Below are 56210 nucleotides of genomic sequence, written 5' to 3' on the forward strand. Positions count from 1 at the left end.
TGGCTCAACGAAGTGCAGAACCGGCTGGGCTCCCTGAGCCTCAAACTCAGCCAGAGTGTCGGGCGTAGCCAGCTGAATGTGGACAGGGATGGTGCTCTTGCCGTTGCCAAGGCCAGCGAAGATGAAGAATTTGTCAAAACCCCCTGGCTGAAGATCGATGATGCTTTCTATGAAGCCCGCGGTGCTACCTGGGCGCTGGCGCAGTTGATGCGCGCCGCCGAAGTGGACTTCGCCGAAGTGCTGCGCAAGAAAAACGCCACCGTCAGTTTCCGCCAGATGGTCAGGGAACTGGAAGCCACCCAGGAAACCGTATGGAGCCCGATGATCCTCAACGGCGACGGCTTCGGCATGCTCGCCAACCATTCCCTGGTGATGGCCAACTATGTTTCGAGAGCCAACGCGGCGCTTATCGATCTGCGCAAGCTGTTGGTTGAAGGATAAGACTTCAGTTAACAGTTAACAGTGAATAGTGAACAGTTGCGCGTGCAGCGCCTGCTGTTTTCCAAAACGAAGAGGCCGCGCCCAACCTTTGGGCGCGGCCTCTTGCGTTTAAGACCTTGAAAGACCTGGGCCGCGACGCTGTTCACTATTCACTATTCACTATTCACTATTCACTGTTCACTAAACTCACGCCGCGTTCTTCCCCTTCGGCTTCGGCAAACTCGAACGCCATTCCTCGATCAGCGCACTATTGTCGTCGTCCCAGGGGTGGAAGCCGGGTTTCAGGTAGGTGAACCAGGCGGGGATGATGCTGCTGATTACGCCTCTGTAGCCGAAGCCTTTCCACAGGCCTTTGGCCAGGGTCAGGGGCTTCTTGTGCACGTTGTCGCGCTTGAGCATCTGCCAGGTGAAGTAGCTGGAGAAACCAATCAGGTAGGCGGTGCTGGACAGAAAGAGTCGCTGGCGTTCCAGATAATTACCGTTTACGTCCTTGTAGAGATCGTAGGCCACGGCCTTGTGTTCGGTTTCCTCGATGGCGTGCCATACCCACAGATCACGGACGGCCGGATCCATCTTTTTGACCCTATCCGGGCGGCGCAGGATGGCGTCGGCGAGGATGGCGGTGAAATGTTCCAGGCCCGCAGTGGCTGCCAGTTGCTGACGCTTGCTCATGTACTTGCGCGCGCCGGCCAGCAGCTTGTTGGTCACCGCCAGCGCATGTTCGACGATGTCATCATACTTGCCCTCGGCAATCAGGTCATTGAAGGCCTGGTGCTCCAGGGAGTGCATGGCTTCCTGGCCGATAAAGCCGGAAATATCCTTTTGTCGTTCCTTGTCGTCCACCTGATCGCGCAGGGCGCGCACGGAATCCACGAAAAAGCGTTCGCCGTCCGGAAAGGTGAGCGACAGGATGTTCAGCAAATGCGTAAGTACCGGGTCGTTGTCGAACCAGTAGTCGTCGTGCTGGATTCCCTCGAAGGAAAAGCCCATGCGGCGGGGGGTAATCGGTACTGAGGGATGTTTGTTCTTCTTCACCAGAGAAAGCTTCATTTTTTAAACTCCGGGCAATATGCCGTTGATGACATTGCTCAATGCAAGGAGCCTCTAAATGACTCCTTGTGTACTCAGCGTGACCTGAAGCGTTCAGCTGTTGTGTCTTGTCTCGCTGGTCAGGGTGGTGTCCTTTCCGAGAGGCAAGACGCAGCAGATGTGCGCTTCAGGTCTCGCCCTCCGGGTCTTCCAGGCTGGCCCGCACTCGTTGTTGCACTTTCTCGACAGGCAACCAGCATGCCTTCAAAAATGCGCCTAGATTGCGAGCCAGCCTGAAAGACTGAGCACGCAAGGAGTCATTTAGAGGCTCCTGAGCTACTATGCGATGTCATGCAGTTAAAGGTCTTGTCGCGGAGGGCCAACAAATGGTGAGTTCGGGCCGTCCCTGGGGAAATGCCGGTGTGCCGGGGATCTATGTGGTGCTGCTTTACGATCTGCTGGTGGCCCTTGAGCTGGACGCCCCGGCCCTGTTGGCGGGGCTGGGGGTGAGCCGTGACGAACTGCTGGCGCCGGATCGGCGGGTGTCCATGTCTTTGGCCCAGACAGTCGCAGAGCGGGGGGTGGCCATGGTGGGCGAGCGCGGGCTGGGTTTCCGCTATGCGCGGGCCATGAGCATCACCCTGCACGGGCCCGTGGGGTTGCTGGCGCTATCCAGCGCCAGTGCCCAGGATGCGTTGGAAGCGGCGTGCCGCTTTCTGGGGCTGCGTGCCCCGTTTCTACAGATCGATCAGGTTCGCCACGGCGAGATGGCCTACTTGAAACTGCGCAGCACTGCACAGCTGGGCGTTGCCCATGATTTCGTCATTGAAGCCATGCTGGTAGGGCTGGCTTTCATGGTTGAACAGCTGTTGGAAACGCTGCCGGAAGGGGTGGAGATCCATCGACAGGGGGCGGCGCCGCCGTATCAGGCGGTCCTGAAACGGGATGTGGGTGTGGCTGTGAAGTTTGATCAGGCCGAGGATGCCCTGGTATTCCCGGTGTCTGCACTTGCCGCCAGGCCTCGACTGGCCGATCCGCAGGTGGCGGCCATTGCCCGCGAGCAATGCGAGATGCAATTTCGCCAGTGGCGTACCGAGGAGGAGGGAGTCATGGCCGAGCGCATCCGCGCCGCCTTGCAGGACCGTCCGGCCCCGTTGCCCTCCCTGGAGGCCATGGCGGACAAGTTGGCTGTATCTGCCCGTACCCTGAAGCGGCATCTGCAGCAAGCGGGCTTGAGTTATCGGCAGCTGCAGGATGAGGAGCGCTATCGGCAGGCCCAACGATTGCTGGCCAACCCGGAAAACAGCATCAGCGAAGTGGCTTATTCCCTGGGCTACAGCGATGTGGCCAATTTCTCCAAGGCCTTCAAACGGTGGAGCGGCCTGACGCCGAAGGGGTATCGGGACCAGCGTTGATCAGCTATCAGCTATCAGCTATCAGCTATGAGCTATGAGCTATGAGCTATGAGCTATGAGCTATGAGCTATGAGCTATGAGCTATGAGCTATGAGCTATGCTCGATTGGAACGGAAAACCCAAAATAGTTCCCGGGTTTTTAGAAGAACGGAAATGATGTTCAGATCGTAGAGTTCGGCGGCTTGGGAACCTGATAAGCCGTTGTAGGAGCGGTCGTTCGACCGCGATCCGAGCCTAAGCGAGGTAAGGATTCCAGAAACGTACTTCGAATTGCAGAAAGAATGGTCTCCCTTCGGTCGCCTCGCTGCGCTCGGTTCGTCCCCTGGAAGGGAACTCCTACAAGGCTAGCCCCGCCTCCAGAGAGGGGGGAGGTGGTGTGGATAGCTGGCCCTCGCGTTTTTGTCGTTGGCATGTTGCGTGATGCCTGATGCGTGTTGCAGCCGCAGAGCGGCCCAATAAAAAACCGCACCCATGGGTGCGGTTTTTTATTGGCTGGCAGCGCGGGGCAAGATGCCCGAATTCGGTATGACCTGGACCCGCGTTGCAGCTTGTAGCTTGTATCTGCCTTTCGCTTACTTGTTCTCGAAGGCTTCAACAGACTTCAGGATCTCGGCCTTGGCGGCTTCAACGCCGTCCCAGCCATCGACCTTCACCCATTTGCCCGCTTCGAGATCCTTGTAGTTCTCGAAGAAGTGCTTGATCTGGGCCAGCAGCAGCTCGGGCAGGTCGTTCACGTCCTGCACGTTGTCGTAGGACTTGGTCAGCTTGGTGTGCGGTACTGCTACCAGCTTGGCATCCTTACCGGCTTCGTCGGTCATGTTCAGGATGCCCACCGGGCGACAACGGATCACGGAACCGGGTACCACCGGGTAGGGGGTCACAACCAGTACGTCCAGCGGGTCGCCGTCTTCGGACAGGGTGTTGGGGATGTAGCCGTAGTTGGCCGGATAGAACATGGGGGTCGCCATGAAGCGGTCCACGAATACGGCGTGGCTGTCCTTGTCGATTTCGTACTTGATCGGATCAGCGTTGGCCGGGATCTCGATGGCCACGTAGATATCGTTAGGGACGTCTTTCCCGGCGGGAACCTTATCAAAATCCATGGTCTGTCCTTCTCAACAGGGTTGGTGGTGGGCGCGGATTATAGCAACGGCAGGGCCTCGCGGCTAATGGGCGAAGGTCGTAGCGGCTTAATGAATGGAAATAAGCTTATTCTGGGGGCGGGAAATGGCTCTGGAGTAGGAAAATAGGCTTATTGAGGGAGGTCAGACGTCGGAAGTCGGACGTCAGAGGCACAACCAAGAGGAGCTGGTGCTTCCGCTCCCCCTGGGTAATAAAGGCAATCCTGGCCCGGGACGGGTCTGTTGCCTTTGGCTTCAGACCTCCGACGTCAGACGTCCGAAACAAGGTTTCAGACATCCAACTCACAACGCGCGTTCTATTGGGCTGCTTTCCAGCCCGGGTAGTTGCCTTCCAGCAGCTTCACGTTCTTGAAGCCGGCGTTTTCCAGTGCGGTGGCAGCGGCACTGGCGCGGCGGCCGGACACGCAGTACAGGACGATTTGATCCTTCTTGTACTGCTCAAGCATGTCCAGATGATGTTCCATGTTCTTGGCCGGAACCATGATGGCGCCCGGGATATGCCCGGCCAGGTACTCATCCTCATCCCGGACATCAATAATGATTGGGCTCTTGCCCTCAGCCATTTCCTGCTTCAGCTGCGTCACGGAGATACTGTCTGCTGCCCAAAGCGGGGTACTCAGGCTGGCAAGCAGCAACGCCACCGCGGTGATAAGTGCTTTCATGGTTGTGACTCCCTTCTTGTGTTTTCCCATTCCTCAAGTTCATCCCACAACTTGTCGGCATCCCTCACCATGCTGGCAATGGACGGCTTCGCCGCAGGGTTGGAGAAGCTGGCGGCCAGTGCTCGGCTGGCACACTCATATACAAACTCTTTTCGAGTCATTTCGGCAAGGGGTTTGCTCACGGTTTCTCCTTGTTATCTCTGCCTCGACGTTAGCACCCTCCTGTTGTGCAGAACAGACGAAGCGTCCGGCGAGTGACTTTAGTATGCTAACGGACACAATCAGGGCCGTTGCCCGTGCTGTCTGTCTGTAAGGAGACCCGTCATGTCGGTTCATGAAGTCCGCCACCCTCTTGTGAAACACAAGCTGGGCCTGTTGCGCCAGCAAAGCCTGAGTACCCGCAGCTTCCGTCAGTTGACGGCGGAAATCGGCAGCCTGCTTACCTATGAGGCCACAGGCGATCTGGAGCTGGAGGATTATCAGGTGGACACCTGGATGGGCCCGGCCCCGGCACAGCGGATCAAGGGCAAGAAGGTGACGGTGGTGCCGATCCTGCGCGCCGGGCTGGGTATGCTGGACGGTGTGCTGGAGTTGATTCCCAGTGCCAAGGTGAGTGTGGTGGGGGTCTACCGGGATGAGGAGACACTGGAGCCCGTTGCCTACTTTGAAAAGCTGGCCCATGACATTGATGAGCGTGTGGCACTGGTGATTGATCCCATGCTGGCTACCGGTGGCTCTCTGGTGGCCTGTATCGACATGCTCAAGAAGGCTGGCTGCACACAGATCCGTGCACTGGTGCTGGTGGCCGCTCCGGAGGGGATCGAGAAGGTGAAGGCTGCCCATCCTGACGTGGACATCTATACCGCGTCGGTGGATCAGGGGCTGAATGACGAGGGTTACATCATGCCGGGTCTGGGTGATGCCGGTGACAAGATTTTTGGTACCCGCTAAAGGGAGCGCTGCATGAGCCAGCCCGGATTCTGGAACTGGAAAATCGTCCTGATTGGGGCGCAAATGTTGTTTGTGGCCTTCGGGGCCATGGTGTTGATGCCTTTACTCACCGGGCTGGACCCCAGTGTGGCCCTGTTCACCGCGGGGCTGGGGACGCTGCTGTTTCAGTGGATCACCCGTCGTTCCATCCCCGTGTTTCTTGCCTCTTCATTTGTATTTGTGGCGCCCATTTCCCATGGGGTGGAACAGTGGGGCGTGCCCGCCACCATGGGGGCGCTGTTCTGCACCGCCATTGTCTATGTGATTCTGGGCGGGCTGGTGAAGTGGCGCGGCCCCGGCTTCCTGCACAGATTGATGCCGCCGGTGGTCACCGGGCCGATCATCATGGTGATTGGTTTGAGTCTGGCGCCCACTGCGGTGAACTTCGCCATGGGCCTGGGCGGCAATGGTGAGGTGCGCCTGTTCCCGTATGGCGAAGCCCTGTTTGTCTCCATGGTGGCGATGTTGACCACCTTGCTGGTCGCCACGCTGGGGCATGGCCTGTTGCGCCTGTTGCCCATTCTCTGCGGTGTACTGGTGGGCTATCTGACGGCACTGGCCATGGGTATGGTGGATTTCACCTCGGTGAACCAGTCCAGCTGGCTGGAAGTGCCTGCCTTTATTGCGCCGACTTTTTACTGGCCGGCCATTCTGTTCATGGTGCCGGTGGCGTTGGCGCCTGCCATTGAACATGTGGGGGATGTGCTGGCCATTAGCAACGTCACCGGCAAGGATTACATTCGCAAGCCCGGTCTGCACCGTACCCTTACCGGCGACGGGGTGGCGAGCATGGTGGCAGCCCTGTTCGGCGGCCCGCCCAATACCACTTATTCGGAGGTCACCGGGGCGGTGATGCTGACCCGTGTGTTCAATCCGGTGGTGATGACCTGGACGGCGATCTTCGCTATCGGTCTGGCATTCATCGGCAAGTTTGGCCAGCTTTTACAGAGTATCCCGACCCCTGTGATGGGCGGCATTCTGATTCTCATGTTCGGCTCCATCGCCAGCGTGGGCATGAACACCTTGATCAAGGCGCAGGTAGACCTGCATGCCCAGCGCAATCTGGTGATTGTGGCGGTGACGCTGATTTTCGGGATTGGCGGTATGGTGCTGGGCAATGGTGATTTCACCCTGCAGGGCATCAGTCTGTGTGGTCTGGTGGCGGTGATCCTCAACCAGGTGCTCCCCGCGGCCCCGGAGCAGGCCGATGATCTTCATGAAGAAGCCGCTTTTGTGGACGACTTGCTGGAGCATGCGCGTGAGCCGTCGCAACGCGATCGTGACTGATGGGCGCGCGCCTGGATTGTTGATTGCGCCAAAAGCGAAATGGGTTATGCGCCCGGATCTGGCGTTGCAGTACAATGGCCAGCTTGTATGTAGCTGGCCTGATTGAACGCTGAATGACCCTCTCAAATCCCATCGGTATTTTTGACTCCGGCATCGGCGGCCTTTCCGTGGCCAGGGCAGTACGTGAGCATTTGCCAGGAGAAAACCTTCTCTATGTGGCGGACTCCGTCCATGCGCCCTACGGTGACAAGATGGATGACTTCATCCGTGAGCGCATGCATGCCATTACCGGGATGCTGCTGGAGCGCGGCGCCAAGGTGGTCGTGGTGGCCTGTAATACCGCCACCACCGCTGCCATCGCGCAGCTGCGCGACAGTTATTCGGTGCCCATCATCGGTGTCGAGCCGGGGGTAAAACCCGCGGTACTGGCAACCCGAAGCGGGGTAGTGGGCGTGCTGGCCACACCGCGCACCCTGCAAACCCATTCCTTTGAAAGCCTGGCCGCGCGCTTCAGCAGCAATGTGAAACTGCTGGTTCAACCTTGCCCCCGTCTGGTTCACCAGATCGAAGCGCTGGATTTCGATAGCGCCATGACCCGTGATCTGCTGGAGGAATATGTCTCTCCGTTGTTGGCCGAGGGGGCGGATACCATTGTGCTGGGCTGCACCCACTATCATTTTCTGGCCGAGCAGATTGCCGCCGTGGCGGGACCGGATGTGACCATCATCAGCACCCAGCAGGCGGTGGCCCGGGAAGTGGCGCGGCGGCTGGAGCAGCACGGGTTGCTGGCGGCAGGTAACAGGGAAGGGCAATCGGGCTTTGTTTCCACCGGCAACCAGACTCGCTTCAGGACACAGCTCGATACCCTGTGGGGTGAGGGTGGAATGATTTACCCCTTCCCGTAAATCAAACCCTCTGGCGACGAAGCCGCTGTGGGAGGTGTTTGGCCTCTGGTGTCCAGCCAGTCTGCGTAGGTCGGAAATGGGCGTAAGCCCATCTCCGGCAGGATGGTGTGGTCTTATCGGGTTGCGGTGTCACGGCGGAGATCGGCTGGCGCCGATTTCCGCCCTACGTTTAGGTTTTAAGTGGTTTGGCGTGTTGCCTGTTGCGTGAAGCGTCAGGCGGCCGCGGAGCGGCAAAAAAACGCCCTGCAGTGCAGGGCGTTTTTTTTGTCCGCTTTAAGGCTAAACCTCGAAGTGGTCGTTCAGTTTCTTCGCCACCGGCGCCAGCTTGAGTTTGGCGAACTGGGGCAGGCCGTTCTTGTAGGGCGGGTAGGATTCACCACCGATCAGCGGGGCCAGATACTCGCGGGCAGAAGGGGTAATGCCGAACCCATCCTTGCTGATGAATTTTCGCGGCATGGCCTTTTCCACATTGGCCACTTTCTTCAGCGGCGCTTCGCCGATGGTCCAGCTGTATTTCTTGGTCTTCTTGCGCTCGATGGTGGGCATCACGGCGTTTTTGCCGGCTACGGCGAATTCCACGGCAGCGCGGCCAACCGCATAGGCCTGCTCCATGTCGGTGGCAGAACCGATATGGCGAGCAGCACGCTGCAGGTAATCGCTTACCGCCCAGTGATATTTGTAGCCCAGCTCGTCTCTCACCATTTGGGCGATCACCGGCGCCACGCCGCCCAGTTGTTTGTGACCAAAGGCGTCTGTGCTGCCCGCATCGGCAAGGAAGGTGCCGTCTTCATAGCGGGCACCCTCGGAGACCACGATCACGCAGTAACCGACTTTCTTCACGGTAGCATCCACCTTCTTCATGAAAGCGGCTTTGTCGAAAGCGATCTCCGGGAACAGGATCAGATGCGGAGCATCATCATTCTCTTCCTTGGCCAGACCCGCGGCGGCAGCAATCCAGCCGGCGTGACGGCCCATGACTTCCATCACGAACACCTTGGTGGAGGTGGCGCACATGCTGGCTACGTCCAGTGCGGCTTCACGACAGCTCACCGCGGTGTACTTGGCCACAGAACCGAAGCCCGGGGACACATCGGTGAAAGGCAGGTCGTTGTCCACAGTCTTGGGCACATGAATGGCCTGGATCGGATAGCCCATCTTTTCTGACAGCTGGGACACCTTCAGACAGGTGTCAGCGGAATCGCCACCACCGTTGTAGAAGAAGTAGCCGATGTTGTGGGCCTTGAACACCTCGATCAGGCGCTCGTATTCGCGTTGGGAGGTTTTCAGGTCCTTGAGCTTGTAACGGCAGGAACCAAAGGCGCCGCCCGGGGTGTACTTGAGCGCTTCGATGGCGCTTTTGCTTTCCTTGCTGGTGTCGATCAGTTCTTCGGTGAGAGCACCGATAATGCCGTTACGACCGGCGTAGACCTTGCCGATCACATCCTTGTTTTCGCGGGCGGCTTCAATAACACCGGCTGCGGAAGCATTGATGACAGCGGTAACACCGCCGGACTGAGCGTAGAAAGCATTTTTACGCGCCATGTGACAGACCCCTTGATTCGATTTGTGGGCATTCTAGCGAAGGCGGGGCGGAAACACACCCGATGTTGTCGGACGAAGGCGGAGTTGAAAGTTGAAAGTTGAAAGTTGAAAGTTGAAACGCGAGCTGGAGCGGTCTGTTCTGCCAGGCCTTGCCCGCGATTACCGGTAATGGCGCGGGTATGGACGATCAGAACCCTCAATCCCTCCCCGCGCTTTTAAACTTTGAACTTTCAACTTTAAACTGCTCCCCGTGCGCTTGCCTTTCCCTCCCGCTCTGGAAGAATAGCCCCCCATGAAAGCATTGATGACCTTGTTCTGGCGGCTGGCGATTTTTCGGGCCGGGCCGGAAGACACCCCTTATTCGCCGTCCATTCTGGCGGTGGTGTTGATGATCTGGACCGGCTTGCAGCTGACGGTTGGCCTGGCGCAGAGCAATGTGCCTGCGGCCCTGTTGCTGGGCAGTCAGTGGTTGGCACTGACTATCCTGCTGGTGGGCACCTTGGTGCTGCTGTCCTTCAAGGGCCTCACTGGCCGCTGGCTGCAGACCGCCACGGCACTGGTGGGAGTGGATGTGGTGTTGTCCATCGTCAATGTGCCGTTGCTGCTGGTGGGGATGCTGCTCGGCGGCGCCACCGGTGGGCTGGAAGTCTTCTACTTGCTGCTGGTCAGCTGGCAGCTGGCGGCCCAGGCCTTTATCTTCCACCGCGCCCTCAATGTGGGGCCCTTCCTCGGGTTGGCGATTTCCATGATGTTGCTGGTGGTCAGCTACGGCACCATTGCCACGGTGTTACCCGAAGTGATCGTCCCGGCGGGGTAGCGGCCTGGTGACGAGTTCCTGCTGAGGTTGCCTTTTGTGGCTATGGGCTGAGGTGGGGTGAGTTGAAAGTTCAAAGTTGAAAGTTTAAAAGCGCGAGACAGCTTCCTGGGTTCTGAAAGTCTGTACCCGCGCCATTACCAGTAACCGCGGGAAAGGCCAGGCAGAACAGACCGCCCCGGCTCGCGTTTCAACTTTGAACTTTAAACTTTCAACTGCTTTTCAATACCGCGTCAGATACTGGATCACCATCGCCGCCGCGGCGGTGCGGTTTTCAACTCCCAGCTTGCGGAAGATCTGTTCCAGATGCTTGTTCACCGTACGCGGGCTCAGTTCCAGAATCTGGGCAATTTCACGGTTGGTCTTGCCGTGAGCAATCCAGACCAGCACCTGGGCCTCGCGCTGGGTTACGTGCAGGGAATTCTTGAGAAGCTCCAGTTCCGCATCACTGTCGATATGCAGAAGCCTGAACAGGTGTTCGCCGGCTTCTGACTGGCCAAGGTAGCGAAGCTGCAGATTACCGGGCAGTTGATTGAGCTGCTGGCCGGGTTCCGGGCGATGGCGCAACCACTGGCTTACCTGATCCACCAACTGCGTCCGTTGTACGGCGGTCTTGTCCAGTAACTGGTCTACCTGGGGCGTGCCCCAGCGCCACTGCCCCTCGCTATCCGTGGAAAAACTGCTCTGCCCCAACCTGTCGAGGGCGGTGTGCGCGCTTTGGGTCATGCGTGCGTTATTCAGGTGCACGCGGATGCGGGCAATCAATTCGGTGGGTCTGACTGGTTTGGTGACATAGTCCACGCCGCCGGCTTCCAGTCCGCGCACTACATCGGTGCTTTCGGTGAGGCCGGTCATGAAGATCACCGGCACGGAGGAGAGTACCGGGTTCTGTTTCAGGCGACGGCAGGTTTCGAAACCGTCCAGGTTAGGCATGATGGCATCCATGAGGATCAGGTCCGGAGTCATCTTTTCGGCGATGCCCAGGGCCTGCTCGCCTTCCAGTGCCACCAGTGCAGTGATGCCGGCCTGGTCCAGCGCCTGATGAATCATGCCCAGAGAGTCCGGTGAATCATCCACTACCAGGATAAGGTCCTTGCGTTGTACGGCATTCATGAGGCGTTCTCCAGCAGGCGTATTACCGCCTGAAAATCAAACAGGGTCAGTCGGGAATCCAGATCCCGGGCCAGAGAATCCGGCAGTGTGCCCTGGTCTCTTGCGGTGTCCAGGCGTTCACGCAGTGCGCTGAGATGACCGATTTCGGCCAGTGCCAGTAGTTCATCGCGCAGTGCCGGGCTCAGGGCGATGTCCGGTTCAGCCACGACAGGTATACGCTGTTGTGGCGCGCTGCTCTGATGCAGCCAGTTGAGCCCGAGCTGGCGGGCGAGGCAGTCCACCAGCGCATTCAGCTTGAAGGGTTTGGTGAGATAATCGTTGTGCAACCCATCGGGGATGTCGGGCTGGTTTTCCCGGGCGTTGCCGGACAGCATCACCAGGGGGCCTCGATAGCCCTGGCGACGAATATGCTGGGCGGTTTCCCAGCCATTCATACCGGGCATGGAAATATCCATGAGGATCAGGTCCGGGGCAAAATGCCTGGCCAGTTGCATGCCGGTTTCCCCATCCGGGGCTTCGGTGACGATGAAACCCAGTGGGCTGAGCAGATCGCTGATCAAGCCGCGATGGGAGGGGTCGTCGTCCACCACAAGAATGCTTTTACGCTCGCCGGTATAACCAATCACCGGGCTTCGTTCCGGGGCCACCGGGTCCGGACCGTTGAGCCGCGAGAGCATCACTGACAGGCGGAACTCACTGCCCTGGCCGGGGATGCTGCTCACCTGGATGTCTCCCCCCATGATATCGGCCAGCAGCTTGGTGATGGTAAGGCCGAGTCCGGTGCCGTGGACACTGGGCATACCGGGTTTTCTCACCCGTTCAAAGGGCCGGAAAATCCGTTGCAGGTCTTCCTCATCAATGCCGACCCCAGTATCGGTGATGCTGAATTCTGCCACCTGGTTGCGGTAGCGGAAGGTGAGGGTGACCTGCCCTTCACGGGTAAACTTGATGGCGTTGGAGAGCAGGTTGATGAGAATCTGCCGCAACCGTTTTTCATCGGTAGTTACCCAGTTGGGAATCGGGCTCTTGCTGCGAAATTCAAATCCGATGCCTTTCTCTGCTGCCTGTAGCTGGAACATGGTGACCAGCTCATCAATCAGTTCCGGTACACAGACCTGATTGCGGTATAGCTCCAGCCGGCCCGCTTCAATCTTGGAAATTTCCAGCAGTCCCTCGATCAGGTCAGAGAGGTGTTCGGTGCTGCGGCGAATGGCGCCGATGGCATCACGGCGGTTGTCAGGGATGGTCGGGTCCTGTTCCAGCAACTGGGCGTAACCGAAGGCGGCATTCAGCGGCGATCGCAGCTCGTGGCTGAGCCCCGTGAGATAGCGGCTCTTGGCCTGGTTGGCGGCTTCCGCCTGTTCCTTGGCTTTCTGTAGCTCCCGGTCGGTCTTGTCGTGGGCCTTGATTTCTTCCATCAGCATACGGGTCTGCCGGCGACTTTCTTCCTGGGCCACTACCCGGCTTTCATGGGCCAGTACGAACAGCCAGGCTATCACTCCACTGATAATGATCAGGATGGCGAATACCTTTGTCAGGGTGTCAGCCATCAGGCTTTGTACCAGTGGATCACTGACCGGGATCTGGTAATACACCAGGGCCAGGAAGCCGCTCATGATCAGGGTGATGGTGATCAGCAGACCCAGGAAGTGACCCAGTCGTGAGCGCAGTTGATTGATGAGCGGGGCGGGAAGCAGTCCGCCCACCCACACCATCATCTGTTCGGAGACGCGTGCATGCTCCTTGCAGCTGTCATTGCAGCGTGCATCCAGCGAACAGCACAGCGAGCAGATCGGGCCGTTATAGGCGGGACAGAAGGCCATGTCTTCCCGGTCGAAGGTGTGCTCACAGATACAACAGGCGTGGCCTTCCAGTTCCCGGCTGGAGTCCGGGGTGCGGGCAATGTAATAACGGCTGCGGGTAAGCACGGCCAGCAGGGGAGTGGTGATGAAGGTGCTGGCCAGGGCAATGAAAGACGCAAGTGCATGGACCGTTTCCCCCCACAGTCCGGTCATGGCCACCAGGCCGATGCCGGTAGCAATCAGCATGGAGCCGAAGCCCACCGGATTCAGGTCGTAGAGATAGGCGCGCTTGAACTCGATGTGTTTGGGGCTTAGCCCCAGTGGCTTGTTGATCACCAGGTCTGCTACCAGTGCCCCCATCCAGCCAACGGCGACCATGGCGTAGCTGCCAAGGATGGATTCGAACGCCCGGTAGATCCCGATTTCCATCAGCACCAGGGCAATCACCACATTGAACACCAGCCATACCACCCGGCCGGGGTGACTGTGGGTCAACCGGGAGAAGAAGTTGGACCAGGCAATGGAGCCGGCGTAGGCATTGGTCACGTTGATCTTCAGTTGGGACAGGATCACGAAGATCCCGGCCAGCGCCAGTAGCAGGGTGGGATTGGTGGTCACGTGACTGAACGCCACCAGATACATGTGCATGGGTTCCTGGGCTTGCTCGAAGGGCAGGCCGTGGTAGAACGCGAGCACGGCAAGAAATGAACCGGCCAGCAGTTTGAGCACTCCGACGATGGTCCAGCCAGGGCCACCACTCAACAGTGCCAGCCACCAACGGATGCGCTTGCCCTTGCTGGCTTCCGGCATGAAGCGCAGGAAATCCACCTGCTCACCGATCTGGGCCACCAGCGAGAACAGCACCGTGGCCCCGGCACCAAACATGACCAGGTTGAAGCCGCCGGAGGCGTTATTGAGACCGTCAAAGGCTGCCCAGCGAGGCAGGGTGGAGGGGTCCTGGAGCAGAATAAAAACGAACGGCAGCAGTTGCAGAAACACCCAGGCTGGCTGGGTCCAAAGCTGGAAGCGGGTGAGGGTGGTGATGCCGTGAATCACCAGTGGAATGGCCACCAGCGAACTGACCAGATAACCAATGGTGGGGGGAATATCGAACAGGATCTCCAGCGCCATGGCCATGATGGCCGCTTCCAGGGCAAAGAAGATGAAGGTGAACGAGGCATAGATCAGGGAGGTGAGGGTAGAGCCCAGGTAGCCAAAACCGGCACCACGGGTAAGCAGATCGATGTCCACGCCGTAGCGCGCGGCGTAGTAACTCACCGGCAGGCCGAGCAGGAAGATGACTGCCATGACAGCGACACAGGCAGCCACCGCATTGGTGAACCCATAGTTGAGGGTAATGGCGCCACCGATGGCTTCCAGTGCCAGGAAGGTGACAGCCCCGATGGCCGTGCCCGCCACCCGGCCCGCGGACCAGCGTCGCGCACCCTTGCCGGTAAAACGCAGGGCGAAATCTTCCAGGGTCTGGTTGGCGACCCATTGGTTGTAACTCCGGCGTACCCGGAAGATGCGCTGCTCAATGGCCATGTCTGTACCGTTGTCGGCAGCGGAGGTCCGTTTCGCAGATGCCGTGGAGGGTGCCCCCCGGGCCGCCATGCCCGGTGGAAGGGGGTAAATCGTGAACAGGATTCGTCCTGAATGGGCTATGCATAGATCGTGCCTGCGTGTATACGCGCATTACGTTAGGCCGATTCCGGGGTACGGGGTATGCGTCAAATGACGTAGTGCGATGGCGCAATCACCGAATGGGCGCCGGGGGGGCAGATTTCCATACTCGTTGGCGAGGGACACGACGTGCTTCCCGTGAATTTCGCTGATGAGGGGTAAACCATGAAATTGAGCAAAACCCAAACGTCCACCCGTCGGTCGTCCTGGACGCGCCGGCACCTGCTGGGGGGCTTGATGGCGCTACCTGCGCTGTTCGCCCTGTCCAATACCGCGCTGGCCAGTGATGTGAACACCACTGGACTGGCAGTGACCGATGACACCGTGAAGGTAGGTATCCTGCACTCCATCACCGGCACCATGGCCATCAGTGAGACCGGCTCGGTACAGGCCGAGAAGCTGGCCATTGAACAGATCAACGCCTCCGGCGGTGTGCTGGGTCGCCAGATCGAATACATCCAGGAAGATGGCGCCAGTGACTGGCCCACCTTCGCTGAGAAATCCCGCAAGCTGTTGGTGAACGACAAGGTGGCCGCGGTATTTGGCTGCTGGACGTCCGCTTCCCGTAAAGCGGTACTGCCGGTGTTCGAGCAGTACAACGGCATGCTCTATTACCCGACCTTCTATGAAGGCCTGGAACAGTCTCCCAACGTGATCTATACCGGTCAGGAAGCCACCCAGCAGATTCTGGCCAGCATCGACTGGCTGAAAAAAGAGAAGGGCGCCAAGACCTTCTACCTGCTCGGCTCTGACTACATCTGGCCACGTACCTCCAACAAGATTGCCCGCAAGCACATCGACAAGCTGGGCCTGAAAGTGGTGGGCGAAGAGTACTACCCGCTGGGCCATACCCAGTTCAACTCGGTGATCAACAAGATCAAGCTGAAGAAGCCTGATGTGATCTTCGCTTCCGTAGTGGGCGGTTCCAACGTGGCCTTCTACAAGCAAATGAAGGCTGCCGGTATTGACCTGACCAAAGAGAAGCCGCTGCTGCTGACCATCTCCGTGACCGAGGATGAAATCCTGGGTATTGGCGGTGAGAACGTGGAGGGCGCCTACGCTTCCATGAAGTACTTCCAGAGTCTGACCAACGACAACAACCAGGCGTTCGTGAAAGCGTTCAAGGAACGCTGGGGTGAGGACATCGTGATCGGTGACGTGACCCAGGCTGCCTACCTCGGCCCCTGGCTGTGGAAAGCGGCTGTCGAGAAAGCCGGTTCTTTCGATATCGAAAAGGTTCAGGCCGCGTCTCCGGGCATCGAGCTGACCACTGCGCCTGAAGGCTATGTACGCATCCACGAGAACCATCACCTGTGGTCCAAGGCACGTATCGGCCAGGCTCAGACCGATGGTCAGTACAAAGTGGTTTATGAAACTGAAGAGCTGATGGAACCGGACCCGTTCCCGGAAGGCTACCAGTAAGCACTTGCGTTAACCGACGCCCAGAACATCGGGCGTCGGCTTTTCCTTCAACGAATTTTTTCCTGTCTTGCCGACTTTCCTGATCGCAGTAAGCCAATCACTGTTTGGGAGTACCTGCCATGTTCGCTGACTATTCCATGACGGAGCTGATGTCCATCTTCGCCATGCAGGGGTTTGCCGGCCTGTCGCTGTTTTCCATCTTCGTACTGATGGCGCTGGGGCTGGCGATTATTTTTGGGCAAATGGGCGTGATCAACATGGCCCATGGTGAGTTCATGATTCTGGGTGCCTACACCACGTATCTGACTGCCCAGGTATTTGAAAGTGTCATGCCCGGTTTATACGGGGGTTATTTCTTTGTGGCCATGTTATTGGCCTTTGTTGTCACCTTTGCGCTGGGGGCATTGGTGGAATGGCTGATGATACGACATCTCTATCATCGACCGCTGGATACCTTGCTGGCCACCTGGGGCCTGAGCCTGATTCTGCAACAGACCTACCGTAGCGTGTTCGGTGCCCGTGAAGTGGGGGTCAGCCTGCCTGACTGGATGATGGGCTCCATTGCGGTGACCGACCTGGTGGAAATTCCCATCAACGGTCTGTTCGTGATGGTGCTTTCACTGCTGATTGCCTTTGCCGTTTATCTGCTGATGTTTCGTTCCGGTTGGGGCCGCCAGGTCCGTGCTGTGGTGCAGAATCGCCCCATGGCAGAAGCGGTGGGCATCGACAGTGGCCGGGTTGACCGGGTCACCTTCGCACTGGGTTGTGGTATCGCCGGTATTGCTGGTAGCGCCTTCACCATGATCGGTTCCACCGGCCCGACGTCCGGTCAGCTTTATATCGTGGATACCTTCCTGGTGGTGGTCTTCGGTGGCGCACAGAGTCTGCTTGGCACCATTGCCTCTGCCTTCACTATCTCCCAGGCCCAGTCCACCATGGAGTTCTTCCTGAGTGGTTCCATGGCCAAGGTACTTACCCTGCTGTTTGTGGTCGGCATTCTGATGCTGCGCCCGCAAGGTTTGTTTGCCCTGAAAGTGCGTCGCTAGGAGGCTGCCATGAAAGCGAATCTTTTCATCGAATGGTTGAAGTCCCGCGAGGGCATCTATTACGTGCTGCTGGCCGTCCTGCTGGTAGTGATTTTCCCGCTGGCGCTGGATTCATTCCGCCTCAATATGGTGGGTAAATACCTGACCTATGCCTTCGCGGCACTGGGGCTGGTGTTGTGCTGGGGACGCAGCGGTATTCTCAGTCTGGGGCAGGGGATCTTCTTCGGTCTGGGCGGTTATTGCATGGCCATGTTCCTCAAGCTGGAAGCGTCCAGCCCGGAGAATACGGCGATTCAGTCCACCCCGGGGATTCCCGACTTCATGGACTGGAACCAGCTCACCGCGCTGCCGTGGTTCTGGGAACCCTTCCACAGCTTCTCCTTCACCCTGATTGCGGTGCTGGCAGTGCCGGCGTTGCTGGCCTTGATCATCGGCGTAGCCATGTTCAAGCGACGTGTGGGTGGCGTGTACTTCGCCATCATTACCCAGGCCATTGCCGCCATCCTGACCATTCTCATCATCGGTCAGCAGGGCTTCACCGGGGGCGTTAACGGGATTACCGATCTGCGTACCCTGATGGGCTGGGATATCCGTACCGACGAAGCCAAGACGCTGCTCTACTTTGTCTGTGTGGGCATGTTGTTTGTCTGCCTGATCGTGGGTGCCTGGGTAATGCGCAGCAAGCTCGGTCGCATTCTTCTGGCCATGCGTGATCAGGAAGACCGGGTGCGTTTCTCCGGCTACGACGTGGCTTCCTTCAAGATCTTCGTGTTCTGCCTGGCCGCCATGTTCGCCGGTATCGGTGGCGCCATGTTCACTCTGCAGGTGGGCTTCATGTCCCCCTCGTTTGTGGGCATCGTGCCTTCCATCGAGATGGTGATCCTGTGCGCAGTGGGTGGCCGGAATTCCCTGCTGGGCGCGATCTATGGTGCGCTGATCGTGAATGCGGCCAAGACCTTCTTCTCCGAATCCTTCCCGGAGTTGTGGTTGTACGGTCTGGGTGTGCTGTTCATTGCTGTGGTGCTGGCCTTCCCGGATGGCCTGGCGGGGCTCTACCGCCGTTATGTGATGCCGCTGGAAAGCAAGTTGCCCTCGTTGCTTCGTCGTGACAGCGACAAAGCGCAAGACCTGCCTGTGGAGGAAGCCAAATGAGCCCGAGCAATAACGATTTCATCCTTGCCGTGGAAGGTCTGACCGTGTCCTTCGATGGTTTCAAGGCGGTGAATGATCTGTCGCTTTATCTGGAACCGAAAGAAATCCGCGTGATCATCGGCCCCAACGGGGCCGGCAAGACCACGGTGCTGGACCTGATTTGTGGCAAGACCAAGGCCACTGAGGGTTCCATCAAGTTCCAGGGAAAAGAGCTGACCAAAATGAGCGAGCACAACATTGTGCGCGCCGGTGTCGGTCGAAAGTTTCAGAACCCGTCCATCTATGAAGACCTTACCGTGTTTGAAAATCTGGAAGTGTCCTATCCCGCCGGGCGCTCGGTGGTGGGGGCGCTGGCATTCAAGCGTGATGCACAAGTGGTCGAGGCCGTCGAAGAAGTGGCGGAAACCATTTTTCTCACCGACATGCTCCACCAGGAAGCCGCCCTGTTGAGCCATGGTCAGAAACAGTGGCTGGAAATCGGCATGTTGCTGATTCAGAAACCGGATCTTCTGATGCTGGATGAGCCGGTGGCTGGCATGTCCGTGGCGGAGCGAAAAAAGACTGCGGAGTTACTGCGGGTGATTACCGAAAACCACACCGTGCTGGTGATTGAGCATGACATGCAGTTTGTGGGTGATATCGCCGACCGGGTGACGGTGATGCATCAGGGCAAGGTGTTGTCCGAAGGCTCCATTGATCACGTCAAGCAGGATCCAAAAGTCATCGAAGTCTATCTGGGACACTGACGCTTACGCGAGGTACGGACTATGTTGAATGTATCAAATCTGCAGGTGGCTTACGGGCAGAGCACCATCATCAGCGACATGAACCTGAACATCGCGGAGAACGAAATTGTCGCGGTGGTCGGGCGAAACGGCATGGGCAAGACCACGCTGATGAAGTCCCTGATCGGGATGGAAAAAATGCGTGGCGGCAAGACCGAGCTGGATGGCCAGGATCTTTCCTCCCTGAAAAGTTTTCAGCGCGTTAAGGCAGGACTGGGTTTTGTGCCCCAGGGGAGAATGATTTTCCCGACCCTCACCGTCAAAGAAAATATCGAAACTGGCTTGGCCGCCGTCGGTGAAAAAAAAGTGCCGGAAGATCTCTATGAGTTGTTCCCGGTATTGAAGGAAATGCAGAACCGCCGCGGCGGCAACCTCTCGGGCGGCCAGCAACAGCAGCTGGCTATCGCCCGCGCCCTGGCTACCCGCCCCAAGGTACTGCTGTTGGATGAACCCACCGAAGGCATTCAGCCCTCGATCATCAAGGACATGGCCAAGACCCTGAAACGCATCCGTGACGAGCGCGGGTTATCCATCGTGGTATCTGAGCAGGTGCTGAGTTTCGTGATGGATGTGGCCGACCGGATTCTGGTGATCGAGAAAGGCAAGATTGTCCACGAGGAAAGCGGCGACGATGTGAATCAGGAAAAAATTGCGGCCTACCTGGCGGTGTAACACCGCCAGCGTTTTCCAGGGAGCCTCTGAGCGCGCAAGGAGTTGATCAGAGCTCCCCTAACGTATTCAGGAGAGAGAGATGCGACACGGGGATATTTCCAGCAGTAACGATACCGTTGGCGTGGCGGTGGTGAACTACAAGATGCCGCGTCTGCATACCAAGGCAGAAGTCCTGGACAATGCCCGCAAGATTGCCGACATGATCAAGGGCATGAAGCAGGGGCTGCCGGGGATGGATCTGGTGGTGTTTCCGGAATACAGCACCATGGGCATCATGTACGACCCGGATGAAATGATGGAGACCGCCGCCACGGTGCCCGGGGATGAAACCGCCATCTTTTCGGCAGCTTGCCGGGAGGCCAACACCTGGGGGGTGTTCTCCCTCACCGGTGAGCGGCATGAGGAGCATCCCGCCAAGGCGCCCTACAACACCCTGGTGCTGATCAACAATGAAGGCGAGGTCGTCCAGAAATACCGCAAGTGTATTCCCTGGTGTCCCATTGAAGGCTGGTACCCAGGTGATACCACCTACGTTACCGAAGGCCCCAAGGGCATGAAGATCAGCCTGATCATCTGTGATGACGGTAATTACCCGGAGATCTGGCGTGACTGTGCCATGAAGGGCGCTGAGCTGATTGTCCGTTGCCAGGGCTACATGTACCCGGCCAAGGAGCAGCAGGTGATGATGGCCAAGTCCATGGCCTGGGCCAATAACTGCTATGTGGCGGTGGCCAACGCCAGTGGTTTTGACGGCGTCTATTCCTACTTTGGTCACTCCGCAATTATCGGCTTCGATGGCCGTACGCTTGGGGAATGCGGCGAGGAAGATATGGGTATTCAGTATGCCCAGTTATCCGTCAGCCAGATCCGGGATGCCCGCGCCAACGACCAGTCCCAGAATCATCTGTTCAAGTTGCTGCACCGTGGCTACACCGGTATGCATGCCTCCGGTGATGGCGACAAGGGCGTGGCCGACTGTCCGTTCGACTTCTATCGCACCTGGGTGATGGATGCGCAGAAGGCCCAGGAAAATGTGGAGGCCATGACACGCTCCACCGTCGGTGTGGCGGAATGTCCGGTGGGTGAGTTGCCCGTTGATGGGAAAGAGAAAACGGCGGGTGGTTGATGCCCTTCATCAATGAGCAACTGACTGCCAATCAGGAGGCGGCAGACCGGCAGCGCTGGTCTGTCGATCCCGGTCGCCAAAGCCGCTTTGTGTTCGACCCGGCTGATGTAATGGCTCGCCTGCGGGCGCGCATCGTCGGCCAGGCGCACGTGCTGGATAGCATCGACAACATGCTGCAGGTGCTCAAGGCGGATATCAGTGCAGCGGATCGGCCGTTGACTGTGCAGCTGTTTGTCGGGCCTACCGGTGTTGGCAAGACAGAAACCGTCAGACTGCTGGCTGAGGCAATACATGGCAGTGTTGATGCGGTCTGTCGCATCGATATGAGTACCCTGGCCCAGGAGCACTACGCAGCCTCACTGACAGGCGCACCACCAGGTTATGTGGGTAGCAAGGAAGGGCAGACCTTGTTTGATGTGGATGCCATTGCCGGCAGTTTCAGCAAACCGGGTATCGTGCTGTTCGATGAACTGGAGAAGGCCAGCCCGGAGGTGGTGCGGGCCCTGTTGAATGTGCTTGAACGAGGACGTTTGAGATTAAGTGCGGGCAACCGGGAAATTGATTTCCGCAACAGCCTGATCTTTATGACCAGCAATGTGGGTGCCGCTCAAGTGTCCCGGTTGAGTCGGCAGCAGCAGAAACGCTGGTGGAGCTGGGGCAACGCCCGACAGCAGATCCACGATGTGGTAGATCAGGCCCTGCACCAACGCTTTGATCCCGAGTTCCTCAACCGTATCGATAACATTATTACCTTCAATCCCCTCGACAAGGATCTCAGTGAGCAGCTGCTGGATATCGAGCTGGATCGTCTCAATCGTCTTTTGCAAAAGCGGAAGGTGGTGTTGAGTCTGGGGGAGGGCGCCCGACGGCATCTTTGTCGTTCCCTGGATGCCCGCTTTGGTGCCCGGGAAATGGCCCGCCGGGTCCGCAATGAACTCTCCCCGCCGCTGGCCCGGGTGATGCTGGATTACCCCCAGGCAGATACCTTTGAGGCACGACTGGAGGGCGGGGCACTGATCGTGATTCCGGTGTAGGGACGCTGGACGCAGGATGCCTGATGCATAAAAAGCCCGTCCGGTAACCCGGGCGGGCTTTTTATGCATCGGTCAAACATTCGCTATACCCCGCTGTAGCAGCGAGCCTGCTCGCGATCCGAGCCCAAGCGGGGTAAGGATTCCAGAATCATATCTCGAAGATCAAAACCCAAACCGCATTCCATGCTTCAGTTCTGCCTTTCGAAACTCGCTTCTCGTTACTCGAAACTCATTACCTCGCTTAGGCTCGGATCGCTTGCAGGCAAGCTCCCACATTGTTCCTCTGTCGCCCCTTCTTTCGCGTGTTGCATGTTGCGTGATGCAGCCGCAGCGCGGCCTTCAATACGTCAAATGACGTAGCCCGAGTGGGACATGGGCGAATGGTGGGTGTGTAAGGAATTGCCGATAGTGATTCAGCAACGTCGGGGTCTCCTGCAACGACAGCAGGCCCCCTTGGTTAAACCGGAGGAGAGCTGACCATGGCTGAAACGATTATCAAGATCGATCTGAACCAATCGCCTTACGAAAACGAGAACATCCACAACCGCTGGCACCCGGATATTCCCATGGCCAAGATGGTCAAACCGGGTGACGATTTTATCCTCGAATGCCATGACTGGACCGGTGGCCAGATCAAGAATGATGACAGCGCCGATGACGTGCGTGATGTGGATCTCACCCAGGTACACTTCCTCACCGGTCCGGTGGGCGTGGAAGGGGCCGAGCCCGGTGACCTGTTGGTAGTAGACATCCTTGATATCGGTACCTTTGAAGAAAGCCAGTGGGGCTTTAACGGTTTCTTTTCCAAGCAGAACGGCGGTGGCTTCCTCACCGAGCACTTCCCGGAGGCGCAGAAGTCCATCTGGGATTTCAACGGCATGTTCACCAAGTCCCGACATATTCCCAATGTGGAATTCGCCGGCCTGATCCACCCCGGCCTGATCGGTTGTCTGCCCTCCAAGGAAATGCTGGACGAGTGGAACACTCGCGAGAAAGAACTCTATGACACGGAACCGGATCGTGTGCCAGGCCTGGCCAATCTGCCCTATGCCGACACCGCCCACATGGGCAAGCTGTCAGGCGATGCCAAGGCCAAGGCGGCCGCTGAAGGCGCCCGCACCGTGCCGCCCCGTGAGCATGGCGGTAACTGTGATATCAAGGATCTGTCCCGGGGTTCCCAGGTGTATTTCCCGGTCTACGTGAAAGATGCCGGTCTGTCCGTGGGCGACCTGCACTTCAGTCAGGGCGACGGTGAAATTACCTTCTGTGGTGCCATCGAAATGGCAGGGTGGATTCACCTGCGCGTGAACATCATCAAGGGCGGCATGGAGAAGTACGGCATCAAGAACCCGATCTTCAAACCCAGCCCCATGGCGCCCAAGTATGACGACTACCTGATCTTCGAAGGTATCTCCGTGGATGAGGAAGGCAAGCAGCATTATCTGGACGTGCATGTGGCCTACCGTCAGGCCTGTCTGAATGCTATCGAGTATCTGAAGAAATTCGGTTACACCGGGGCCCAGGCCTATGCGTTGCTCGGCTGTGCACCGGTACAGGGGCATATCAGTGGCGTCGTGGATGTGCCCAATGCCTGTGCCACCCTGTGGTTGCCCACGGACATCTTCGACTTCGATATCAAGCCGGGGATGGACGGGCCACAGCACAGTGTTGCCGGCAGCACCGACGTGCCGCTATCCAAAGACAAGTAACGGATAAGGGAGCTGATCATGCCGCTTTATGACTACAAGTGTGCCGAGCACGGCCTGTTCCACGACCTGGTGCCCATGCAGGCCTCCGGTGAATGCGCCCCCTGTCCCACCTGTGGTGCGCTCTCCGCACGGGTGATCATGGTGGCGCCGGAAGTGCTGGACATGGCCCCGGAACGTCGCCAGGCCTTCGAACGCAATGAAAAGGCAGCCCATGAGCCTCGTCATGGCAACGAGCACTCGGAGAAAGAGCAGGGCTGCTGTCATCACAAGCGCAAATCCAAGCTGTTCTACACGGCGGAGGGCAACAAGATGTTCCCGTCAGCACGGCCCTGGATGATCAGCCATTGATTGCTATTGATCTACGGCAGTAAGGCGCCAACGGCGGTTAACCTTCCCTTGCGGGCAACTGGATGTTGCCCGTTTTTTTTGCCGCTCTGTGGCTGCTGCCGCAAGGCCTTCAAACCGTGAATCCCGCTTTAGGAGCTATTCGTTCGGCAAGCCGAATCTCCCACAAGGATACGCAGCCCGTATCAGGTAAATCACTAACCCCGTGGGAAGTTCAGCTTGCTGAACGAAAGCGACACCTGACTAGAGCGTCTTTCCTCAGAAGCTCCCCACCGGCTTCACGCTTTTCGCAACTCATGACTCGAAACCCGCCTCTTTCCCTGCCAAACCCGAACCCGGGTCTTCACCTGACGCGGGGGAGCCGTTAAGGTTCAGGGATTCACAGACAGGCGCGATCTCCATGCATATTCATATTCTCGGTATCTGCGGTACTTTTATGGGCTCTCTGGCCCAGCTGGCCAAGGCCCAGGGCCATCGGGTTACCGGCAGCGACCAGAACGTTTATCCGCCCATGAGTGACCAGCTGGAAGCGGCAGGTATCGAGCTGATTCAGGGTTATGACCCGGCCCAGCTGGACCCGGCACCGGATCTGGTGGTGGTCGGTAATGCCCTGAGTCGTGGCAATCCGGCGGTAGAGGCAGTGCTGGACAAGGGACTGCCCTATACCTCGGGTGCCCAGCTGCTGGAAGAAGTGGTGCTGCCTGGTCGTTGGGTGTTGGCCGTGGCGGGCACCCATGGCAAGACCACCACCAGCTCCATGCTGGCCTGGGTGCTTGAACATGCTGGGCTCAGCCCGGGTTACCTGATTGGCGGTGTGCCCGGTAACTTTGGTGTGTCCGCGCGGCTGGGCGAGACGCCATTCTTTGTGGTGGAAGCGGACGAATACGACACCGCCTTCTTCGACAAGCGCAGCAAGTTTGTTCACTACCGCCCGCGCACCGTGATTTTGAATAATCTGGAATTCGACCACGCGGATATCTTTGCCGACCTGGCCGCCATCCAGACCCAGTTCCATCACCTTATCCGCACCATCCCCTCCACCGGGCGAATCATTCTTCCCCATGGTGAAGCGGCGCTGGAAGAGACGTTGGAGAAAGGCTGCTGGAGTGAGGTGGAGCGATTCGGTGAGGAAGAATCGCTGGGCTACCGTCTCGACAAGGCCGATGGTTCCAGCTTTACCGTGCTGGAAAACGGCCAGCCGGTGGCCCAGGTGAACTGGGGGCAGACTGGCCGTCACAGCGTTAACAATGGCATGGCAGCTCTGCTGGCCGCCCGCCATGTGGGTGTCACCCTGGCCGATGGCGCCGCCGCGTTGAGCGAATTTGTGGGCGTGAAGCGTCGTATGGAATTGCGTGGCGACGTGGAGGGTGTGCGTATCTATGATGACTTCGCCCATCACCCCACGGCTATTGCCACTACCCTGGAGGGGCTGCGCCGCAAGGTGGGCGAGGGCCGCATTCTTGCCATCATCGAACCGCGTTCCAACACCATGCGCATGGGGAGCCATAAGGCGGCCCTGGCCGGTAGTACCGTGTCTGCGGACGAGGTGATCTGGTATCAGCCGCCGGGACTGGACTGGTCGCTGGATTCCGTTCTGGACGAATCCACGGTGCCGTCGTCAGTGAGCGAGTCACTGGACGACATCATCGCCCGTGTTGTTGCCCACAAGGGGGAATCCCTGGATGTGGTGGTGATGAGCAATGGCGGCTTTGGCGGGATTCATCAGAAGTTGCTGGATGCGTTGGCGGATTGACGCGGCACGCTTCACGCAACACGCATCAACACGGGATGGCTTATTGTGTACTGGCAGGCCGTGCCCGCGTTTCAATGACCTCCGCCTCTGATCTGTGTCAGTTTTTCAGTCGGGTCGGGGTTGGAGTTGAAAGTTCAAAGTTTAAAGTTGAAAGGCGCGGCATGGCATTGGAGGAATCCTCAGCGTCGCGCCCGCGTACAAACCTGTAATCGCGGTGGGGGCTCTCAGTCAAGAAGGGCCTGTGTCGCGCTTTTGAACTTTAAACTTTGAACTTTCAACTGCTTTTGAGGGCTTGCCATGTTCTGGTCTGTGTTCTGGGCGTCTGCCCATTACCTGGGTATTCTGGTGCTGTTCGGTTGCGTGTACGGCATGCTGCTGTTCTGGCGGACGCAGATCAATGAGTACAATTTCCGTACCCTGCTGTGGCTGCATGTGGCCTATTGGGTATCATTGCTGGTAGTGCTGGCCAGTGGGCTGGCGCGGGCCGGGTGGACCGAGAAGGGGATGGCGTTTTACATGGCCAACCCCTGGTTTCACGCCAAGGTGACCGTGTTTGTGCTGATAATCTTTCTTAGCCTGTATCCGCTCAAGCTCATGCGAGCCTGGCGAAAGACCGCTGAGGGGGATACGGTGCCGCCGGTTATCCCTGAACTTCAGAAAACCCTGCGCCGTACCCTGGTAGCCGAAATACACTTGATATCGTTGATGCCGATTTTCGGTGCCTTGATGGCCCGCGGTGTCGGAATGGGATGACTATGAGCAAACGCGTCACGCTGGCGTTTACCGGGGCCTCCGGTGCACCTTACGGATTACGACTGCTGCAGTGCCTGTTGCAGGCAGACTGCGAAGTGTTTGTGATTCTGTCCAAGGCGGCGCGCATCGTGATTGGCACGGAGACCGAGTTGTCCCTGCCTGCCGGTACTGGCAAGGCCGAACAGGCTTTGCGTGAATGGGTGGGTACCGATAAGGGTAGGCTGGTGGTGTGTGGTCTGGAGCAGTGGACGGCGCCGGTGGCGTCCGGCAGTGGTGCTCCCGCTGCCATGGTGGTGTGCCCCTGTTCCACGGGCACGCTGTCGGCCATTGCCAGTGGTGCCAGCGACAACCTGATCGAACGGGCTGCGGATGTGGCCATCAAGGAAGGCCGCAAACTGATTCTGGTGCCCCGCGAAACCCCGTTCTCTGCCATTCACCTGGAAAACATGCTCAAGCTTTCCCGCCTCGGCGTCACCATCATGCCCGCCGCCCCCGGTTTCTATCACGAGCCGCAAAGCGTGTCGGATCTGGTGGATTTCATGGTGGCACGATTACTGGATCATCTCGGCGTCGAGCAGACCCTGGTAAAACGCTGGGGGGAGTGAAGAATCAGCTACAAGCTACAAGCTACAAGCTACAAGCTACAAGCTACAAGCTACAAGCTACAAGCTACAAGCTTGGACTGTGGATTGGGTAAAACCAAAAAGTTCCCGACCTCTCTCATTTCTACGAAGCCGCTGTAGGAGCACCACTTGAGGTGCGAACCGAGCGACAGCGAGGAACTATCGGTTTTCCTCACAGCTCACAGCTCACAGCTGCCTCTCACCCCACCAGCAAATGCCCCACCAGCCCCAACGCAAACCCTGCCACAGCACCCTGTGCCGGCGCCCAGGCGCGTTTCAGTGGTACTTGCGGGGCGATGTCCTGGAAGATCAGGTAGAGAATCCCGCCACTGGCAAACAGCATGATGCCGCCAAGTATCACGGGCATCTCCACCAGGATGGCAAAACCCAGCCAGGCGCTGAGGGGGCCGAGCAGGGCAAGGCCGGTGAACGCGAGGATGATCCGGTTCGGCGCCAGACCGCCGCCATCACGAATTTCCCGATAGGCGTTGAAGCCTTCAGGCAGATTCTGCAGGCCAATCAGGAAGGCCAGCAGGAAAGCCTGGCCGCCTCCCACTGCCAGGGCTGCCCCCAGGGCGATGGCCTCCGGGACGAAATCCAGCAACATGGCCAGCAACTGGGACATGGCGCCGCCCCTGGCGGCCAGCGCCCGGTCGATCACCATGAATGCCAGACCGCCGCCAACGAACAGCAGGGTGGCAGAGACCGGGGTATGGTGCTTTGCGCCTTCCGGTACCAGTACCAGTGCCACTGCAGCCAGCAGGGCCCCGCCGCCAAAGGCGATCACGGTATGCCTTACTTCCTGGCGAAGCCAGTCCCGTGCAATGTGTTGTTTCACCGCCAGCAAGGCGCCGACGGCCATGCTCAGGCCAGCAGCGAAGCTCAGCAGTAAAGCCAGGTAAAGAGGGTTCATCCGCGGTCCTTGTGGAATGATGTTGTGCGGCGGGGGAGCCGGCCTGTCTTCGCAAAATACGGTCAGACAGGCTCGGGATCAACTGTTGTTGAGGTTGTAGTTCACCGGCACGGTGATGTTCACCGGGATGGTGTCCAGCTCCCGTGGCGGGGCTTCAAAGCGCAGCCGTGAGAGCAGTTCCAGCGTCGCCCGATCAAGGATGCGGCTGCCGGAGCTGTTGGTCAGTGCCACATTTTCCGCACGGCCACTGGCGTTGATGGCGAAACTGATCTTCACCGTGCCTTCCTGGCGACGCATGCGGGCCCTGTGAGGATACTGCTTGTTGTTTTCAATGGTGTTACGCACCTTGGCCAGGTAGCGCTTGAGCAGGGTGTCGTTGTCACCGCTGCGATCGGCGCCTTTGCCTGGATCGCCGGCTATCCCCTTGGCCCCTTGCTGTTGATTCTGCGAGGCGGTCTGTTGTGCTGTTTCCAGTTCCTTGTCAGTGGGTTCAGCGGGCTCCTGCACGACCTGCTCCACCGGTTCCGGTTTGGGCTCAGGTTTGGGCTCGGGCTTTTTGACCACCGGTTTCGGTTTGGGTTTCGGCTTGGGCTTGGGTTTAGGCTTTGGTTTGGGTTCCGGCTTGGGTTGCGGTGCCGGTTTGGGGGCCACAGTGGGAGCCGGTGCCGGCGGCGCTGACAGATTGATTGCGATTTCGGTGACCCCGGGCTGGGCCGGGCGCCCGCCGGCCAGAGTGAGAACCCCCACAGTGACCAGAATGCTGGCGTGGACAAAAATGGAAAGGCCCCAGGCCAATAGCGTGCGTGTGTTCATGGCTGCGTGTCCTCCCCCTTGCTGGCGGGATCATCCTGGGTGACCAGGCGCACCTGTTCCACGCCCAGCGCCTGCAGGGTTTCGAGACGCTGACGCAGTGACGCCATGCTGATACCGCCGTCCGCCAGCAGGCGCACTTCCGCATCCTTCACCTGATTACCGGTGTCCTCATCGGTGATAACCGGCAGATCCTTGATCAGCTCGCTGAGCTCAGCTTCGGTCAGCGGAATGTCGCTGTCTTCGGCAAACCACTGGCCGTCGGGCTTGAGTACCAGCAATAGTTTTTCTCTTGCTTCCTTGCCATTGGCGACCTGGCTGACCGGGGTCTCGACCGATACCGTCGGGCGCTTGGCCAACTGGCCGGCGAGCATGAAAAAAATCAGCAGCAGGAACACCACGTTGATCAACGGCAATACCGGCTCCAGCGGCGGGCGTCGGCTGTTATTTTCCATGATCATCATGGCAGCAGCTCCAGTTGTACATCACGGGCTCCGGCGGCCTTGATGTCATCCACCGCCCGCAGTGCCTGTTGCAACGTGGCCTCAGGGCTGACGGTGACCCAGACTTTCTGGCTGTGGTGTTGTTCCAGGCGGTCGGCAATGGCGGCAGGGGTAAAGCTGACGCCATTGAGAATCAGGGCGCCATCGGCCTTCACTTCCACGACCAGCCATTCGTCCTGCTGATCTGCATTGCTGTCTGCGGGCTGCACATTAACGGGCAGATCATTGAACTGCCCGAAGCGGGTGGCCAGCATGAAAAAGACAAGCAGAATGAACACCACATCAATCAGGGGTGTCAGGCTGATGAACGGGGCGCGATGGCGTTCCGGTTCAATATGCATGCGATACCGCCGGCTCGCTGTCATCGACGGGTTCGGCGTCTACCTTGATATTGCGGACCACTTTCAGACGGGAAAGACGATCCTGCATCTTCTCCCGGCACTGTTCGATGTTGCGATCTGCCCAGTGAAAGGCGGCCAGGGTAGGAATGGCCACGGTCAGGCCGGCGGCGGTGGTCAGCAGCGCTTCCCAGATACCGCCGGAGAGAATCGACGGGTCTACCTGGGAACCGGCGGTTTCCAGGGCCTGGAACGCGCCGATCATGCCAAATACGGTGCCCAGCAGACCCAGCAGCGGGGCAATGGCGCTGATCACTTCCAGTACACGCAGGCCGCCGCGCAGGTCATCCAGAGCAGAGCGGGCCAGCCGCAGGCACTCTTCCTGCCAGGCGGCTTCTTCCAGTTTGCGGTTGTTCCAGCATTGCCAGATCACCCGGTCAACCGGCGTAGACAGCTTGCCGGGCTTGCCGGGTTGCTGGCCCTGGCGCAGAGCGTTGAGCAGCTGATCCGCCTGGCGGGTGCTGCCGGGACGTACCCGGGCAAAGTGGAGGATCTTGGAAATCAGGGTAGCCAGGGCCACTACAGATAGCAGGGCCAGTACCCACATGGTGGCGCCACCACTGACAAACCATTCCGGCAGCTGCAGGGAAAGAGGGGGCATGGCGAACTCCTGTGGGACCTTTGCGGTTCATGTCTGGGTGAAAAAACGCGCACGACTTTGCCGCACCGGGATGACAGTCTTGTGTCAGAGGGTGCGATGGGCTCAGGGGCCCGTTCAACAAAGTGGCTTGAATAAGGTTCGCGATGTTAGGCCCGAAATCGACTTAATGCAAGTCATTCTTATTTGCGGTAAGACAATCCGGCGATGGGGCGGCGAAGGACTCTAAAGGCGGTACTGCCTGAGGCAAGGCCCGGAAAGCCTATCGCTACCGGGCCTCCACAGGCAGGGGGCTTACTTGCGCAGCAAGCGGTAATTCAGGTTGCTCTTGATCAGCTCACCATTCTTGTCCAGTTGCTCTACCGCGTTCACCGCATCGCGCAGATACTGACGGGTTGCATCGGGGGTCTCCGGGTTGATGGTGTACAGCTCCATCTGGCGCTCATCCTGAACCCGGGTGTCCTGGCTCCAGTCGCCCCGTTCCACGGTGGTCAGCCCGACCTTGGAGCCTTGCAGGTATTCTTCGCGCAGCTGGAATCGGGTGGGAGCATCAAACTGGTCACGGTACAGCGTGAGGGTGGTACGAATACCTGAGCAATCGGCGCAGGGTAGCATGCCGCTGTATACCACCTTCTGGGCGGTTGGGTTGATCACCACAGGTTCTTCGTTTGCGGCTTGCTGTGATTGGCAGCCTGCCAGCAGGGCCACCGTGGTGATACCGGCAAACATGATCTTCTTCATTGCTTCACTCCCTTGAAAAGTCACCACATTGTAAGCCCTTGGGGCGAGGCTATGCGCAGAAAACCGGTGTTTTTAACCCTTTTTAGCAATCTCTGGGGTATCGATTGAGTCGCAGGTATGAGGTTGCAGGCCGTAATCCAGCAACGCCTTCAGAGGGCGGTCGGGGGCGTAGCGGCTATCATCATGGTGATACCGCAGGCCTGAAAGATAGTGACCGCAGAGCATCACGCCGGAAAAGACCAGGAAAAAAAGCAGCAGGACCATGTCACCAGTATCCAGAAAGGGGTGCCATCAAGACTAGAAGGCCTGTTGCCGGGGCTCTGTGGCCGGTTTGTTTAGGCGTTGTTACGGTCTTGTTGCGTGGCGGGGGTGACGTGAAAAAGCACGGAAAGTGGCTGCCGGGTTTGTGGATCCATGGGTTCGTCCATGGTGACGAGCCGGCCATGCTTCTGTAGCAGCGCAATCCAGCTGGACAAGGGGCGGAAATACCAGGGTGGCGCCTCTCCCATGGTGTGGCTTTCGTGGTCCAGCCCCTGCCATTGACTGTCTCTCCAGCCTTCGCGGTAGTCGCCCTGACAGGCGCTGAGAGGGTGCAGGGTCTGTATCAGCAGGTGGCCGTTGGCGGGCAGCAGGGTCAGCAGTGAGGCCACCAGGCGATGCACGGACTGGTCACCGAAGAGTGCGAAGTTGCATACCGCGACATCGAACTGGCTGCCTTCCAGGGGGCCGGGCAGGTCGTCGTACTCGAGGCACAGGTAGTGGCTGTACGGGTCGTGCTTGCGGGCGGTGCTGAGCAATGGGGCCACAGCATCCACCCCAGTCATCTCAATGCCCTGGCTGGCCAGTGAACGGGACAGCCAGCCTTCGCCGCAACCCACATCCAGAACCGTGCGCGGTGACTTGGCCAACACCGCCTGTTCTATGGCCGGGTTGGTAATGGCTCGGCTGGCGGGTGGCTGCCGCTCCAGTAGCCGTTGCCAGTGGCCGGCGCTGTCCTGCCAGCGTTGTACTACCTGACGTTCCGGGTCACTGGGCGCGGCGGGAGACGAAGCCACAGCGATCAGGTCAGTGGGGTCAGCGGGCCGGCCGCCTCTACGGCGCGCTGCCAGGCGGGGCGAGACTCCACCTGTGCCAGGAACCGTTTGATCGATGGCAGCTTGTCGGTGTTGGCCCGTGCACTGGCTGCCTGCAAGGGAAAGCTCATCATGATGTCGGCACTGCCTGGGGTGTCACCGGCAAACCAGGTGTGGCTGGCCAGATGCTGCTCGATGATTTCCAGATGCGTCTGTAGCTGTGGGTCCAGAAAGCCATCGATGACTTTGCCGCTGATGCCTTTTGCCACGGGTTTCACAAAGAACGGCATGGGGGAGCGGGGAATATGGCTGAAGATCAGTTTCATCACCAGCAGGGGGGTCAGGGACCCTTCAGCGTAATGCAGCCAGTAGCGTTCCTGTTGCCAGCGCGGATCATCGGCGGGGATCACCCAGTCCGGAGCCCCATAACGATTGGCAAGGTATTCAATGATGGCCCCGGACTCGGCAATCACGGTGTCGCCATCCGTGATCACGGGGGATTTGCCCAGCGGGTGGATCTCGCGCAGCTCGGCAGGGGCCAGCATGGTCTTGCTGTCGCGCTTGTAATGTTTGATGCGGTATTCCAGCCCCAGTTCTTCAAGCATCCAGACGATGCGTAGTGAACGGGAATTCTCCAGATGATGGACTGTGATCATAGTGATTGATCCGGGTATGAAAAAAGACGGTCAGCGCCCTGTACCTGCGGCATGACCCGCCCCGTGAGTGCGCCGGAAAGACGGCAACACCACAACAGGGCGGCCATGAAGGTCACGTGAATCAAGGGTGCGATGCGGTCTGAATGGGTTCCAGACGGGCAGCCAGATGAACCTGCTCGATCAGTTCGTCAAGCACGGGTTCGGTCTTCCAGGCTCGCATGTCGTTGATCATTGCCACCACTACCCAGGTGGTATTGTTCTCGTCCCGGGTGTAACCCGCGATGGAACGCACATCCTTGAGCGAGCCGGTCTTGATGTGTCCCATACCGGCCATGTCGGCGTGGCCAAGGCGACGGCGCATGGTGCCGTCCATCGCGACCAGGGGCAGGGAGGCAATCAACTCCGCTGAAAAGCGGCTGTTGAACGCCAGCGCCAGCAGGTCGCCCATCTGGCGGGCAGAAATACGTTCCTTGCGGGACAGGCCAGAGCCGTTTTCGAACACCATGTTGTCGCTGTCGATGCCCTTGTCGGCCATCCACTCGCGAATGGTGCGATCAGCGGCGGCCAGGTCATCGGCATCCTCGGGAGTGCGGTGACGGGAGCCCAGCGTCAGGTACAGCTGGCGAACCATCACATTGTTACTCCACTTGTTGATGTCGCGAACCATGGTCACCAGGTCATGGGAGGAGGTGGTGGCAAGCAGTGTGGTGCTGTTGTCCCGTGGCCGCAGTCCTTCACGAATCTGGCCGGTGAGCGTGCCGCCAAGTTGCTGCCACAGCCCGACCAGCAGGGCCCCGGTGTAATCTGCCTGGTCCAGGATGGACAGGTAGCTGGAGGTGGAGCAGCCTTCCGGGAGGACGCCGGTCAGGGTAATTTTAGTGAGGCCGTCTTCCGTCACCGTCGGGGTGTAATCGAACTGGTAACGGCGAGGGCAGGAGCCGTACTTGCGCGACACGATCTGGTTGTCCAGCTCAACCCCTGCCAGCTGGGGTTCCATCCAGCTGTGGATGCCGCGCTCATCGGCCCGGGAGCGGATGCGCAACACGTTGAGATTGGTCAGCAGTCCATTGGGCTCCACCAGGTAGGGCGCGTTGGGGTTGTCGCCGTCATCATCGAAGGCGGCGATGCCGTTGGGAAGATTGAAGACGCTGCCGTCCAGCACCAGATCGCCCTGGATATGGGCGATGCCCATGGAACGCAGTTCCCTCATCAGCAACCACAGGCGTTCCTCGGTCAGTTTCGGGTCACCGCTGCCCACGTAATAGAGATTACCGTTGAGCGTGTCCCCTTCGATTTTGCCATCGGTGTACAGACGGGTATGCCACTGATGGGTGGGGCCAAGCAGCTCCAGGGCAGCGTAGGTGGTCACCACCTTCATGATCGAACCGGGATTGAAGGGCTGGTCGGCATTCATGAAGTGGGCTTCGCCGGGGCCGTTGAGAGGAACGGCCGCCAGCGCAATATTTTGTTCAGCCAGACGCAGTTGCTGGGCCTTGCCCAGAACCGTCTTGATGATGGGGGTTGGTGTGTCGGCAAAACCGGCACCAGGCCACAGGGCAGCGCAGAGTAAAAGCAGGAGTGCGCCGGTTTTTTTCTGCAATGTCGTCACCCGGACTACGAGCGGCAGCATAGGATTACCTCTGAATGCAGGTGCCAGATGGGCACCAGAGGAAGGGTTGTTGTTGTTTCAGTTGTCGTTGCGGGTGGACAGGCCTGGTTGTGAAGCAACGACTGGAACAGCCTACCGCAAACCTGGCGGCAGGTCAGTGTGCCAGTCGATGCATAAATGTAAATTTCGGCGGACGAAAGTGCCGTTCTATCGCCTTACGCGGGTTTGTGAATACCCACGTCCACCCCTTTGTGCTGCAGGTCGGCGTGATAGGAGCTCCGCACCATGGGGCCAGATGCCACCGAGATGAATCCCAGTTCCTCGGCGATTCGAGCATATTCCCGGAATTCGTCGGGATGGACGAAACGTTCCACTGGGGCGTGGTGCTTGCTGGGTTGCAGATACTGACCAATGGTGATCATGTCCACGTCATGGGCACGCAGGTCGCGGATGGTACCGATTACCTGATCAAAGGTTTCGCCCAGGCCGACCATGATGCCGCTCTTGGTGCTCACGTCAGGGCGACGGGCCTTGTACCGTTTCAGCAGATCCAGTGAGTGTTGATAGCGAGCGCCAGGGCGAATGTGCTTGTACAGCTCGGGGACGGTTTCAATGTTGTGGTTGAACACGTCGGGTGCGGTGGTGCCGAGAATGTCCAGCGCGCTGTCCAGGCAAGGGCGGAAATCCGGAGTAAGGATTTCAATGGTGGTGTCGGGGGTGCGGCTGCGCACCTGGCGGATACACTCGGCAAAATGCTCGGCACCGCCGTCGGCCAGATCGTCCCGATCCACGGAGGTGATGACCACGTAGCTGAGGTTCAGATTCTCCACCGACTCCGCCAGATGCAGGGGCTCTTCCGCATCCAGTGCATTGGGGCGGCCAAAACCCACATCACAGAACGCACAGCGGCGGGTGCAGATGTCCCCCATGATCATGAAGGTGGCGGTGCCGCCGCCGAAGCATTCCGGCAGGTTGGGGCATGCCGCTTCTTCACAGACGGTGTGCAGTTTCTGCTTGCGCAGCAGGGACTTGATGCGCTGAATCTCCCCGTTGGCGGGCACCCGCACACGGATCCAGTCGGGTTTTCGCTGATGGCCGGTTTCCTCGTTGACCATGGGAATGGTGCGTACCTTGTCCGCACCGCGCAGCTTGTCACCGATTTGAACCTTGCGTTTGGCCTGTGCCTGTTCGCTCATGGAAAGTCCGTTGCCTTGGGTGTGGCTGAATGGCTCAGCCAGCAGAAAGTGTGGAAGCCTGATTATACCAGTCCGGGAGGGCCCCTGTCCGTGGCGAAAGGCCCAGACGATTGGCTAATACCGTCACCAGTTGCTGCTCCATTTCGGTGCGGGTCAGTGGGATACCCTGGGCTTGCAGGGTGGTCATCGGTTGCCCCACATGGCCACAGGGGTTGATCCGCTGCCAGGGCGACAGGTCCATATCCCGATTGATGGCGAGGCCGTGGTAGGTGGCGCCGCGACGGATGCGCAAACCCAGGGAAGCGATTTTGGCGCCTTCAACATACACGCCGGGGGCGTCATCACGGCTGGCGGCCTCGACACCAAGCCCGGCGAGGAAGTCGATGATGCCTTCTTCGATGGCGGTCACCATGCCGCGGCTGCCCAGACCAAGGCGTTTTATATCCAGCATCAGGTAAATTACGGTCTGGCCCGGGCCATGGTAGGTCACCTGACCGCCACGGTCGGTTTTCACCACCGGAATGTCTCCCGCATTGAGCACGTGCTCCGGTTTGCCCGCCTGGCCGAGGGTGAACACGGGGGGATGTTCCAGTACCCACAGCTCGTCCAGCGTGTCGGGACTGCGGTTGTCAGTCAGATCACGCATGGCCTGCCAGCAGGGGGCATAGTCCACATGGGGGAAATAGCGGATCAGGGCATCGTTCATGGTGGGAGAGTATAAAGCAAGCTATGAGCTATGACGCAAGGATATCAACGAAGCCGCTGTAGGAGCGGTCGTTCGACCGCGATCCGAGCCTCGGCGAGGTAATGAATGGCGAGCTACCAGAAGCGAGTTTCGAAAGCCAGAACAGAAGCGTGGAAAGCGGTTTGGGTTTTGATCTTCGGGACGGGCTTCTGGAATCCTTACCTCGCTTAGGCTCGGATCGCTCAGGCAAGCTGAGCTCCTACGCGGGGTATAGCGAGGGTTTTACCGATGCAAAAAGGCCCGCCCGGTTTTTCCGGGCGGGCCTTTTTGCATCAGGCATCAGGCATCAGGCGTGTTGCGTGCTGCCTGATGCGTGCAGCAGCCGCAGAGCGGCCATAAAAAAAGCCCGGTGGGGGAACCGGGCTCAAGGCAGACCCCTTTCGGGGTAACAACAGTCAAAAAGGGTGCTGGGTCAGATCAGGCGGTTGCCTGTTTTCTCGTTGACCAGATGCAGATTCAGTTCCTGTACGCCGACGCCGTATTCGATGCCGTCGTCGTCATGAAGTTTGATGGTGTTGAAGGCGTCGAAGTGGACTGCGGGTGCGTTGACCTTCTGGAGAATATTCGGGCTGCGCGGCATGGCCGGGACGATTTCACTGGCGGCAGGCATGGTATCGATGCGGGCTACGGATTCAGCGGAAGGGGAAAGGGTCACGCCGACCAGCACCAGGAGTAGTCCTACAAGACTCAACAGTGAAAGTACTTTCATTGGTTGCCCCAAGAGTTGTTGTTATTAGCATCTACGCTAAAGGGACGAAGAGTTGAAACCAATGCAGGGTTGGTGGGGCTTCGGTGTCTGGCTGTGACGTCCGGTTACGGTGTGTAAGAGGGATATCAATGGCTGTGCAGAAAAAAAACTACGCCCGATGCCCGATGCCCGATGCATGACGCTAAAACAAAAAAACGGCGCATATCCAATGCGTTGCGCAATGTAGATGGATAAGTATTGAAGATCGTGGGGCGGTCTTTGCTTTATCGATGGATCAGCCCCGGCCGGCCCGAAGGCCAGCAGGGAAGGGCTGCGTTTTTCGCGGGTTTGGATATTTGGCCTCAGGCACCCGGTGTCCAGCTTCAGGCGTTAAATTGTCATCTTCACATGGGGGCACTCGTTCAGTGCCTTGTAGATGGCCTCCACCTGCTCACGGTTACGCATGACCACCTGGGCGGTGAAAGACACGAAAGTGCCTTTGCTGCTCGGTTTGCTGGTCAGGTGTGCGTCGGCCTCGAAATCCTCCAGATGTGTCGTGAGGATGTCGATCAACGCGTCTTCCAGGGGCGAGTCGGCGGCGCCCATGATCTTGAGTTGCATTGCGTGGGGAAATTCCCACAGATGTTCCTTGATGGCCATGAATTACTCCTGGTCCTGGTGGCCGCAGAGGCGGCGTTTGAAGGTGACGTAGTGGCGGGCGACCGTTTTCCAGAGTGGGCCGGGTACGCCATCACCCACTGGCGAATTGTTCAACTGGATTACCGGAACGATCTCCTTGGTGGAGCTGGTCACCCAGATTTCGTCCGCCTGGCGCAGCTGACTTTCGGTGATTTCCCGTTCTTCCAGGGGGATATGGTGGCGCAGGCACAGTTCCACAACCAGGTCGCGGGTAATGCCGCCAAGAATCGCGTGGCTCTTTGGTGGTGTCAGCACCGTGCCGTTTTTTACGATGAAGACGTTACTGGCGGAACCCTCGGTCACGAAACCATCACGCAGCAGAATGGCTTCGCTGGCGCCGGCTTCCACGGCCTGTTGGCGCAACAGACTGTTGGGCAGCAGGGAAACAGACTTGATATCGCATCGGGCCCAGCGGATGTCGTCCAGCGTGATGGCCCGTGAACCGCTGGCGGTATCCGGGCTGTCGGCAGCGGGCACGGCAATGCTGCCGGTCATCATGAATACGGTGGGCTGCACCGGCGGATTGGGGAATGCATGGTCGCGCTTTGCGGCGACGCCACGGGTGACCTGCAGGTAGACGGAAAGATTGCCGCCCCCGTTGCGTGCAACCAGTTCTTCACACAGTTTGCGCCACTCTTCGCGACGGTAAGGATTGTCGATGGCGGTTTCCGCCAGGGAACGTTCCAGCCGTATCAGGTGTTCGTCGAAGCGAAACAGCACACCGTTGTAGGCCGGGATGACTTCATAGATGCCATCGGCAAACAGGAAGCCCCGGTCCAGTGGCGAAATATGTGCGTCCTGAGGGGCCATGAAGGCGCCGTTGAGGTAAACCTGTGACATGGGCAGTCCCGGGTATGATCAATGGCCACCTGCACGGCAGGTGGCCCGGAGTTTAGGGGTCTCTGGATAACGCCTTGCGTGCTCAGCGTGGCCTGGAGCGTTCAGCTGTTGTGTCTTGTCTCGATGGTCAGGGTGGATCCCTTTCCGAGAGGCAAGGCGCAGCAGACGGGCGCTCCAGGCCGCGCCCTTCGGGTCTTCCAGGCTGGCCCGCACTCGTTGTTGCCTGTTCTTGAAGGTATGAGCCTTGTCAGGCAACCAGCATGCCTTCAAAAGTGTGCCCCTCTTTACCTTCGCCGAGGGGGCGAACCAGCCTGAAAGACTGAGCATGCAAGGCGTTATTCAGTGGCTCCTTAGAACAATCCTTTGAAGAACATCAGGATATGATGCCAGATCTTGGTCAGGAAACCGGCTTCTTCAATACTTTCCAGTGCGACCAGTGGCTTTTCCACCAGTACTTCATTGTCCATGCGTACGGTGACGGTGCCGTACTGCTGGCCTTCATGGATCGGGGCCTGCAACTGCGGGGTCACGGTGACTTCCGCCTTCAGATTCTCGTGGCTCTCCTTGGGGATCGTCAGTACCAGATCTTCCGCCAGGCCCAGGCGCACCTCGCGCTGCTCTCCCATCCACAGCTCGGCGGTATCCAGAATGTCGCCGGCACTGTAGGCCTTGTAGGTTTCGAAGAAGCGGAAGCCATAGGTCAGCAGTTTCTGGGATTCACGGGCACGAGCCCCCTCGGAATCGGTGCCCATGACGACGGCGATCAGTCGCATGTCCCCGTCCTTGGCGGAGGACACCAGACAGTAGCCCGCTTCTTCGGTGTGACCGGTTTTCAGGCCGTCTACACGCTGGTCGCGCCACAACAGCAGGTTGCGGTTCTGCTGGGTAATGCCGTTGTAGGTAAATTCCTTTTCCGCGTAGGTGTCATAGTGCTCCGGAAAATCACGCACGATGGCGCGGGCCAGAATGGCCATGTCCATGGCGGTGGTGAAATGGTTTTCGGCGGGCCAGCCGGTGGCATTCATGAAATGGGTGCTGTGCATCCCAAGGCGGTCGGCGTGCTGGTTCATCAGGTCGGCAAAGGCATCTTCGGACCCTGCCACGAACTCCGCCATGGCGACGCTGGCGTCATTGCCGGACTGAATGATGATGCCCTTGAGCAGGTCGCCCACACTCACGCGGGTGCCTTCCTTGATGAACATCTTGGAGCCGCCCATGCGCCAGGCCTTCACGCTGACCGGCGCCATGTCGTCTTCAGACAGGTTCCCCTTCTGCAACTCCGCTTCCGCAATGTAGGCGGTCATCATCTTGGTCAGGCTGGCCGGGGGCAGACGCTGTTCGGCATTGTGTTCAACGATCACATGGCCGCTGGAGGCGTCCATGAGCAGATAACCGCGTGCATCGATCTGCGGGGCGCGGGGCACCATGCTGGCGCTGGCCTGCAGGCTAAGGAGCGAAGCAAAAAAAGCAAAAAGCACAAAAAGGGAGCTGCGTATCGACTGGGAGCGCATGGTTATCTGCCTGTAGTTCCTTGTCTTCCTGACAAAATGAATAGGGGGTCGGGTACGCGGAGGTTTGACACCAGGGTGGCAAAAAATTCCGCGAAAGCCGGTTGCTGTACTGAAGTGGTACCGCCAATGATCCAATAATGGCCGCATTTTAGGGCCTGGGTGTCAGAATTTGTACCGCCGGTTCCGGGTTGTCGGACGATGCAGCCGCAACCGTGCCGGTTACGGGGTGACCGGCATGGGACGATCAAAACCGGCATTGGCCACCTGCTGGCGCATTTGCTGGCGGCTGCTGTCATCCTGGTAGGGGCCGATCCAGACCCGAAACAAGCTCTGCTGCTGGCGGATTTCCGATTCCAGTCCCAACTGATCGCGCAGGGACTGACGGAGTCTTTCCGCGCTGCTGCGGTCCTGGAAGGCGCCGGCCTGCAGGTACAGTCGCTGCCCTTGGGCGGTGCTGGCGGAACGGGGTGGCGGACTGTCCACGGCCGCGCGTACGGCGGTGGGTACGGTGTTGCTCTGGTTGTCTGTGTCGGGGCTGAGGGCTTCAACCCGTACCCGACCGGTGCCGGCCTGCTCAATGCCCAGCCGTACCGCAGCAGCCCAGGACAAATCGATGATGCGATTTTCATGGAAGGGACCACGGTCATTCACCCGCACGATGAGATTCTTGCCGTTATCCAGATTGGTCACCCGCACATAGGTGGGCAGCGGCAGACTGCGGTGTGCTGCCGTGAACTGGTACATATCGAACGATTCACCACTGGAGGTGCGGTGGCCGTGGAATTTCTGTCCATACCAGGAGGCATTGCCTTCCGCCACATAGCCGGTGGCATCGGGCAGTACGTGGTAAGTCTTGCCCCACACGCTGTAGCTTTTCATGTTGCCGTATTTGCTGCGCGGTTCCTGTTTGGGTTCCGGTTCGGGCAGGCCGGATACATCCCGGTGCTCATGGGGGGCGGTGTCCTGTTGCAGGCTATAGCGATCCGACCCCGGCGCGCCGGCAGGGTCCTTTTCGGGGGTGGAAGGGGGCGGTGTGCTCACACAGGCGCCCAGAAAGGCGCTTGCGGTAACCAGTGTTGCCAGGCGTTTCATTGCGTGTTCTCCAGCGCGTCGGCCAGCTGTCGGGATAGTTGTAGCACGGCCATGGCGTAGAGGCGACTGTGGTTGTAGCGGGTAATCGTATAAAAGTTGTCAGTGGCCAGCCAGAATTCGGCGCCATCGGTCCCCTGCAGGTCCAGAAGGGCAACGCGGGTGTCGCCGGGGAGATCGAAACAATACTCGCTAGTGATGGCCGCCTGGCAGCTCAGCGGGGTGACCCCGGCCTGGCGGGCATCTGCCAGGTTAAAGCCGGGTTTGTAGCCCTTGCTGGCGAGCGCCTTGAAGCCGTCGCCCTTGATTTGGGCACGGGCGGCCACCGGTAGACCGGGTGTCCACTTGTGCTCACTGAAATAGTTGGCCACTGAACCGATGGCATCCACCGGGTTGTTGACCAGGTCCGTGACTCCGTCATTGTCGAAATCCACGGCGTAGGCCAGGTAGCTGGTGGGGATGAACTGGCCGAAGCCCATGGCTCCCGCGTAGGAGCCGGTAATGGTGTCCGCATCAATATGGGCCTGCTGCTCCAGTTCAAACAGGGCCTTGAGCTGTTTGGCAAAGAAGGTGCCGCGGGGGGGATAGTCGAACCCCAGGGTCGCCAGGGCATCCACGACCCGGTAGGTGCCCATGTGCTGGCCGTAGCGGGTTTCCACGCCAATGATTGCAAGAATGATTTCCCGGGGGACGCCATAGGTCTGTTCCGCCCGCGTCAGCGCGTCCGCATGGGTGGCGGCAAACTCTACGCCCTTCTGTACCCGGCTCTCCTGCAGGAAGATTTTCTGGTAGGTGGCCCAGGTGTGGGTTTTTTCCGCTGGCCGGGCAATGGAGACGAGGATTTTGGGCTGGCATTCCGCGCTACCCAGCACGGTGCGGACGCGCTGCTCGTCCAGGCCCTGTTGCACCAGCTCGGCAATCATGGTCTTGGCAGCAGGGCGTTCCAGATAGCTGCTGTTCTCTGAACAGGTATGTTCCAGCTCGGCCTGGGCCGACAAGGCTGCAAGGGAAAGAAGGGTGCCAATAAGTCCTCGATGAATTCGCCGCAAAGCCGCTACTCCTTGTTGTCTTTTTTACTGCTCCGCGTGTTGCATGTTGCGTGAAGCGTGCAGCGTATTAGTAACTGATCAGACGCCGGTGGGTCTGTATCGACATCAGCATGCCAAAACTGGCCAGCAGGGTAACGATGGAGGTGCCGCCATAACTCACCAGGGGCAGGGGGACGCCCACCACTGGCAGCAACCCGGTCACCATGCCGATGTTGACGAAGACGTAGATGAAGAACGTCATGGTCAGACTCGATCCCAGTAACCGGGAGAAGGTGTCCTGGGCCTGCCAGCTGATGAAGAACCCGCGTCCGACAATCACCAGGTACATGATCAGCAGCAGTATCACGCCAATCAGGCCGAATTCCTCGCTCAGCACGGCCAGAATGAAGTCCGTGGAGGATTCCGGGAGAAAGTCCAGGCGTGATTGGGTGCCGTCCAGCCAGCCCTTGCCATCGATGCCACCAGAGCCGATTGCCGTCTTTGACTGGATAATGTTCCAGCCAGTTCCCCGCGGATCCGCTTCCGGGTTCAAAAAAGTGTCTACCCGGTTGCGCTGGTAGTCGTGCATCACAAAGAAGTACATCAGCGGAGCGGCAGTTACCACCACGATCACCGCCACCGCAATCAGCCGCCAGGAGAGGCCGGCCATGAAAAGGACCACCAGGCCGCTGGCGGCAATCAGGATCGCGGTACCCAGATCCGGCTGCAGACCGATCAGCATGGCGGGCAAACCCAGCAGGATCAGGGCGCCGGCCACATCAATGAGCTTGGGGGGCAGGGTACGTTCACTGAAGAACCAGGCCACCATGGCTGGCACCGCCAGCTTCATCACCTCGGAAGGCTGAAAACGGCCCAGACCCGGTATGGATAACCAGCGCTGGGCCCCTTTGGCTTCGGTACCGGCAACCAGCACCAGTACCAGCAGCACGAGGCCAACGGTGTAAATCACCGGCGCCCAGAAGCGGTAGCTGCGGGGCGGGAACTGCGCCAGTACAAACATGGCGGTGAGCCCGGCACCAAAACGGATGCACTGGCGCACGATCAACTCCATGCTTTCCCCACCGGCACTGTAGAGAACGGTAAGGCCGCCCAGCATGAGCAGCAACAGGCCCGCCAGCAGCGGGGCGTCCAGATGGATTCGCTCGGCCAGCCCGGGAGACAATGAGGCGCCGGTCTGCCCCGGCATCTGGCGGAAGAATTCGCGCTGACTCATGGCGTCTCCTCGGCGGGGGCGTCACTGGGAGCGGGGGCCGGTGGTGCGCTGACCGAGTGCTCGGCAAAGACCGGGGGCACGTTGAATTCCCCCTGCTCATCAAGCAGCCAGGCGTCCATCACTTCGCGGGCCACGGGGCCGGCGGTGGAGCCGCCGTGGCGACCGTTTTCCACCAGCACACCCACGGCAATGGCCGGGTTGTCGGCAGGGGCAAAGGACACCATCAAGGCGTGGTCGAGCATGCGCTCGGCCAGTTCGTCTTCGTTATAGGTTTCGTCCTGGCCCACGGAAAAGACCTGGGCGGTACCGGACTTGGCGGCGATGGGGTACTGGGCGTCTACGGCCATGATACGCGCGGTGCCCTTGGGACCGGTTACGTCCACCATGGCCTGGGTCATCTTTTCCCAGTTGCTCTCATCCTGCAGGACCAGATCCGTGCGTTTCACCGGTTGCCGCTCGCCGGCCAGAGTGGGGATGACCTGCTTGCCATGATTGGCGGTGATCGCCGTTGCGGTGGCCAGTTGAAGGGGGGTGGCCAGCACGAAGCCCTGGCCGATGCTGGCGTTGATGGTGTCGCCGTGGAACCAGGGACGATTGCGGAAGGCTTTCTTCCATTGTTTGGAAGGCATCAGGCCCTGGGACTCGTTATCCAGGTCGATACCGGTGGTCTGCCCGACGGCAAACTGGTTCATGTACTCGTTCATACGATCAATGCCCAGTTTGAAGCCCATGTCATAGAAGTAGGTATCGCAGGATTGCACCACTGCCAGGTGCAGATCCACACGGCCGTGCCCCCAGCGTTTCCAGTCACGATAACGGTGCGGGTCGTTTTCCAGCTGATAGTAACCGGGGTCCCGGATGCTGCGTTGCCAGTTTGTGACACCGGTATCCAGCCCGGCGAGCCCGAGCATGGGTTTGATGGTGGAGCCAGGGGGGTAGCGCCCTTGCAGTGCCCGGTTGAACAGCGGGTTGTCGTGGTCTTCCCGGTAGGCGGAATAATCCTTGTGGGAGATACCGGTGACGAACAGGTTGGGGTTGAAGCCGGGGCGACTGACAAAGGCCAGCACACTGCCGTCACGGGGGTCGATGGCGACCACGGCGCCGCGGCGATCACCGAGCGCGTCATAGGCGGCCTTCTGTACCCGCATGGAAAGGCGTAACCGCAGGTCTTGCCCCGGTACCGGTGGTTGCTCTTCCAGTACCCGCAGAATCCGGCCGCGGGCATTGGTTTCTACCTGGCGGTAACCCACTTCGCCGTGCAGCTGGTCTTCATAGTAACGCTCGATACCGGTACGACCGTAGAAGTGGGTGCCGGCATAGTCCCGTTGCTGATCCAGCGTCATGGCATCCAGATCCTGTGCATTGATCCGGTTTACATAGCCGATCACATGGGAAAAAAGAATGTCGTGGGGGTAGTGCCGTACCGGGTCGGCAGATATACGCAGTCCGGGGAGGCGATGCTGGTTGACCACCAGGCGGGCAATTTCCTCTTCGGTGAGTCGGCCGCGCAGGGGGACCGGCTCCCAGGGGCGGCGGGCGGCGCGGCGGCGCTTTTCGAAGCGCTCCAGGTCGCCTTCATCCAGCTCCACCAGCTTGGCGACTTCCTGCAGCAGTGAATCCAGGTCCCGGGTCTGTTCGATGATCACTTCCAGGGAAAAGTCGGGCCGGTTTTCCGCCAGAATGATGCCGTCCCGGTCGGTGATCAGTCCTCGAGGCGGGGAGACCGCCTGGGTCTGTACCCGATTATTGTCACTGAGGGTGGTATAGCGACTGTGCTCGAACACCTGCAGCCAGATCATGCGGCTGACCAGGATGCCGGTCAGCAGCAACACCAGAAAGACACCCACGACCAGGCGCACGCCAAAAATGCGCTGCTCATGATGATGGTCTTTCAGGGTTAACGGTCGACGCATGTTGGCGTTAGCGCACACTCATATAAAGGTCAGCGATGATAGGGGTGGCCGGTCAGTAACGTCCAGCCTCGATAAAGCTGCTCTGCCAGCAGGACGCGCACCAGAGGGTGGGGCAGGGTCAGCTTGGAGAGGCTCCACCGTTCGTGGGCACTGGCAGACAATTCGGGGCAGAGCCCGTCAGGGCCCCCGACCAGGATGACCAGATCTTGTCCCAGATCTTTCAGTTCACCCAGTTTACGGCTGAGTGCGGGGGTGTCCAGTGCGCGGCCAAGGACTTCCAGTGCCACCGTCTTGGCCCCCGGGTATTTGTCCAGCCGTTTGCGGATAGCTTCGGCTTCACTGCGGATCTGACTGGCGGTGTCACCCTTGCTGCGCTTGGGCATGGGGATCTCTTCCAGTTCCAGGCGCATGTCCGGAGGCATGCGTTTCTGATATTCCCGGAATCCCTCGGTGACCCAATCGGGCATACGGGTGCCCACCGCCAGTAAGAAGATCCGCATCGGTCAGGCGTCTTGGTCCTGATTGCGGTCGGGGTGGTGGTCCGGGTTGCGCCACAGGCGTTCCAGATCATAAAACTCTCGGGTGGCGGGCAGCATCAGGTGGACAATCACATCGCCCAGATCCACCAGGATCCATTCGCCAGTGTCTTCACCCTCGCTGCCGATGGGCGGGTGGCCCGCTTCCTTGGCCGCGTCCACCACGTTGTCGGCCAGGGCCTTCACGTGACGGTTAGAGGTGCCGCTGGCGATCACCATATGATCTGCCATGCTGGTCATGTCGCGTACATCCAGTTCGGTGATCTTCTGGGCTTTCAGTTCTTCCAGGGCGTTAGTGACCAGGGACAGAATCGGGGTGTCTGCGCTCATGGTGCCTCGTGTTTGGTTAATGATGGCTTGTCCGCCACATTATACAGGTGATGGCGGCGAATATGGGCGCTGACAGTGGCATCCAGTGCCGGACAGTCGCCTTTTTGTTCCAGGGCTTCGCGGATGGCGGTGGCCGACACATCCAGAAACGGGCGTTTGAGCATCAGCCGCAGTCCGGCGGGCTGCTGCATCAGCGCCATGGGATCGCTTTCCGGGAAGGCGCTCTGTACGTCCCCGGTCGCCAGTTCACAGTCTGGACGCGGAACCACCGCCAGGTGGCAAAGGCTGGCGTAATCCTGCCACTGGTGCCAGCGATGCAAGGTGGCAAAGCTGTCGGCGCCGATCATGAAGACCAATGGCCGGTCACCGATCTGCTGTCGGAAGTGACGCAGGGTGTTCAGACTGTAGCTGGGGCCATCCTGACGCAGCTCCCAGTCATCCACGACCAGCTCCGGGTAGTCCCGGCAGGCCAGCCGCAGCATGGCCAGACGCTGTTCGCCATCGGCCATGGGTTGTGACTTGTGGGGAGGCACGGAGTTGGGAAGCAGGTGCACGGGGGCATCCCCCAGCACCTTCGATACCGCCCGCGCCGCACTGATGTGGGCACGATGCACCGGATCAAAGGTGCCGCCAAAGAGGATCAGCGGGACGCTGTCACACATCACGCCACTCGCACCGCGCTGAGAAATGGCACCGCGTGTTGCGTGTTGCGTGGAGCGTGCCAGCGTTATTGCCTGATATGCCCATCACCCAGCACCACCCATTTCTGGCTGGTGAGCCCTTCCAGCCCCACCGGGCCGCGTGCATGGATCTTGTCGGTGGAGATACCGATCTCGGCGCCCAGACCGTACTCGAAGCCGTCCGCAAACCGGGTGGAGGCATTCACCATCACCGAGCTGGAATCCACTTCCGTCAGGAACTGGCGCGCTCGGGTGTAGTTCTCGGTGATGATGGCTTCGGTGTGCCCGGAGCTGTAACGGTTGATATGTTCGATGGCATCATCCATGCCCTGGACGATCTTCACCGCCAGGATCGGCGCCAGGAACTCTTCGCTCCAGTCCGTTTCGGTGGCCTCGTTCATGCCCGCAACGATGCTGCGGGCCTGCTCGCAACCGCGCAGTTCCACGCCGGCATCCTGATAGCGTGCGGCCAGCTGTGGCAGCACCTGGCCGGCGATGGCATTGGCCACCAGCAGGGTTTCGGTGGTGTTGCAGGTGCCGTAGCGCTGGGTCTTGGCGTTGTAGGCCACCTCGATGGCCTTGGCAATATCCGCCTGGTCATCAATGTAGGTGTGGCAGTTGCCATCCAGATGCTTGATCACCGGTACCCGGGCGTCGTTGCTGATCCGCTCGATCAGCCCTTTGCCGCCGCGGGGAACGATCACGTCCACGAATTCGGGGTGGCTGATCAGCTCGCCCACCGCCGCCCGGTCGGTGGTCTCCACGACCTGTACGGCAGTATCGGGCAGACCGGCTTCGCGCAGGCCGATGCGGATGCATTCGGCGATGGCCTGGTTGGCGTGAATGGCCTCTGAACCGCCGCGCAGGATGGCTGCATTGCCGGATTTCAGACACAGGGCCGCGGCGTCGATGGTCACATTGGGCCGCGACTCGTAGATGATGCCGATGACCCCCAGCGGGACGCGCATCTTGCCCACCTGAATGCCGCTGGGACGGTAGGCCAGATCGGTAATGATGCCGACCGGGTCGGCCAGCCCGATGATCTGTTCCAGACCTTCCACCATGCCGTCAAAACGGGCCGTGGTCAGTTCCAGACGGTCAAGCAGGGCCGCATCCAGGCCGTTCTGACGGCCGTTGTCCAGATCCTGCTGGTTGGCTTGCAGAATGGTACTGCGGTGGCTGCGCAGGGCGCTGGCAATGGCGGCCAGCGCCTTGTCCTTGTCACCGGCGCTGGCACGGGCCATGGCCCGGGAGGCCTGGCGAGCCTGCTCGCCGAGACGCTGCATGTATTGCTGGATATCCATAGAGTCACAAACTGAATCAGGTAAAGAGCGGCATTATAGCTGACCCGGACCGCTCTGGATAACACCCCGTCACCCGTCAGGGGAATTCTGGCTGTGTCTGTGGGGGGTGTGAAAACCCGCCATGGACGACTGCCTGAGGGACAGGTGCACCCTGTCGCCCCGGCAAACCGTCAGTGATTTATCCGCTTTACGCTTACATACAAATGGTTAAGAATTGAAAATCTTTGCTACATGACCGTGTCAGACCGTCATTGCAGTTATTTGCTCATGGCGGAGGAGGCGACACCAAGTGGGCACTTTGGCGCGTCGCGTGTGGCGTGCAACAGGGAGCGTAAGGCCGTTGTGCTCCCTGACCGGCAAGTGAACACCTCAAAAGCGCCGCAGGCGCACAACAACAAGAAAAACAAACGGAGCCAGCCAATGGGAATTCATTACGAGGAATATACCCGCTCCTCCATCAAGGCCGAACCGCTGCAGATGTGGGTCGGTAAATGGCGCATTGACTATCTGGCGTTTGCCCACCCGGACAATGCCCACAAACCGCCGCTACTGGTGGTGGGTGGTGCCTTCCAGAATTTCACCTCCTACAAATACTGCGTAGAACGAATCTACGAAGACTTCCCGGTGATCCTGGTGGATCTGCCGTCGCTGGGCAATAACACCCAGATCGCGCCGGACCTGAGCATGGAAGACCTGGCGGACCTGCTGTATGAGTTTTCTCGTCTGTCGGGTCTTGCCACCGTGCACTTGATGGGGCTTTCCCTGGGCTCCGCCATTGCCAGTACTTTTGCCTATAAATATCCCGACGCCACCGGCAAGCTGATCGTGGCGGGCATCGTCACCCGGCCGCGCAAGAGCTGGCGCATGCTGGTGGATGAATCCAAGCGGGTGCTTGGAGAGGGACGCATGGATGAATTCAGCCAGGCCGTCGTGCTGTATCTGGTGAACTACAACCGGCTCAAGGAAACCGGAATTACACCCACCGCCCGCAAGCTGTTCTATCGGCAGATGAAGCGGTTGTCCGAGAATGAGCGGGAGCGCTATGTGATCAACGGCAGCCGGCTGTTGTCGGTGGAAGGGCTGTTGGGCTATCCCGAGTGCGACACCCTGGTGACCACCGGTGAATACGACAGCTTTACCCTGCCCTGGGAAAATGCCTCCTTTGCCGAGAAATGCCCCAATGCCCAGTTCGTGCTGATCAAGGGGGCAGATCACCTGCCCCAGCTGGAAAAGCGGGAAGTGTCGCTGGATCTGTTCTCCACCTTTCTGCGTGGGGAATCCATTGAAAACGTGGAGGGCACGCGCTACTTCAAGAAAGGCGAGACCCGCAACCTGGAGCGTCGCCGCGCCGAACGCCTGGTGCCCTGCAACAGCCACGGCCATGTCACCAGCGAATCGCGCATTGGCGATCAGTACCGATTCAACAAGCCGGTGAAGGTGGTGGATATCAACTTCTTCGGCTGTCTGATCAAACTGGATGAACCCGGCTTCTCCCTGGCCGACCATGCCCGTGACTGCACCCTGACCATGGAAAACCCGGATCTGAAACTGGATCTTCTGGTGTTTGATTATGACGACGAAGGGTATCTTCGTTGCCTGTTCAAACACGGCAACATTGCCCTGGCAGACCGCTTCACCGAACTGCTCAAGGACAGCCAGTATTTTTTGCGCCCCGGCGGTGATGACAAGGTGCACCGGATTTACGGCTAACCTTAAAGGCAATTAAAAGTTAATAATGAATAATTAATAGCTGAAAAAGAGCCAAAAAAAGGCCGTTCCATGCGAAATGGGGCGGCCTTTTTGTTTTCAGGGGTTAGTTATTCATTATTAACTATTAATTATTCATTGCCCGTAGTCGCTTCCATGATCCGCACCATCGGATTGCCACGGGTTTTCGGAATGGGGAGCTGGTCGTAGTAGTTCGCCGGGTTGTGGATTTTCAGGTCGTCGAAGTCGAGCTGTTTGAAGTGGTCGATGGCTTCGTCGTCGGCGTGAAAATGGAATCCCACCTGGCTGCGTGAGACGGCGCCGAGCATGTTGCCGAGTACCTTCAGGGTACGATAGAAGGGCATGCCGCGATAGAGCGGATAGTTGTCGGTGAGATAGGTGCCTTGCGGGAAAGCCTTGAGGGCGCCCGCCAGTGTTTTCCAGAATTCGGAAATCACCGGGAGCGGGAAATAGTTCACCAACCCTTCAGTAATGACCACCACCGGTTTGCTCTGGTCCAGTTGGCCCAGCACATGGGCCAGACTCAACTCGCCTTCGTCGGCAAAGATATTGATGGGCATCACACGATGGTGGTTGCTCAGTACCTGATGTTCCTGCAGCAGTTGTTGTTTGCGCCTGGCCATATCAGGCAGGTCGGTCTCGATGTAGGTGAGCTGCGGATACTGTTCACAGAAACGGTGGCCGCGGGGAGACAGGCCGCAGGCGATTTCCACGACCTGGGTGACACCGCTGTCGATAAGCTGGTGAAGGCGATGGTCGATAAGGTGGTGGCGCTGCAGCAGGAAGGTGCGGATATTGCCGCCGACAATATGGCGGCCCACATACTCAAACGGTGCCAGCGCGCCATACAGGAAGGCGCCACCGCGGGTGCGGAAAAACGGCGCGGAAATGCCATCACGGGTCCACACATGGCCGGTGTACAGGGCGGTAAAACTGATTGAAGAGGTATCGCGGGGTTCGCTCATTGTTGTTCTGCTGCTGCTCATCGTGGACAGACAGGCTAGCAGAGTTTGGCGATCCGGTGAGGGCTATTTGGGCCAAATGATCAGCTACGAGCTACGAGCTACGAGCTACGAGCTACGAGCTACGAGCTACGAGCTACGCTCGTTTGGATCAAGGCAGGCCCAAAAGTTCCCGGGACTCCAGGATTTCTACGAAGCTGCTGTAGGAACGTAGCGCAGTGGAGTAACGCACGGAGTGCGGCCCGAAGGGTGAGCGAAGCGAATAACGTGCCTGCTCGCGATCCGAGCCTCGGCGAGGTAAGGATTCCAGAGGCGAGTCTCGATCGAAACTCGCTTCTGATTTGCAGCACGAAGCGTGCGGCGTGCCGCGTCTTCTATACCACCATGGGCGCGGCCACCGCATCGCGCTTGGTCTTGCCGCACAGGGCTTCCACCAAGGCCAGGGAAAATTCCAGTGCGGTACCCGGGCCGCGGCTGGTGATGCATTGCCCATCGCGGACCACCCGTTGTTCGATGCGTGTCTGGTCTGGCAGGTTGTCGGTGAAGGCGGGATGGCCGGTGGCGGCGATGCCATCCAGCAGGCCGTTGGCTGCCAGTGCCACGGCGGGTGCGGCACAGATTGCGCCATACAGTCTGCCGGCGGTTTTCTGAGCCTGGAGTTTTTCGATCAGGATGTCATTGCTGCCGAGGGTCTCGGCGCCTGGCATGCCGCCGGGCAGTACGATCAGATCAAAGTCTTCAGTCACCAGATCTTCAATCAGCGCATCTGCCTCGAGGCGGGTGCCTCGTGAGGCGACGATACCGGGCTTGCCGGTCACGCTGGCAACGGTGACCTCCACTTCAGCACGGCGCAGCACATCGATTAGGGTGACGGTTTCGATATCTTCGCTGCCATCGGCAACGGGGATCAGGGCGGTAGGCATGCTGGGGCTCCTGCTTTGGCTCAAGCTACAAGCTACAAGCTACAAGCTACAAGCTACAAGCTACAAGCTACAAGCTACAAGCTACAAGCTACAAGCTACAAGCTACAAGCTACGCTTGATTGGATTAAGAAAGGCCGAAAAGTTCCCTTGTTTCTTCATTTCTACGAAGCCGCTGTAGGAGCTCAGCTCGCCTGAGCGATCCGAGCCTAAGCGAGGTAGGGATTCCAGAAGCGGGTTTCGAAACTCAAAACCCAAACCTGATTCCAGGACGAGGGTTTTGCTTTTCGAAACTCGCTTCTCGAAACTCGAAACTCATTACCTCGCTTGAGCTCGGATCGCGGTCGAACGACCGCTCCTACGCGGGGAATAGCGAGTGTTTACCGATGCAAAAAGGCCCGCCCGGTTTTCCGGGCGGGCCTTTTTGCATCAGGCATCAGGCATCAGGCATCAGGCATCAGGCATCAGGCATCAGGCATCAGGCATCAGGCATCAGGCATCAGGCATCAGGCATCAGGCATCAGGCATCAGGCATCAAGCGCCATAGCTACCGCTCCATGCTCCTCGGCAACGGGCTGCCGGCCAGGCGCAGAGCCAGGTTGGTAATGTGTTGCCAGGGGTCGCCCTTGGCCATGCCCTTGACGCATTGGTCGGCGCGGATGGCGCTGGCCTGGGCGGCGCGGATCTGTTGCGGGTTGAGCCGTTGGGACTGAGCCTGCATGGCCCGGGCCCGTTGTGGTGGTAGCCGTGGCGGCGGCCCGCCGGCAATCATGCCATCGAGCATGCGGATATCGCGGCTCAGCGCCCACAGCAGCACCGGGGGCTCCACGCCTTCGGCTTTCAGGGTCTGGATGATATGCATCACCCGGTGGGCATCGCCTTGTGCGGTGGCTTCGGTGAGGTCGAAGGGAGAGTAGCGGCTGGAATCTCCCACCGCTTGTTGGACGTCCTCCGGGCTGACCTGGCCGTTCTCCACCAGCAGGGAGAGCTTGTCCACTTCCTGGGCGGCGGCCAGCAGGTTGCCTTCGCTGCGCTCAATGAGCAGCGCCATGGCGTCGTCACTGGCGTGCAGGCCGCGGCTGGCAAGTCGGTCCTGCAGCCAGTTGCGCAGGTTGTTGCCTTCCACCGGCCACACTTCGATGATGGCACCTATCTCGTCCAGAGCCTTGACCCAGGCGCTATTCCAGTCCTTGCGGCGATCCAGCTTCGAACACTGGATCAGCAGCAGGGTGTCCGGGGAGGGCGCCGCGAACAGATCACGGAGTATCTGGCTGCCATTCTTGTCCGGGCGTTTGCTGCCCAGCACTACTTCCAGGATGCGCCGGCCACCGAACAGACTCATGCTCTGGGCTTCATTGATCAGCGCATTCCAGTCGATGCCGGTATCCGAAGAAAAACGGTGACGTTCGTCAAAACCCTGATCCCGGGCAGCCCGTCGCAGATCGTCGAGCAGTTCCTGTTGTTGCAGGGGCTCGTCGCCGGCCACCAGATAGACCGGTTTCAGTTCCGAAGACAGGTGTTTGCCAAGTTGCTCCGGACGCAGGCGCATATCAGTACGGCTCCCAGCGCTGTGAAGCCGTGGCGATCTGGTTGATCAGGCGGATTGTCATGTCTTCATAAAGATCATCTCGCACCAGATCTTCCTCGTCCGAGGACGCGGTGGCGTTCTCAGGATACCAGGGCAGGGTGCGGATGGAGCGCAGCCGCGCCGGGGTGGTGAGCAGGGCGCCGGTCTTCTTGTCCTGGATGTGCCAGTACAGGGTGTAGCGCAGCTCGATTTCTGCCTGACGGCCCTGGGCGTCAACAGCGGAGGTGCGGCGCATCCAGTCCTCATCATCGATCACCAGCAGATAAGGGGATTCGCCATGTACCAGAACCCCTTGCTTTTCCAGCTGATCTTCCAGCGCATAGCGCAGGGAGGTAGTGGCGCCCTTGATGGTCAGGGTTTCCAGGTTGGGCTGGTTGGTCACACCACGCAGCTGCCAGCCACAAGCGCTGAGCAGCAGGGTCAGTAGCAGAACGGCGATGCTGGCGGCAGCCTTCATGAACCTCTCCATCGACACAGATGGCGGAGATCGGCTAACGCCGATTTCCGCCCTACATTAATTGGCAACAATGTTGACCAACTTGCCCGGGACCACGATGACCTTGCGGATGGTCTTGCCCTCGATGAATTTCTGCACATTGGGTTCGTCCTTGGCAAGGGCCTCCACAGCCTCCTTGTCGGCGTTGGCGGGTACGTTCAGTTTGGCGCGTACCTTGCCGTTGACCTGTACCACCAGCTCAATGCTGTCTTTCACCAAGGCGCTTTCGTCAACGCTCGGCCATGCCGCGGTCAGCACGGTGTCGTCATGGCCCAGTGCCTGCCACAGGGCATGGGCGGCATGGGGGATGATCGGGGCCAGCAGCAATACCGCCGCTTCCAGCGCTTCGTGCTTCACGGCGGCGTCGCCGTCAAAACGGCTGACGTCGTTGATTAGCTCCATCACGGCGGCGATGGCGGTGTTGAAGGTGTGACGGCGGCCGTAATCATCACTGACTTTCTGGATGGTCTCGTGGGTCTTGCGGCGAAGGGCCTTGGCGGTGTCGTCCAGGGCGTCCACGTTCAGGGCGCCAGGCAGGCCCTCTTCCACGTGCTCCGCCACTTGTCGCCAGAGTCGCTTGATGAAGCGGGATGCGCCTTCCACACCGGAATCGTTCCATTCCAGGGACTGCTCCGGGGGCGCGGCAAACATGATGAACAGGCGCACGGTGTCGGCGCCGTATTGCTCGATCATTTCCTGCGGGTCCACGGTATTGCCCTTGGACTTGGACATCTTGGCGCCGTCCTTCAGCACCATGCCCTGACACAACAGCTGTTTGAACGGCTCGTCGGAATCCACCAGGCCGGTATCGCGCAGCAGCTTGTGGAAGAAGCGGGAATACAGCAGATGAAGAATGGCGTGCTCAATGCCTCCAATGTACTGGTCCACAGGCAGCCAATAGTTGGCCGCAGCCGGGTCCAGCATTGCCTGATCGTTCTGCGGGCAGCAGTAACGGGCGTAGTACCAGCTGGATTCCATGAAGGTGTCGAAGGTATCGGTTTCGCGCAGGGCGGGCTGACCATTGAAGGTGGTTTTGGCCCACTCCGGGTCCGCCTTGATGGGGCTGTTGACGCCATCCATTTCCACGTCGGTGGGCAGTACCACCGGCAGCTGGTCTGCCGGGGTCGGATGCAGTTCGCCGTCCTCGGTTTCTACCATGGGGATGGGGGCGCCCCAGTAACGTTGACGGGAGACACCCCAGTCGCGCAGGCGGTAGTTCACTTTCTTCTCGCCCAGGTTACGCTCGCTCAGCCAGGCAGCGATGGCGTCGAAGGCCTCGGCGGAGGTCTTGCCGCTGAATTCACCGGAATTCACCAGCCTGCCTTTTTCGGTGAAGGCGGCTTCAGCCAGATCGATGACCTCACCATTCTCTCCATTTGAAGAGAAGGGCTCGATCACCTGGGTGATCGGCAGGCTGTATTTCTGCGCGAATTCGAAGTCACGCTGGTCATGGGCGGGTACCGCCATGACCGCGCCTGTGCCGTAACCCATCAGGACGAAGTTGGCGATCCACACGGGCACCTGTTCACCACTGATCGGGTGCGTGGCGGTGAGGCCGGTGGCGATGCCTTTCTTCTCCATGGTGGCCATGTCGGCTTCGGCCACCTTGGTGTGCTGGCACTCTTCCACGAAGGCCGCCACGTCAGCATTACCGGCCGCCGCTTTCTGCGCCAGCGGGTGACCGGCGGCCACGGCTACGTAGCTGACGCCCATCAGGGTGTCCGGGCGGGTGGTGTAGACGCGCAGCGGCTCTTCACCTTCGATGGCGAACTGAAGCTCGACGCCTTCTGAGCGACCGATCCAGTTGCGCTGCATGGTCTTGACCTGTTCCGGCCAGCCATCCAGCTGGTCCAGGTCTTTTAGCAGTTCGTCTGCATAGTCGGTGATCTTGATGAACCACTGGGGAATGTTCTTCTGCTCCACCGGGGTGTCACAGCGCCAGCAGCAGCCTTCGATGACCTGTTCGTTGGCCAGCACGGTCATGTCGTGGGGGCACCAGTTGACGGTGGACTGCTTGCGGTACACCAGGCCTTTTTCATACAACTGGGTGAAGAACCACTGCTCCCAGCGATAGTATTCCGGGGTGCAGGTGGCCAGCTCCCGGTCCCAGTCGTAACCGAAGCCCAGGCGCTTGAGCTGGCCTTTCATGTAATCGATGTTCTCGAAGGTCCACTTGG

Annotated in this window: 55 protein-coding genes (2 of these 55 cut by a window edge); 19 read left to right on the forward strand and 36 right to left on the reverse strand. The window is 59.2% G+C overall.

The window, feature by feature from the left end; all coding sequences use genetic code 11:
* Positions 1 to 441, forward strand: partial view of a DUF2333 family protein gene (locus HF945_RS03285; RefSeq protein ID WP_290524329.1) — the final stretch only. The gene continues 567 nt to the left of window position 1, outside the view; only the last 441 of its 1008 coding nucleotides appear in the window; the start codon falls outside the window, past its left edge; it ends in the stop codon at positions 439 to 441.
* Between the two features lie 186 nt (positions 442 to 627).
* Here the strand turns inward: HF945_RS03285 and HF945_RS03290 are convergent, their stop codons facing one another.
* Entirely contained in the window at positions 628 to 1491 is an 864-nt protein-coding gene (locus HF945_RS03290) for a metal-dependent hydrolase (protein WP_290524330.1), read from the reverse strand.
* A 365-nt stretch (positions 1492 to 1856) separates the two neighbouring features.
* On the opposite strand from HF945_RS03290, the gene HF945_RS03295 reads away from it, so the two are divergent.
* Positions 1857 to 2885, forward strand: a complete 1029-nt coding sequence (locus HF945_RS03295; RefSeq protein WP_290524331.1) for an AraC family transcriptional regulator — start codon at positions 1857 to 1859, stop codon at positions 2883 to 2885.
* A 572-nt stretch (positions 2886 to 3457) separates the two neighbouring features.
* Here HF945_RS03295 and ppa read toward each other — a convergent pair.
* The 3 genes from ppa to HF945_RS03310 all read right to left on the reverse strand — a co-directional run bounded on the left by ppa (position 3458) and on the right by HF945_RS03310 (position 4871).
* The gene (gene ppa, locus HF945_RS03300) at positions 3458 to 3988 is read right to left on the reverse strand and encodes an inorganic diphosphatase (RefSeq protein ID WP_290524332.1); all 531 of its coding nucleotides are present in this window, start codon (positions 3986 to 3988) and stop codon (positions 3458 to 3460) included.
* Positions 3989 to 4323: 335 nt separating this feature from the next.
* Entirely contained in the window at positions 4324 to 4689 is a 366-nt protein-coding gene (locus HF945_RS03305) for a rhodanese-like domain-containing protein (protein ID WP_290524333.1), read from the reverse strand.
* Positions 4686 to 4871: a hypothetical protein gene (locus tag HF945_RS03310; protein ID WP_290524334.1), complete on the reverse strand. Its 186-nt coding sequence runs from the start codon at positions 4869 to 4871 to the stop codon at positions 4686 to 4688. The genes HF945_RS03305 and HF945_RS03310 overlap by 4 nt, the downstream gene beginning before the upstream one ends.
* A gap of 142 nt (positions 4872 to 5013) precedes the next feature.
* Between HF945_RS03310 and upp the strand changes: the two genes are divergently transcribed.
* The 3 genes from upp (at position 5014) to murI (ending at position 7871) form a co-directional block, all read left to right on the forward strand.
* On the forward strand, positions 5014 to 5640 hold the full coding sequence (upp, locus tag HF945_RS03315) for a uracil phosphoribosyltransferase (RefSeq protein ID WP_290524335.1): 627 nt from the start codon (positions 5014 to 5016) through the stop codon (positions 5638 to 5640).
* Between the two features lie 12 nt (positions 5641 to 5652).
* Positions 5653 to 6966: a uracil-xanthine permease family protein gene (locus HF945_RS03320; RefSeq protein ID WP_290524336.1), complete on the forward strand. Its 1314-nt coding sequence runs from the start codon at positions 5653 to 5655 to the stop codon at positions 6964 to 6966.
* A 113-nt stretch (positions 6967 to 7079) separates the two neighbouring features.
* Positions 7080 to 7871 carry a glutamate racemase gene (gene murI / locus HF945_RS03325; protein ID WP_290524337.1) on the forward strand — a complete coding sequence of 264 codons (792 nt, stop codon included), beginning with the start codon at positions 7080 to 7082 and terminating at the stop codon, positions 7869 to 7871.
* Positions 7872 to 8150: 279 nt separating this feature from the next.
* Here murI and HF945_RS03330 read toward each other — a convergent pair whose 3' ends face one another.
* Positions 8151 to 9413, reverse strand: a complete 1263-nt coding sequence (locus HF945_RS03330) for a 6-phosphofructokinase (RefSeq protein ID WP_290524338.1) — start codon at positions 9411 to 9413, stop codon at positions 8151 to 8153.
* A gap of 292 nt (positions 9414 to 9705) precedes the next feature.
* Between HF945_RS03330 and HF945_RS03335 the strand changes: the two genes are divergently transcribed.
* Positions 9706 to 10230 (forward strand): hypothetical protein, encoded by a 525-nt coding sequence (locus tag HF945_RS03335; RefSeq protein ID WP_290524339.1) that lies wholly within the window; start codon positions 9706 to 9708, stop codon positions 10228 to 10230.
* A 219-nt stretch (positions 10231 to 10449) separates the two neighbouring features.
* Here HF945_RS03335 and HF945_RS03340 read toward each other — a convergent pair whose 3' ends face one another.
* Both HF945_RS03340 and HF945_RS03345 read right to left on the reverse strand, forming a co-directional pair.
* Positions 10450 to 11340 carry a DNA-binding response regulator gene (locus HF945_RS03340; protein WP_290524340.1) on the reverse strand — a complete coding sequence of 297 codons (891 nt, stop codon included), beginning with the start codon at positions 11338 to 11340 and terminating at the stop codon, positions 10450 to 10452.
* Positions 11337 to 14687, reverse strand: a complete 3351-nt coding sequence (locus tag HF945_RS03345) for an ATP-binding protein (protein WP_290524341.1) — start codon at positions 14685 to 14687, stop codon at positions 11337 to 11339. Before HF945_RS03345 ends, HF945_RS03340 begins: the two co-directional genes overlap by 4 nt.
* A gap of 303 nt (positions 14688 to 14990) precedes the next feature.
* Here HF945_RS03345 and urtA point away from each other — a divergent pair, with 303 nt between their 5' ends.
* The 12 genes from urtA (at position 14991) to HF945_RS03405 (ending at position 27227) form a co-directional block, all read left to right on the forward strand.
* Positions 14991 to 16247, forward strand: coding sequence for an urea ABC transporter substrate-binding protein (urtA, locus tag HF945_RS03350; protein WP_290524342.1), 1257 nt, complete (start codon positions 14991 to 14993; stop codon positions 16245 to 16247).
* 119 nt (positions 16248 to 16366) lie between these two features.
* Entirely contained in the window at positions 16367 to 17293 is a 927-nt protein-coding gene (gene urtB / locus HF945_RS03355) for an urea ABC transporter permease subunit UrtB (RefSeq protein ID WP_290524343.1), read from the forward strand.
* A gap of 9 nt (positions 17294 to 17302) precedes the next feature.
* On the forward strand, positions 17303 to 18445 hold the full coding sequence (gene urtC, locus HF945_RS03360) for an urea ABC transporter permease subunit UrtC (protein WP_290524344.1): 1143 nt from the start codon (positions 17303 to 17305) through the stop codon (positions 18443 to 18445).
* Positions 18442 to 19191: an urea ABC transporter ATP-binding protein UrtD gene (gene urtD, locus HF945_RS03365; RefSeq protein ID WP_290524345.1), complete on the forward strand. Its 750-nt coding sequence runs from the start codon at positions 18442 to 18444 to the stop codon at positions 19189 to 19191. Before urtC ends, urtD begins: the two co-directional genes overlap by 4 nt.
* Before the next feature lie 21 nt (positions 19192 to 19212).
* Positions 19213 to 19902 carry an urea ABC transporter ATP-binding subunit UrtE gene (urtE, locus tag HF945_RS03370; protein ID WP_290524346.1) on the forward strand — a complete coding sequence of 230 codons (690 nt, stop codon included), beginning with the start codon at positions 19213 to 19215 and terminating at the stop codon, positions 19900 to 19902.
* Between the two features lie 79 nt (positions 19903 to 19981).
* Positions 19982 to 21028 carry an aliphatic amidase gene (locus HF945_RS03375; protein WP_290524347.1) on the forward strand — a complete coding sequence of 349 codons (1047 nt, stop codon included), beginning with the start codon at positions 19982 to 19984 and terminating at the stop codon, positions 21026 to 21028.
* A complete protein-coding gene (locus HF945_RS03380; protein WP_290524348.1) occupies positions 21028 to 22062 on the forward strand; it encodes an AAA family ATPase in 1035 nt (344 codons plus the stop codon). The genes HF945_RS03375 and HF945_RS03380 overlap by 1 nt, the downstream gene beginning before the upstream one ends.
* Before the next feature lie 479 nt (positions 22063 to 22541).
* On the forward strand, positions 22542 to 23771 hold the full coding sequence (gene fmdA, locus HF945_RS03385; protein WP_290524349.1) for a formamidase: 1230 nt from the start codon (positions 22542 to 22544) through the stop codon (positions 23769 to 23771).
* Between the two features lie 18 nt (positions 23772 to 23789).
* Positions 23790 to 24119 (forward strand): zinc ribbon domain-containing protein, encoded by a 330-nt coding sequence (locus HF945_RS03390; RefSeq protein WP_290524350.1) that lies wholly within the window; start codon positions 23790 to 23792, stop codon positions 24117 to 24119.
* A gap of 397 nt (positions 24120 to 24516) precedes the next feature.
* On the forward strand, positions 24517 to 25869 hold the full coding sequence (gene mpl / locus HF945_RS03395) for a UDP-N-acetylmuramate:L-alanyl-gamma-D-glutamyl-meso-diaminopimelate ligase (protein WP_290524351.1): 1353 nt from the start codon (positions 24517 to 24519) through the stop codon (positions 25867 to 25869).
* Between the two features lie 297 nt (positions 25870 to 26166).
* Positions 26167 to 26622 (forward strand): DUF2214 family protein, encoded by a 456-nt coding sequence (locus tag HF945_RS03400; protein WP_290524352.1) that lies wholly within the window; start codon positions 26167 to 26169, stop codon positions 26620 to 26622.
* A 2-nt stretch (positions 26623 to 26624) separates the two neighbouring features.
* Complete coding sequence (locus tag HF945_RS03405) at positions 26625 to 27227, forward strand: flavin prenyltransferase UbiX (protein ID WP_290524353.1); 603 nt, start codon at positions 26625 to 26627, stop codon at positions 27225 to 27227.
* 217 nt (positions 27228 to 27444) lie between these two features.
* Here HF945_RS03405 and HF945_RS03410 read toward each other — a convergent pair whose 3' ends face one another.
* The 24 genes from HF945_RS03410 to HF945_RS03525 form a co-directional block, all read right to left on the reverse strand.
* Complete coding sequence (locus HF945_RS03410) at positions 27445 to 28158, reverse strand: divalent cation transporter (protein WP_290524354.1); 714 nt, start codon at positions 28156 to 28158, stop codon at positions 27445 to 27447.
* A gap of 78 nt (positions 28159 to 28236) precedes the next feature.
* Positions 28237 to 28971 (reverse strand): energy transducer TonB, encoded by a 735-nt coding sequence (locus HF945_RS03415; RefSeq protein WP_290524355.1) that lies wholly within the window; start codon positions 28969 to 28971, stop codon positions 28237 to 28239.
* Complete coding sequence (locus HF945_RS03420; RefSeq protein ID WP_290524356.1) at positions 28968 to 29432, reverse strand: biopolymer transporter ExbD; 465 nt, start codon at positions 29430 to 29432, stop codon at positions 28968 to 28970. Before HF945_RS03420 ends, HF945_RS03415 begins: the two co-directional genes overlap by 4 nt.
* The gene (locus HF945_RS03425) at positions 29429 to 29812 is read right to left on the reverse strand and encodes a biopolymer transporter ExbD (RefSeq protein ID WP_290524357.1); all 384 of its coding nucleotides are present in this window, start codon (positions 29810 to 29812) and stop codon (positions 29429 to 29431) included. Before HF945_RS03425 ends, HF945_RS03420 begins: the two co-directional genes overlap by 4 nt.
* Positions 29802 to 30470: a MotA/TolQ/ExbB proton channel family protein gene (locus HF945_RS03430; protein ID WP_290524358.1), complete on the reverse strand. Its 669-nt coding sequence runs from the start codon at positions 30468 to 30470 to the stop codon at positions 29802 to 29804. The genes HF945_RS03425 and HF945_RS03430 overlap by 11 nt, the downstream gene beginning before the upstream one ends.
* Before the next feature lie 291 nt (positions 30471 to 30761).
* Positions 30762 to 31208, reverse strand: a complete 447-nt coding sequence (locus tag HF945_RS03435; protein WP_290524359.1) for a copper resistance protein NlpE — start codon at positions 31206 to 31208, stop codon at positions 30762 to 30764.
* A 72-nt stretch (positions 31209 to 31280) separates the two neighbouring features.
* Complete coding sequence (locus HF945_RS03440) at positions 31281 to 31472, reverse strand: hypothetical protein (RefSeq protein ID WP_290524360.1); 192 nt, start codon at positions 31470 to 31472, stop codon at positions 31281 to 31283.
* A 71-nt stretch (positions 31473 to 31543) separates the two neighbouring features.
* The gene (locus HF945_RS03445) at positions 31544 to 32263 is read right to left on the reverse strand and encodes a methyltransferase domain-containing protein (protein WP_290524361.1); all 720 of its coding nucleotides are present in this window, start codon (positions 32261 to 32263) and stop codon (positions 31544 to 31546) included.
* A gap of 5 nt (positions 32264 to 32268) precedes the next feature.
* A complete protein-coding gene (locus HF945_RS03450) occupies positions 32269 to 32937 on the reverse strand; it encodes a glutathione S-transferase (protein ID WP_290524362.1) in 669 nt (222 codons plus the stop codon).
* Between the two features lie 121 nt (positions 32938 to 33058).
* Positions 33059 to 34567 (reverse strand): D-alanyl-D-alanine carboxypeptidase/D-alanyl-D-alanine-endopeptidase, encoded by a 1509-nt coding sequence (dacB, locus tag HF945_RS03455; protein ID WP_290524363.1) that lies wholly within the window; start codon positions 34565 to 34567, stop codon positions 33059 to 33061.
* A 194-nt stretch (positions 34568 to 34761) separates the two neighbouring features.
* Complete coding sequence (gene lipA, locus HF945_RS03460) at positions 34762 to 35742, reverse strand: lipoyl synthase (protein WP_290524364.1); 981 nt, start codon at positions 35740 to 35742, stop codon at positions 34762 to 34764.
* Between the two features lie 34 nt (positions 35743 to 35776).
* Positions 35777 to 36448, reverse strand: a complete 672-nt coding sequence (gene lipB, locus HF945_RS03465) for a lipoyl(octanoyl) transferase LipB (RefSeq protein WP_290524365.1) — start codon at positions 36446 to 36448, stop codon at positions 35777 to 35779.
* Between the two features lie 451 nt (positions 36449 to 36899).
* Positions 36900 to 37196, reverse strand: a complete 297-nt coding sequence (locus HF945_RS03470) for a hypothetical protein (protein WP_290524366.1) — start codon at positions 37194 to 37196, stop codon at positions 36900 to 36902.
* A gap of 369 nt (positions 37197 to 37565) precedes the next feature.
* Positions 37566 to 37835, reverse strand: coding sequence for a DUF493 domain-containing protein (locus HF945_RS03475; RefSeq protein ID WP_290524367.1), 270 nt, complete (start codon positions 37833 to 37835; stop codon positions 37566 to 37568).
* Between the two features lie 3 nt (positions 37836 to 37838).
* Positions 37839 to 38714 carry a D-amino-acid transaminase gene (gene dat, locus HF945_RS03480; protein ID WP_290524368.1) on the reverse strand — a complete coding sequence of 292 codons (876 nt, stop codon included), beginning with the start codon at positions 38712 to 38714 and terminating at the stop codon, positions 37839 to 37841.
* A gap of 350 nt (positions 38715 to 39064) precedes the next feature.
* On the reverse strand, positions 39065 to 40225 hold the full coding sequence (locus HF945_RS03485) for a D-alanyl-D-alanine carboxypeptidase family protein (protein ID WP_290524369.1): 1161 nt from the start codon (positions 40223 to 40225) through the stop codon (positions 39065 to 39067).
* 219 nt (positions 40226 to 40444) lie between these two features.
* The gene (locus HF945_RS03490) at positions 40445 to 41317 is read right to left on the reverse strand and encodes a septal ring lytic transglycosylase RlpA family protein (protein ID WP_290524370.1); all 873 of its coding nucleotides are present in this window, start codon (positions 41315 to 41317) and stop codon (positions 40445 to 40447) included.
* On the reverse strand, positions 41314 to 42363 hold the full coding sequence (mltB, locus tag HF945_RS03495; protein ID WP_290524371.1) for a lytic murein transglycosylase B: 1050 nt from the start codon (positions 42361 to 42363) through the stop codon (positions 41314 to 41316). Before mltB ends, HF945_RS03490 begins: the two co-directional genes overlap by 4 nt.
* 67 nt (positions 42364 to 42430) lie before the next feature.
* Positions 42431 to 43576, reverse strand: a complete 1146-nt coding sequence (gene rodA, locus HF945_RS03500) for a rod shape-determining protein RodA (protein WP_366492527.1) — start codon at positions 43574 to 43576, stop codon at positions 42431 to 42433.
* Positions 43573 to 45489, reverse strand: a complete 1917-nt coding sequence (gene mrdA / locus HF945_RS03505; protein WP_290524372.1) for a penicillin-binding protein 2 — start codon at positions 45487 to 45489, stop codon at positions 43573 to 43575. The genes rodA and mrdA overlap by 4 nt, the downstream gene beginning before the upstream one ends.
* Positions 45490 to 45518: 29 nt before the next feature.
* On the reverse strand, positions 45519 to 45989 hold the full coding sequence (gene rlmH / locus HF945_RS03510; RefSeq protein ID WP_290524373.1) for a 23S rRNA (pseudouridine(1915)-N(3))-methyltransferase RlmH: 471 nt from the start codon (positions 45987 to 45989) through the stop codon (positions 45519 to 45521).
* A 3-nt stretch (positions 45990 to 45992) separates the two neighbouring features.
* On the reverse strand, positions 45993 to 46355 hold the full coding sequence (rsfS, locus tag HF945_RS03515; protein WP_290524374.1) for a ribosome silencing factor: 363 nt from the start codon (positions 46353 to 46355) through the stop codon (positions 45993 to 45995).
* On the reverse strand, positions 46352 to 47017 hold the full coding sequence (gene nadD, locus HF945_RS03520; protein WP_290524375.1) for a nicotinate-nucleotide adenylyltransferase: 666 nt from the start codon (positions 47015 to 47017) through the stop codon (positions 46352 to 46354). Before nadD ends, rsfS begins: the two co-directional genes overlap by 4 nt.
* A gap of 65 nt (positions 47018 to 47082) precedes the next feature.
* On the reverse strand, positions 47083 to 48339 hold the full coding sequence (locus tag HF945_RS03525) for a glutamate-5-semialdehyde dehydrogenase (protein WP_290524376.1): 1257 nt from the start codon (positions 48337 to 48339) through the stop codon (positions 47083 to 47085).
* A gap of 420 nt (positions 48340 to 48759) precedes the next feature.
* Here HF945_RS03525 and HF945_RS03530 point away from each other — a divergent pair, with 420 nt between their 5' ends.
* A complete protein-coding gene (locus HF945_RS03530) occupies positions 48760 to 50049 on the forward strand; it encodes an alpha/beta hydrolase (RefSeq protein ID WP_290524377.1) in 1290 nt (429 codons plus the stop codon).
* Positions 50050 to 50177: 128 nt separating this feature from the next.
* On the opposite strand, the gene HF945_RS03535 is transcribed toward HF945_RS03530, so the two are convergent.
* From HF945_RS03535 to leuS, 5 genes are all read right to left on the reverse strand, one after another.
* Positions 50178 to 51032 carry a class I SAM-dependent methyltransferase gene (locus HF945_RS03535; protein ID WP_290524378.1) on the reverse strand — a complete coding sequence of 285 codons (855 nt, stop codon included), beginning with the start codon at positions 51030 to 51032 and terminating at the stop codon, positions 50178 to 50180.
* A 371-nt stretch (positions 51033 to 51403) separates the two neighbouring features.
* The gene (locus HF945_RS03540; RefSeq protein WP_290524379.1) at positions 51404 to 51952 is read right to left on the reverse strand and encodes a DJ-1 family glyoxalase III; all 549 of its coding nucleotides are present in this window, start codon (positions 51950 to 51952) and stop codon (positions 51404 to 51406) included.
* A gap of 544 nt (positions 51953 to 52496) precedes the next feature.
* Entirely contained in the window at positions 52497 to 53498 is a 1002-nt protein-coding gene (gene holA / locus HF945_RS03545) for a DNA polymerase III subunit delta (protein WP_290524380.1), read from the reverse strand.
* A gap of 1 nt (position 53499) precedes the next feature.
* Positions 53500 to 53994 (reverse strand): LPS assembly lipoprotein LptE, encoded by a 495-nt coding sequence (gene lptE, locus HF945_RS03550; protein WP_290524381.1) that lies wholly within the window; start codon positions 53992 to 53994, stop codon positions 53500 to 53502.
* 57 nt (positions 53995 to 54051) lie between these two features.
* Positions 54052 to 56210: the 3' portion of a leucine--tRNA ligase gene (gene leuS / locus HF945_RS03555; RefSeq protein WP_290524382.1), read on the reverse strand. It continues 292 nt past the right edge of the window; 2159 of the gene's 2451 nt are visible here — the last part of the coding sequence; its start codon lies beyond the right edge, outside the window; its stop codon occupies positions 54052 to 54054.

This window comes from Alcanivorax sp. (assembly GCF_017794965.1).
GTDB lineage: Bacteria > Pseudomonadota > Gammaproteobacteria > Pseudomonadales > Alcanivoracaceae > Alcanivorax.

Excerpts from the sequence above, each read along its gene's own strand:
- rsfS (WP_290524374.1), bottom strand. The coding sequence starts at position 46,355 with ATGAGCGCAGACACCCCGATTCTGTCCCTGGTCACTAACGCCCTGGAA.
- HF945_RS03390 (WP_290524350.1), top strand. The coding sequence starts at position 23,790 with ATGCCGCTTTATGACTACAAGTGTGCCGAGCACGGCCTGTTCCACGAC.
- HF945_RS03415 (WP_290524355.1), bottom strand. The coding sequence starts at position 28,971 with ATGAACACACGCACGCTATTGGCCTGGGGCCTTTCCATTTTTGTCCAC.
- HF945_RS03410 (WP_290524354.1), bottom strand. The coding sequence starts at position 28,158 with ATGAACCCTCTTTACCTGGCTTTACTGCTGAGCTTCGCTGCTGGCCTG.
- HF945_RS03450 (WP_290524362.1), bottom strand. The coding sequence starts at position 32,937 with ATGATCACAGTCCATCATCTGGAGAATTCCCGTTCACTACGCATCGTC.
- HF945_RS03290 (WP_290524330.1), bottom strand. The coding sequence starts at position 1,491 with ATGAAGCTTTCTCTGGTGAAGAAGAACAAACATCCCTCAGTACCGATT.
- HF945_RS03400 (WP_290524352.1), top strand. The coding sequence starts at position 26,167 with ATGTTCTGGTCTGTGTTCTGGGCGTCTGCCCATTACCTGGGTATTCTG.
- HF945_RS03470 (WP_290524366.1), bottom strand. The coding sequence starts at position 37,196 with ATGAAAGTACTTTCACTGTTGAGTCTTGTAGGACTACTCCTGGTGCTG.
- HF945_RS03420 (WP_290524356.1), bottom strand. The coding sequence starts at position 29,432 with ATGATGATCATGGAAAATAACAGCCGACGCCCGCCGCTGGAGCCGGTA.
- holA (WP_290524380.1), bottom strand. The coding sequence starts at position 53,498 with ATGCGCCTGCGTCCGGAGCAACTTGGCAAACACCTGTCTTCGGAACTG.
- HF945_RS03330 (WP_290524338.1), bottom strand. The coding sequence starts at position 9,413 with ATGGCGCGTAAAAATGCTTTCTACGCTCAGTCCGGCGGTGTTACCGCT.
- urtD (WP_290524345.1), top strand. The coding sequence starts at position 18,442 with ATGAGCCCGAGCAATAACGATTTCATCCTTGCCGTGGAAGGTCTGACC.
- HF945_RS03440 (WP_290524360.1), bottom strand. The coding sequence starts at position 31,472 with ATGGTCCTGCTGCTTTTTTTCCTGGTCTTTTCCGGCGTGATGCTCTGC.
- HF945_RS03430 (WP_290524358.1), bottom strand. The coding sequence starts at position 30,470 with ATGCCCCCTCTTTCCCTGCAGCTGCCGGAATGGTTTGTCAGTGGTGGC.
- HF945_RS03305 (WP_290524333.1), bottom strand. The coding sequence starts at position 4,689 with ATGAAAGCACTTATCACCGCGGTGGCGTTGCTGCTTGCCAGCCTGAGT.
- HF945_RS03335 (WP_290524339.1), top strand. The coding sequence starts at position 9,706 with ATGAAAGCATTGATGACCTTGTTCTGGCGGCTGGCGATTTTTCGGGCC.
- HF945_RS03320 (WP_290524336.1), top strand. The coding sequence starts at position 5,653 with ATGAGCCAGCCCGGATTCTGGAACTGGAAAATCGTCCTGATTGGGGCG.
- murI (WP_290524337.1), top strand. The coding sequence starts at position 7,080 with ATGACCCTCTCAAATCCCATCGGTATTTTTGACTCCGGCATCGGCGGC.
- HF945_RS03405 (WP_290524353.1), top strand. The coding sequence starts at position 26,625 with ATGAGCAAACGCGTCACGCTGGCGTTTACCGGGGCCTCCGGTGCACCT.
- HF945_RS03425 (WP_290524357.1), bottom strand. The coding sequence starts at position 29,812 with ATGCATATTGAACCGGAACGCCATCGCGCCCCGTTCATCAGCCTGACA.
- ppa (WP_290524332.1), bottom strand. The coding sequence starts at position 3,988 with ATGGATTTTGATAAGGTTCCCGCCGGGAAAGACGTCCCTAACGATATC.
- HF945_RS03345 (WP_290524341.1), bottom strand. The coding sequence starts at position 14,687 with ATGGCCATTGAGCAGCGCATCTTCCGGGTACGCCGGAGTTACAACCAA.
- HF945_RS03535 (WP_290524378.1), bottom strand. The coding sequence starts at position 51,032 with ATGAGCGAACCCCGCGATACCTCTTCAATCAGTTTTACCGCCCTGTAC.
- lptE (WP_290524381.1), bottom strand. The coding sequence starts at position 53,994 with ATGAAGGCTGCCGCCAGCATCGCCGTTCTGCTACTGACCCTGCTGCTC.
- HF945_RS03375 (WP_290524347.1), top strand. The coding sequence starts at position 19,982 with ATGCGACACGGGGATATTTCCAGCAGTAACGATACCGTTGGCGTGGCG.
- HF945_RS03485 (WP_290524369.1), bottom strand. The coding sequence starts at position 40,225 with ATGCGCTCCCAGTCGATACGCAGCTCCCTTTTTGTGCTTTTTGCTTTT.
- HF945_RS03530 (WP_290524377.1), top strand. The coding sequence starts at position 48,760 with ATGGGAATTCATTACGAGGAATATACCCGCTCCTCCATCAAGGCCGAA.
- upp (WP_290524335.1), top strand. The coding sequence starts at position 5,014 with ATGTCGGTTCATGAAGTCCGCCACCCTCTTGTGAAACACAAGCTGGGC.
- urtA (WP_290524342.1), top strand. The coding sequence starts at position 14,991 with ATGAAATTGAGCAAAACCCAAACGTCCACCCGTCGGTCGTCCTGGACG.
- rodA (WP_366492527.1), bottom strand. The coding sequence starts at position 43,576 with ATGAGTCAGCGCGAATTCTTCCGCCAGATGCCGGGGCAGACCGGCGCC.
- nadD (WP_290524375.1), bottom strand. The coding sequence starts at position 47,017 with ATGTGTGACAGCGTCCCGCTGATCCTCTTTGGCGGCACCTTTGATCCG.
- lipB (WP_290524365.1), bottom strand. The coding sequence starts at position 36,448 with ATGAACGATGCCCTGATCCGCTATTTCCCCCATGTGGACTATGCCCCC.
- HF945_RS03490 (WP_290524370.1), bottom strand. The coding sequence starts at position 41,317 with ATGAAACGCCTGGCAACACTGGTTACCGCAAGCGCCTTTCTGGGCGCC.
- urtC (WP_290524344.1), top strand. The coding sequence starts at position 17,303 with ATGAAAGCGAATCTTTTCATCGAATGGTTGAAGTCCCGCGAGGGCATC.
- fmdA (WP_290524349.1), top strand. The coding sequence starts at position 22,542 with ATGGCTGAAACGATTATCAAGATCGATCTGAACCAATCGCCTTACGAA.
- HF945_RS03340 (WP_290524340.1), bottom strand. The coding sequence starts at position 11,340 with ATGAATGCCGTACAACGCAAGGACCTTATCCTGGTAGTGGATGATTCA.
- HF945_RS03525 (WP_290524376.1), bottom strand. The coding sequence starts at position 48,339 with ATGGATATCCAGCAATACATGCAGCGTCTCGGCGAGCAGGCTCGCCAG.
- urtE (WP_290524346.1), top strand. The coding sequence starts at position 19,213 with ATGTTGAATGTATCAAATCTGCAGGTGGCTTACGGGCAGAGCACCATC.
- dacB (WP_290524363.1), bottom strand. The coding sequence starts at position 34,567 with ATGCTGCCGCTCGTAGTCCGGGTGACGACATTGCAGAAAAAAACCGGC.
- rlmH (WP_290524373.1), bottom strand. The coding sequence starts at position 45,989 with ATGCGGATCTTCTTACTGGCGGTGGGCACCCGTATGCCCGATTGGGTC.
- dat (WP_290524368.1), bottom strand. The coding sequence starts at position 38,714 with ATGTCACAGGTTTACCTCAACGGCGCCTTCATGGCCCCTCAGGACGCA.
- HF945_RS03380 (WP_290524348.1), top strand. The coding sequence starts at position 21,028 with ATGCCCTTCATCAATGAGCAACTGACTGCCAATCAGGAGGCGGCAGAC.
- urtB (WP_290524343.1), top strand. The coding sequence starts at position 16,367 with ATGTTCGCTGACTATTCCATGACGGAGCTGATGTCCATCTTCGCCATG.
- HF945_RS03295 (WP_290524331.1), top strand. The coding sequence starts at position 1,857 with ATGGTGAGTTCGGGCCGTCCCTGGGGAAATGCCGGTGTGCCGGGGATC.
- HF945_RS03435 (WP_290524359.1), bottom strand. The coding sequence starts at position 31,208 with ATGAAGAAGATCATGTTTGCCGGTATCACCACGGTGGCCCTGCTGGCA.
- lipA (WP_290524364.1), bottom strand. The coding sequence starts at position 35,742 with ATGAGCGAACAGGCACAGGCCAAACGCAAGGTTCAAATCGGTGACAAG.
- HF945_RS03540 (WP_290524379.1), bottom strand. The coding sequence starts at position 51,952 with ATGCCTACCGCCCTGATCCCCGTTGCCGATGGCAGCGAAGATATCGAA.
- mrdA (WP_290524372.1), bottom strand. The coding sequence starts at position 45,489 with ATGCGTCGACCGTTAACCCTGAAAGACCATCATCATGAGCAGCGCATT.
- mpl (WP_290524351.1), top strand. The coding sequence starts at position 24,517 with ATGCATATTCATATTCTCGGTATCTGCGGTACTTTTATGGGCTCTCTG.
- HF945_RS03475 (WP_290524367.1), bottom strand. The coding sequence starts at position 37,835 with ATGGCCATCAAGGAACATCTGTGGGAATTTCCCCACGCAATGCAACTC.